This window comes from Streptomyces sp. CRN 30 (assembly GCF_034105845.1).
In genome coordinates, this window is the sequence record NZ_JAVRHI010000448.1 from 110,217 (window position 1) to 166,570 (window position 56,354).

A 56,354-nucleotide genomic window follows, 5' to 3' on the forward strand; every position below is an offset into this window, starting at 1 on the left:
GGAAGGCCGGCGACAGGTGGTGCGAGGAGCTGGAAGCGGCGGTGGTAGTCACGGTCTCCGAAGGGGGGTCGGTCGGCTCGGCCACGTATGACAACCGGGCCACCCTACCGGCGGCCCGAGCCAGCCGATGTCCGTGGCGGGCCACCGCGGAGGCGGGTGGGACGGAGGTCACACCCGCCCCGGGTGCTATGCGGTACGGGTCTGCCGCAGGCTCTCGGTGAAGGCGAGGAGGGGTACGGCGGTGCGCGCCGGGTCTTCGAGGTTGGGCGAGTGGCCGAGGCCGGGGAAGAACGTGAGCGTGGCACCGGGGACGGCGCGGTAGTCGTCGGCCGCGGCCGGACTCCACCGGCGGTCCTCCTCGCCGAAGAGCACGAGCAGCGGTTTGCCGAGCGGTGCCAGCCTGGACGGCAGCGACCGCTCTTCGAGATACGCGCGGATCGCCTGCGAGATCCGGCCGAACGCGCGGAAGTCGATGTCCCGGAACTGGTCCACGTACTCCGCGGGGATCTCGAAGCCCTCGTGGAACCCGTCGCTCATGGCGATCCTGATGCGGTCGTCGGTGAGGCCGGCCCACGACACGTCCCTGAGCGGGACCTCCTTCGCGATGTAGGCGCCCATGTGGGGGCCGGTGTCGATGAGGACGAGGCCCGTCACGAGGTCGGGCCGCCGCTGGGCGAGGGCGGTGGCGAAGACGCCGCCGCTGGAGTGGCCGACGACACCGGCGGGCCCGACGCCGAGCCGGTCCATCGCCTCCCCCACGAGGCGGACCTGGTCCTCGACGGCGTAGCTCGCGTCCTCGGGGGCGGCGGACCGGCCGCATCCGAGCAGGTCGACGCGGACGACCCGGTGCGAGCCGGTCAGCAGCGGGAGCATCGGCTCCCACGAACGGGCCGACGCGGCGGTGCCGTGGATGAGCAGGAGCGGCGGCGCGTCGGCGGGCCCGTCCTGGCAGACGTACAGCGAGGTGTTCTCGGATGTGGTCATACGGGCAGGGTGACGGCCGGTGGCCCACGGTGGCTTGGACGAATGTTCCGGCCCGGCCGGGCCCGTCGGCGGGTCCGGCCTAGCATGGGGAGATGGGAACCGGCAGGCCCGATCTGTTGTGGGACGTCGTCAGCCCCGTGCGTCCCGTCCGCGTGCCCGGCGTCACCATGGCCGGATTCCGCGACCGCGGCATCACGCCGCCCGCCCTCCGGCTGGTCCCGCACCCGGCCGTGGCCCTGATACTGGTCTTCGGCGGCACGATCGCCCTGCGGGACGCCGGCGGTCGGCACCGGCACGGCAGCTTCGTCACCGGCCCCGGGTACGGCGAACAGCTCGCCGCGCTCCGCTCCGACGCCTTCGAGTGCGTGCAGGTACGTCTGTCACCGGTGACCGCCCGTGCCGTACTGGGCGGGGTGGTGGCCGACCTGGGCGGGGCGGTGGTCTCACTGGAGGATCTGTGGGGCCGGGAGGCGGAACGGATCGGGGAGCGCCTGGCAGCCCTCCCCGCCACGGCGGAGCGCTTCGCGTGGATCGACGGCTGGCTGGCACGCCGGTGCGCGCGGGCCACGGAGTCCGACGCGGGGGTGGCGTGGGCGTGGCGCCGGATCGCGGCCAGCCGGGGCACGGTCCGGATCGAGCACCTCGCGACCGAGCTGGGGTGGAGCCGGAAGCGGCTGTGGACCCGGTTCCGCTCGGAGACCGGCCTGCCGCCCAAGCGCGCGGCGAAGCTGGTCCGTTTCGACCACGCCGTCCACGGCCTGGTCGCCGGCCGGGCCGCGGCGGGGGTGGCGGCGGAGGGCGGTTACGCCGACCAGTCCCACCTGCACCGGGACGTCGCGTCCTTCACCCGGCTGACCCCGACGACCGTGGTCGACGAGCCGTTCCTGGCGGTGGACGACGTGGCGTGGGGGTGGCCGCGACGAGGCAGCCGTCCGTCAGGTCTGTGAGGCCCGCTCGGTGTGCAGCCGGGTCGTCACCCATGCCCCCACCAGTGCCACCGCCGCCATCGGCAGGAACACCGCCGCGAAGGCCGCCGGGTGGGAACCGGTGGCCTCGCTCGCCGTGTGGCTGACGGTGCCGCCGCCGAGGGCGGCGAACGCCGCTCCCCCGGCGGCGAGCAGCAGGATGTTCGACAGTCCGTCGGAGATCTGGAGGGCGGCGGAGTTGGACCCGGCCTCCTGCGGGCGGGACAGCTTCAGCAGCAGCACGCTGGTGGAGGAGATCACCAGCCCCATCCCGAAGCAGCCGAAGGCCCAGGCGACGGCGACCGTCCAGGCGGGCACGGCGTCGATCAGGACGCTCGGCGCGGTGGCGATCGCGGCGGCGACCAGCACCATGCCGAGGGTCATCAGACGCTCCCGGTGCGGTTCGAGCCGCGCCCGGGACTGTATCCAGGAGCCGCCGGCCCAGGTCAGGCCGCCCGCCGCGAGCGACAGTCCGGCGAGGGTCGGGCTCAGCCCCCGCTGGGTGACCAGCATCAGCGGCACGAACGACTCGGCGGCGATGAAGGACCCGGCGGCCACGCCGCGCAGCAGGACGACGGAGGGCAGGCCGCGGGCCGCGCGGTAGGTGCCGCGCGGCAGCAGTCCGAGGACGGCCGGGACGAGCAGGGCGGCGCCGGCGACGCCGGGCAGGAGGGAGACCCAGCGCAGGTCCTGGGCGGCGTACTGGAGGAGTGCGGCGCCGGACGAGATCGCGAACGCGAGACGGATGCGGCGCCGGTCGAAGGGCACGGGTTCGCCCGGTGTCACGGGGCCTGCCGCGCGGTGGCGGATCTGCGGCAGGGCGAGCGCCAGCGGGAGCACGACCAGTACCGGGATGCCGAGGAACACCCAGCGCCAGCCGAGGTGCTCGGTCACGGCGCCGGAGGCCAGCGGGCCGACGATCGACGGTACGACCCACCCGGCCGCGAACGCCGCCATGATGGCCGGCCGGAGCCGCTCGGGGTAGGCGCGGCCGACGACGACGTAGAGGGCGACGATGACCAGCCCGCCGCCGAGACCCTGTACGGCGCGCCCGAGGATGAACAGCCACATCGTCCCGGCCGTCCCGGCCACCACGAGCCCGGCGGCGAAACTCCCGATCCCCCAGGTCAGCGGCGCGACAGGCCCGCGCCGATCCGACCACTGCCCGGCGAACACCATCCCGAAGAGACTCGTCGTGAAGTACCCCGAGAAGGCGAAGGCGTACAGCGACACCCCGTCCAGCTCGCGCGCCGCCACAGGCATGGCCGTCCCTACCGCGGTCGCCTCGAAGGCGATCAGCACGACGACGGAGACGATGCCGACGCTCAGCGCCCGGTGGGCCCGGCTCAGCACGGTCTCGGTCCCGGCGGCGGGCACGGTGGACGAGGGGTCGGTGACGGTCATGAGCGTCAGGGTAAGGGGCGTTCACGGAGTTGGCCCCTGTCCGGGGACGGGATCAACGTCCGACCTTGGTCGTACGTCCTGGAGCCGGGTGGGGAGGTGCCGGGCGCGAGGGATTGTCGTACGCGCTTCATGAACGGCGTGTGGCAGTTCCGTTGCACCACCCGCGCATCCCTTGAGCCGCTCCCCCGCGCCGCCCTACGGTCGTACCAGAACGACGCACACGGCCGTGTGCCCGAGTGGTTTAGGGACTCGCCTGCAAAGCGAGTTACGTGGGTTCGATTCCCGCCACGGCCTCTGACTGTCTGACCAGGCAGGACGAAAGGGCGGCACCCCGCGCGGGGTGCCGCCCTTTCGGGCGTTCGTCTCAGTTCCCGTCTCAGTTGGCAGGTACGAGGGCGCCGGACGCGCCGTCGTCGTCCGGCCGGTCCGTCTCGGGCTTCCAGATCAATCCGTCGACCTGTCGCGCGACGTCGGCCCGTACCGCGTCCACCATGTGCTGGTACCGAGCGGCCATGGCCGTGGTCGACCACCCCATGAGGCCCATGACGGCGCGCTCGGGGACCCCGAGGATGAGCAGGACCGTCGCGGCTGTGTGGCGAGCGTCGTGCAGGCGCCCATCCCTGACGTTCCCTTCCGCTAGAAGAGTCTTCCAGTCAGCCCAGTCCCGGCGGTGGGACGGGCTACGGCCGTGTTCGTCCGGGAACACCAGCCCGTTCTCTTCCCAACGCTTCCCGGCCGCCGCCCGCTCCGTGCCCTGCGCCTTGCGGTGGGCACGGAGCAGGTCAACGAGCTGTTCGGGGAGGCCGACGGCGCGGCGGCCGGCGCGAGATTTGGTGGTGGACAGTTCCGGGTTCGTCCGGCGCCTCTGGGGGCAGTACCCGGCGGCCTTGCGTCCGCACGGGTCCGCACACCCGTGGGCGTACTGCGGCCGGTGACGACTACGGCGGACCACGAGGAATCCACCGTCAAGGTCCACGTCCTCCCACCTCAGACCGAGCACTTCCCCCTGTCGCAGTCCGAGTGCCAGGGCAACAGCCCAGCGGGCAGAGTTGCGGTGCTGGTCGGCGGCCTTGAGTAGTCGCTTGACCTCTTGGACGGTGTAGGGCTCCACCTCGTACTCCCCCGTCTTCGGTGCCTTGGCCAACTGGACGGGGTTTCTGCCGAGGTGCCCGCGTCGTACAGCCTCGTTGAGGGCGGTGCGGAAGGTTCGGTGCACCTGGTGAGCGGTCGCCGGCTTGCTGCCGGTGGCCTGCATTTTCGCGTAGAACGCCTCGATGTGCTCGGGCTTGAGTCGGTCGAGGCGGTGAGCCCCCAAGCCGGGGATCAGGTGCTTACGTACGGCGACGCGGTATCCAACCATCGTGTTGTCGTTGACCGCGAGGGGCGCGACGTTCTCGATCCAGTGCGTCAGCCACGTCTTGACCGTCCATGCCTTGCCCGGCTTGCGCACAGTCTTGGCCTCACGCTGCTTCTCCAGCTCACGGACGGCGGCGGCCACCTCAGCGCGGGTCTTGCGTTCGACGTGGCGGCGGTCCGGGCTGCCGTCGTCGCGGATGCCGACGGTCACGCGGCCGTGCCACTTGCCGTCACTGCCCTGGTAGATGGAGCTACGGCCGTTGGGCTGTCGGGTGCGCTTCTTGTCTTCCGCCACAGGCGGACTCCTTGAGGTAGAGACGGTGGAAACGGCCGGAGCGCCGCCCACGGCAGGGCAGCGCTCCGGCGAAGAACGGGTCAGGCCGCCTGCTGCTCCGCGCGGCGACGGGCGAGGTAGGCGGCCGGCGCGTCGGCGGGGACGCGGCGGAGTCCGCCGATCATCAGGGACTCAAGGTCACCGCTGCGGATGAGGGCGAAGCAGGTGGTGCGACCGACGCGGAGGCAGTGGGCGGCCTCTTCGACAGTCAGGAGGACGGGGGCCAGGTTCCTGGCCTCAGCCGGTCGTGTGATTTCCACGCTGGCGATGCTCACGCGGGGTCTCCTTCGACACAGTCCTACAGGGGGTCCCTCTGAGGGGCGCTACATCCGCTACCGCCGCTACGGTGCAGGTCAGGGGCCTGTTCGGGGTAGCGGAATGCGGTAGCGGTAGCGGATGGGGTAGCGGCTTGTGGGAGGCTTGCCGCTACCCCGTTGTTGCTGGTCAGGCCACGTTCTTGGTGCCGGGTAGCGGCAGTAGCGGACTTTCCGGGGGCGGGGGGCAGTAGCGCTGCCATGCGTCGTAGAGATCAGTGACGTAGTAGCCCTTGAGGACGCTTCCGCCGGTTTTGATGTTGCGGGAGCTGATGGGTTCGTTGTCGACCGTCATGTACTCGGCGAGCATCTTGGACAGGCGCCGGCTGTCGAGCGGCTTGCCCTGCAGATCGGCCCATGGAGCGTCGTCCATGGCGTTGAGCCGGTCCAGGATGGCGACGGTGGGAAGACGATCGATGCCGACCATGACGTGATCGCGGAGATCGGTGAGCAGCCGGACTCCGATGCTGCCCTTGTCGTTGGCCTGGGAAGCTTTGACCAGGGTTAGGCAGGCTTCGCGGGCTCGCTCGGGCCAGTCGCCCCCGGCGGCGTCCGCGACGGCGAGCAGGGGTTCCCACACGTCGGCCGGCCGGTCGGTGACTCCGTCCGGCATCTGCGGCCACGCCCCCATGACCGAATCGCGGACCTGTTCGGCCCAGGTGGCGAGCCGGTTGCGGAGCTTGTTCCCCTCTGCCTCGTGAACGCGGGCCCGGAAGGGTTCCACGGTCTCGTTCCTGGCCCGGCGGCGCATGCGGATGATGACGGAACGGCTCAGGATCGTGTCGGGCAGCGAGCCGAGACCGGCGACAGCGACGGCGCAGTACGAGGGAAAGGCTTGTACGGTCTGCTGCCCCCCATCCCCGATGCACCGGTAGGTGACCCCAGTCCGGCGGTGGCCGGCATTGAGGAAACCGCGCAGTTCCTCGTTGTCCCCCGCCTTCGGGCCGAAGACGGTATCGATCTCGTCGAACAGGATCGTGGGCTTGGCCGCGCCGGCGGACACGGAGCGGAACAGGGCGGCGGCGGAGGCGTTGACGGCCGTCATGGGCTGCGGAACGAGGGTCTCTACGATCTCCAGTGCGCGGGTCTTGCCCGACCCCGGTTCAGGGGAGAGGAAGGCGATGCGCGGGGTGGAGTCGAACGCGTCGAGGAGGTGGGCGTGGGCGTCCCACAGGGTGACGGCGACGAACGCGGCTTCGGTGGGGAAGACGTTGAAGCGGCGGTGGAACTGTTCGACTTCGTCCAGCAGGGCGGCGCCATCGGTGGACGGCGTGGCCGTGGGGGTGGTGGTCATGCGGCTGCCCTCCCTTCCTGGGGGGTGCGGAGCGGGCAGGCGGTGCGGTGGGTGTGGTGGTCGGTGATCAGGGCGAGGACTTCCGCCGGGCCGGTGGCGCTGCGGTCACGGCCGCACTGGCACTGGGAGGTGGCGGTGGGCGTCGCGCCGTAGGGCGCGACGATGGTCAGCCAGGCCACGGGGTAGCGGCCGTCAGTCGGGCGCGGGTCCGGGCGAAGAGCTGAAAGGACGCCCTGACGGGCGACGTCCTCCGGCTCGCCCACGGCCGCCGGCGCCGCGGCCGGCCGGGCGGTGCGCGGGCCGGTGGGGGCGGGGTCGAACTGCCTCTTCAAGAGGGGGCGGGGGCTCATGCGGCTGCCCCCTTGGTCGAGTTGTGGGCGGTGGACCAGTCCAGAGCGCTGCGCAGGGTCGTGCGGCACTCGGCCGTGGACAGTCCGGCCGACTCCCCCGCCCTTTGAAGAGGCATTTCGACCTCCGTACGGGACAGCTCACCGGAGGCGACGAACCGTCCCAGGGCCCGCGCGGCCCGCAGCAGCGTCGTGTTGCGCCGTCCCTCCCCCGCCGCAGCGACGGCGGCCGTCTCACGGGCCAGGGCGGCACCGACGTACGGGCGCCGCCCCGCGGGCGCGGGTGCGGCCGGGGGCCGGTTGACGGGGTGCGGGGGCACGAGACGGGCGGTGAGCCAGCAGGGCAGGGGACGCAGCAGCGCGGGCCCGGTCACCTCATACCGGGCGCCGTCGACCAGGCTGCCGGCGGCGACGACGTACCCGCCCCACGCGCGGGTGTCGACCAGGGGTGCGAGGGTTCCGGCGGTGTTGTGCAGCTTGGCGGCGGCGGGGGCGGTGAAGTACAGGTGGCTGCCGCCGCTCGCGGTCCGGATGGTGCGGGTGGTGGGGACGGGCTGTCCGGTGCGCTCGCAGAGCGCCGCGAAGGTCGCCGCGCCGTCAGGCGCGTCCGTACTGCTGTTGCTGTTGCTGTTGCTGTTGGTTTTGGTTTTGGTTTTGTCCAGGTCGATGGCGAGCAGCCCGGAGGGGCCGCACGCGATGCCGACGTTGAACGGGGCCCGCGACCAGGCGGTGCGGATGCGGTCGGGGTCGGTGGTGGCCCGCTGCTCCCACTTGCGGTGCCCGCCCGCGCACGGCCCGGTGGCGGGGCAGTGGTGCTCGCCGTGCAGGGCGGGAATCTTCGTGCCGGGACGGAGGGGGATGACGTGCCAGCCGCGTTCGGCGGCGGCCAGGGCGGCGCGCGTCAGGTCCTCGCTCATGCCGCCACCTCCGGTGCCGGGGCGAGGAAGTGCAGGGCAGCGCGGCCGATGAACTCCGTGTAGGCCGGGGGGATGCACTCGCGGATGCCGTCGCGGTTCATCCATGGCACCCCCAGTACCTCGCGGGCGAGGGGGACGCCGGAGAAGTTGCCGACGAACTGCCCGTAGTGGCCCGGCGGGACCGGGCGGCCCATCTTGGCCTGTGGGACCAGGTGCGCGGGGTGGTCTGGCTGGGCGAGGGTGAAGCCTCCGCCGGTTTCGAAGAACCGGTGGCGGTAGTTGGCCAGGGCGAACATCTGCCCGCACAGCATCACCGGGGCGAGCAGCTTGGGCACCGCGCCCCGGACGTTCTCCATCACCCACGGCCGTCCCGACGCGTCCAGCGCGGCGCGGGTGGGGGCGATCAGGTCGGGGTGGGCGTTGCCCTGGATGCGCTGGCATTCGGTGTCGTGCTGGCAGGGCGGGGAGGCGTGGATGAAGTCGAACGCGGCTCCGTGGGTGAGGACGAACGCGATCGCGTCCGCCTGCACGAACCGGAACGGGTAGCGCGGCTGGGGGTGGTGGTCGACGCCGGTCACGTCGAAACCGGCGTCGGCGTAGCCCTTGGCGGCGCCGCCCTGGCAGCAGAACAGATCCAGCAGCCGCGGCCGGTCACCGCGCGCTCGCCGGATGGGGGTGGGTTGCGTCATGCTGGGAGACCTCCAACAGGTCTGTAGAGGGCAGGTTGGACACGGGCGGCCCCGCGACTTTGGCGAGACGGAGGGGCCGCCCGTGGCGTAGCTAGGTGTTCTTGCGGAAGAGGCGGAGGGTGATGCCGCCGACGCCGATGGGTCCGGCGGCGCCGCCGATGGTGACGGCGGTCTGCACGGCGAAGTCGAGCAGCGCGAGGAACGCGGCGACGAGACCGAAGATGCCGATGACTCCGGCGCCGGCGACGGCGAGGGGGAAGAGGTAGTCGCGGGCCGGGCGGCCTGTGCGGCCGTCCGTGTGGACGACGATGACGACCGGGGCGCCGGCCGCTTCGGCCCGCCGGTAGTCGTCGGCGGGGACGTGCGGAGCGATGATCCCCGGTGGGTCGCGGTGAGCGGCCACGGGTGCCTCCTTCGGGTAGCGCGACGCGCCCGCGCGGGCGGGCGGCGCGGGCGCGCGGGCGGGTGTCAGGCGTGGGTGTCAGGCGGGTGTCACGTGGGGTGTCAGGGGCGCGTGACACCCGTGTTTGCCTAGGGGTTTGGGTGTCAGGGGAGCGTGACGGTGTCAGGTGTCAGGCGGCCGTCAGGGCGGGGACGATCCGCCACCGGCCGGTGGTGTTGGTCGGCTCCAGCCGACCGTCCAGCGCGGCCTCCTTGAGCCGGGCGGACACCCACGGGCGGGAGAGGTGGTGCCGGTCGCACCAGTCCATGAAGTCCTTCGGGCCGACGATCATCTGTCCGGCGTCCTCGAACTCAGCCAGCGCCCGCGCGAACAGCTCCCGCGCCTCTTCCGGGGTCGGCTTGCGGCCGGTGTCCTGCCCGAAGATCGGGGTGTCGTCGCCGTCCTGCGCGTCGGGCAGGTCCGCCTCCGGGTCGATGCCGGCGTCCTCGGGGTCGACGTTCCGGCCGGTGTACTCCTGCACGGCGTCCTCCTGCTCGGGCACGGCGGTCAGCCGCGGTCCGTCCCCCGGCACCGCGGCGGCGGCGCCGGCGGGGGTGCGGCTGGTGTAGGCGTTGCCGGCGACGGCCACGGCGGCGCCGGCGGTGACCGGGTCGGCGGTGGCGCCGTTGCGCGCCGCCCACGTGGCGAGCAGCTCCATCACGGGCACGGCCCGCTGGGTGAAGCGGCGGGTGCGCCCCGGGGAGGGGTAGCGGTCCTCGGGAATGCCGGGGGAGACGACGTAGCAGTATCCGGGCCGGCGGTTGCCCCACGCCCCGGGGTGGGCGCCCGCGGCCAGCACCTCATCCGGCAGGCAGAACCCCTCATCCCGCCGGTCGCAGCCCAGCGCGATCACGGACGGGAGGGAGGCCCGGGTAGAGGTCGACATCTGGTCGAAGGAGGGACGCTGAAGCGACACGACCAGCGACACACCGGCCGACCGTGCTTCCTGCGCGATGCCGGTGAAGGCGTCATCCCCGAGCGCGCGCAGGGTGTTGGCGGCCTCCTCGAACCAGGTGACCAGGAACGGCATCCCCGCGCAGCCGCACGCGCGGCCGTCGCCGCGGCAGGTGTGCCCGGGGTCGTTCTGCTGCTCCGCGGCGGCCGGGACCCACTGGCGGTAGCCGTGGGCGCCGAGCCAGCGGGTGCGGGCGGGGATGACGTCCTGCACGGTGGCCACCATGACCTCGGTGCCGGTGCCGCCCTCCGCGGCCCAGTCCAGCCCCGCGCGCAGGGGCGCGAAGTCCTGGAAGGCTTTGGGGTCGGAGAACCACACGATCACATCCCTGCGGGACAGGATCTCGGTCAGCAGGTTCAGGGCGGCGTCGCCCTTGCCCGACCCGGACATGCCGGCGGTCAGGACGTGCGTGGAGTTACGGCCCGCCTCCGGGTCGCCGGGCAGCCAGAGCAGCAGCGGGGCGCCGTCGTCGTACCGGCCGATCTCCAGCGGTTCGGCGATCGAACCCCCCAGGTTGGAGGGGCCGGCCCACTCGACGACCTCGGACAGCATGTCCTCGGGGACGATGACCAGGTCCCCGCGCCGGTTGGAGTCCGCATCCGGGGTGTAGCGCACGGCGGACGTCGGCAGGTCCAGGGCGGAGGCGAGGTTGCCCAGCGCCTTGGCCATGTCGTCGTTGGTCTGCTCGCCCGCGGCGAGCGCGACGGGGGCGGTGACCCGGTTGGGTTCCACCTTCGCCGCGCCGATCTGCGCACGGGCGAGACCGATTTTCTCCAACAGGCCCTTGTCGCCACTCTCCCCGGACGGGTCGTCGGTGCGGCGCAGCACCATCCGCACGTTCCACGACAGGGCGACGACCGGCCCACCCATGAGGAAGAGGTCGTCGACCGGGCCGGCGGTGGGGCCGGCGAGGCAGGCGGCCGTCAGCCAGCCGGAGCCGGCGGCCACGGTGATGGCGGAGTGCAGGCGGCGCTGCGCGCTGGTGTTCTTGCCCGCCCACCAGGTGGCGCCGGTCAGGGCGACGGAGGCGAGGGTGAGGCCGACGCCGGCCGCGGCCGAGTCGCCCCACCGCCAGTTGCCCAGCGCGCCGGCCAGGCCGGTGCCGCCGGTCACCAGCCACGGGGGCAGGTGCGGCATGGCGCGGCGTGCGAGGTAGCCGCGGACGCTGCCGGCGCCCCCGTGGCCGGTCAGCAGTCCGGCGCCGCCGTAGGCCGCGGCCACGTCGTCGTTCAGGTAGTCGGTGTGCCGCGTACGGCGGCCGTTGCTGCGTGCCATGGGATCGGTCTCCTTACTGCTGTGCCCAGTTCATGACCGGCTGCTGGGGGCGCCGGGCCCGGTGGCGGACGCGGTTGATCTCCTCCTCGAATTCCTGCTGGAACGTCGAGTAGCAGGCGGCGGCGTTCTTCGCGGCGTCGCGCAGGTCGTCCGCGGCGCGCTGCATCTTCCGGCTCACCTTCGCCGCGCGGATGCGGGAGCCGAACGCCCGCCCCTCGGGGTCCGGCACGGCCGCGAGTACGCCCTTGAGGATCTCCGCGCCCATCGCGACCTCGATCGAGAGCGTGACGGCCGCGGCCCGCAGCGTGTTGCAGTAGTTGCGCAGCTCAGCCGGCGAAGTGAAGTCCGGGGAGGGGAGCAGCGATTCGGCGTGCGAGCCGCCCCCGCCCCCGAAGCGGACGCCGTTGCGGTTGTTGTTGACGGTGACGCTGACCGGCGGGACGAACGAGCCGCCCATCGCGCCGACGAACCCGCCGAGCGCGGCGCCGGCGTTGGTGAACTTCTGCCCCTTGTCCGCGTTGCCGGGAGCGCGGCCGTTGCGTGCGGTACCTGCCATGACGTGTCTCCTCAGAGGTCAGTGGGTGCGGCGGACGATCAGCCAGGCGGACTGGGCGGTGATGAGCGTGAGCAGCCACCACAGCTCAAGCGCGCCGGCCAGCGGACCGCAGCCGGCCGCGGCAGCCAGCCAGGCCAGCGCGGACGACGCGAGCACCGCCGCGGTGATCCGCCAGCCGAGGACGGCACCGGTCCCGGGGCGGCGGCGCTGCACGAGCAGCAGCCAGAGCAGCGGGCCCGCGCCGCCGGGGGCGAGGATCAGCCCCGACCACCACGCCATGACGTGCAGCACACCGGCGACGGCCAGCGCGGCGACGGCGAGGGCGGTGGGGGCCAGGGCGTGGCGTGAGCGCCACAGCCAGCCGCCGACCACGGCGAGCGCCTCGCGGGTCAGCGACGGCCGCTCGGGGACAACCACGACGAACGGGTCCGAGCGGCGGCGCCCGCGCTGGCGGGGGATACGGACGGTGGTGACGCCGGCGGCCGTCTTGGCGCCGCGGGCACGAGTACGAGCAGACACAGGAACTCTCCTGTTCAGGACGTCGGAAGAGGGAGGTTCAGGCGGTGCGCTGTTCGGAGGCGGCCAGGCACAGACCGCAGACGCCGTGCCGGGTCGACAGGCAGTAGCTGTAGGTGACCCCGCAGGCCGGGCAGGTGCAGCGCTTGTGCATGGCCAGCGCGAGCGCGCCCCACTTGCGGGAGGTCATCGGGCGGACCGGCTTGGCCAGGTCGACCCGGTAGAGGTAGGCGACCCGCGGCGAGCCGGCCCGCCGGTTGATCCGCATGAGCTGCGCGGCCACCGGCTGACCACCGGGCCGCAACCCCTGCGCGCGGAGCTGTCGGCGGGTGGCGTACCCGTCGGGGGCGAACTTCCAGGGGTAGGTGGGAATGCCGTAGCGGGCGCCGGTCGGGTCGTAGCACCGGCTGTAGGCGGTCGGCATCAGGCACCGTGCCCGTTCACGGCCGCCAGACGCGGCCCGTCAGAGCCACCGGCGTCCGCGCTGCGGTGTTCGGCGTAGCGGGAGGACACCCACCCCACCGACCAGCCGCACAGCTCCGCCGTCTGCCGCACCGGCAGACCGGCCGCGAACGCGGCCGACACGACCGTGCGCGCCCGGTCCTCGGGGAACTTCTCCTCCGCTGGCCCGAGAGCCAAAAGCGCCGCGCGTTCACGCTCCCGCTCCTGCTGTTCACGCTCGCGCTCACGGCGTTCACGCGCCTCGCGCTGCTGCCGCTCCTGCTCGCGCTGTTCGGCCGTCTCCCGGGCGGTGCGTTCACGCTCCCGCTGCTGCTGTTCACGCTCGCGTTCACGGCGTTCACGGGCCTCCCGGTCGGCAGCCTCGCGGGCGGCCTCCCGCTCCCGCTCCTCGCGCCGGTCCCGCTCCTCACGCTCCGTCTGCTCACGGGCCAGCGCCGCTTCGTGCTCACGCTGTTCACGGGCCAGCGCGGCAGCGTGCTCGCGTTCCTCACGGGCCAGCCGTACGGCCGTCTCCCGCTCCTCCTGCGCCGCCCGCCGGCGAGCCTCCCGCTCCTCCTGCTGCCGCTCGTTGAGAGCGGTGACGGCCGCGGCGATCGCACGGCGGTAGGCCAGGCCGGTTTCCGCGGTGACGATCAACAGCAGCGGGGCGACCGCGTGCACGGCCACCCCCACCATGTCCCTGGCCAGCGCGGAATCCGCGACGTTCAACGCCAGCGTCATGCAGCCGGTCATCCACCGCAGCGCCACCGGCCACCGTCCGCCGTGCCCACCAAGACGGGCCAGCACCGCATCCAGCCGGACGACGATGACCACCGCGGCGTCTACGACCAGGGGCAGGATCGGTGCCGTCCAGTCCCACTCGTCCGGGGTGTGCGCCGCGGCGAGCGGGGTGACGGTCAGGATCGAATACAGCATGGCGCCCGCCACGATCAGCCACGTTCCGACCGACAGGGCGCGTTCCGCTGAACGGATCTGGTCGCTGTTCACGCGCCCGCCCCCGTCCATGAACGCACCTGAACGGCCGCGATCAGCAGCACCGCAGAGCCGGGGTCGCCGTAGGTCTCGGTGTCCTCGGACCACGTCCACTCCGCATCCGGGAGCGGCTCGAAACCCAGGACGCTGAGCGCGTTCACGCGCTCCGTGAGCGTCGGCACCGGAGCCGCCCGGTCAAAGCCGTACTCGGGCCACCGGGCGGTGGTGTTGAACAAGACGACGTACAGGCGCCAGCCGCGCCCGGCGGACACCGACATCTGCGCCGTGAACGTCTTGCAGCCGGCCGCGGCCGGGTCGGCGCTCATGCGTCACCGTCCCGGCGGACGATCAGGAACCGGTCGGTGTCCAGGTCCATGACGACCGTGGCCGGCTCGCCCCGCTCACGCAGCGCCGCGGCCCGCTCCTCCGCCGGCCAGCTCCCGCGCGGGTGCCCGGCAGGGAAGCTGTCGAGGATCTCCCGCTCACTCATGCCCCCACCCCCGCGACCGTCGCCGTGCGGTTGGCCAGGTCCCGGCGCGCGGCGAGCATCTTGTGCCGCGCCCGGCGGATACGCCGCGCGTCCAGCTCGTTCGGCGTGCGGTCAAGGGCGGTGATCTGCGCGTCGACCAGGTCGACGCCCGCCAGGATCACGGGCATCTCGCGGTCGATCGCGTCCAGCTCCGCATCCGTCGGCTCCAAGAAGTCGAGCGACGCGGTAACAACGTCCTGAAGTGTGACGATGTGACTCATGGGTCGTGGTCTCCCTGTCAGGTGAAACGGCCCGAACAGAGCCCCCGGAGTTGCAGCTCCGGGGGCTCGCGCCGTTGAAGTCGGATGTTCCGGCTCCCCGCGCTCCCGCCCGTACGTCCTCACGCAGCGCGCGGAACGGACGGGCGGGAGAGGCAGCCGGCCCGCAGCGTCACGCGCTGCGGAACCGTGGTGGACCGGGCTTGCTGTACGGGCGCCGCCGGCCGGTCCGAGCGGCGGCGCCCCTGGTATGTCGTCGGTTCACACCGACCCTCCTGCCGATCGCAGGGACACGGCTTTCACCGGCACTCCGTTGCCACAGAGCACCGGTCCCGAGCCGGGAAGTCGGGCGCGTCATCGTCACTGCTCTGACGCCAGCAGGGCGGCGCGTACCAGGTGGCAACCCCGGGGTTGGCCTCCCGTGAGGAAGGGATGATCCCCGGGGCTGTTCTCCAGAGCGGGTACGCGGGACAGGACAGGTTCACCTGCCACGAAGTGGCCGCCAGCGGCCGTCACCCGGGCCGCTACGGGGACGGGGACTCTCACCCCGCCAACTCGTCACGCTGTTGAGTTCTCAATCAATGCGCGCTCACTTCGTACTCACCCCCAGTGACGGGGACTTTCCTCCGGGCACATCCCTAAGGTTCCCTAGGGTTCCCTGCGGTGTCAAGCGGTAAGCTAGGGAACCTCAGGGAAGTGACGAAGAGGAGCGGAAGACATGGCAGGCCAGGCCGACAATCGGGCGCCGTACGCGAGAATCGCCGGCCACTACGCGGAGCTGATCGCGTCCGGGCAGCTAGAGCCGGGAACCCTCTTGCCGAGCATCAAGAACCTCTCCGAAGAGTGGAAGGTGAGCACGGCAACGATCGAAAAGGCCCTGCGTAAGCTGCGCAACGAGGGGCTTGTCCGTGGCATTCACGGCATCGGTACCGAGGTGGTGAATCAGCCGACTCCGATGTCTTCCGGTGCTCAGCGGCAGGACCGGGGAGTCAGGACCGGATCTAGCTGGGGGCAAGGTGAGCGCTCCGACTCTCACCAGGCGGCCGTGGTGCCCGCGCCCGAGGAAGTAGCGCAAGCGCTGGACATTCAGCCCGGCTCCGACGTGATCCGCCGTAGCCGCGTCTACCGGGACCGGCACGGCATCGTTGCTCACAGCACGTCGTGGATTCCCGCTCGTTACGGAAAGCTGATCCCCCAGCTAGCCGCAAGCGAGCGGCTCACGGGGGGAACCTCGCTTCAGCTCATCGCCCAGGTGACCGGTCACCCGATCAGTCACCGCATCGACACCGCTTCAGCCCGTGTGCTTACCCCGGAGTACGCGCGGCTACTGGAGCTTGACCCGGACGACCCGCCGGCGGACCCGGTGGTCGTGATGACAGCCAAGTTCGTGGACAGCGAGGGCAACATCGTTGAGTACGGCGTGGACCTCGGTGGTCCGGGCCGGACGTGGCGCACAGAATCGGAGGTCTCCCCGTGACGGTCGTGGACGACACGCTCGTGAGCGTGCTCGAAGACCGGCTGGACGCACTGCTCGCTGCCCGCAGGGCTGGCACAATCACACCCGTGACCGAAGCGGCGATAGCCGCAATCTCCCGAACCATGTCGAGACCGATGCCCGCACGCCCGCCGTTCTGCGTCCTTATGGCCGGCCTCCCCGGCTCCGGCAAAACCACCCTCTCTCGCGCCCTCACCGACCGTGGGTTCGTACGGCTGTGCCCGGACGAAGAGATGTTCCGCCGGCACGGTGTCTACGGCGTCGACTTCCCTCGCGGCGTCTTTCCCACCCTTGAGCGCCCCGTCCTCGAAGACGTGGCGGCCGACCTCCGGGAGCAACTCAAGGCCGGGCATGACGTCGTCGTCGACCACGGCTTCTGGACCCCGGAGGACCGGGCGAGGTGGCAGGCGATTGCCACCGACGCCGGCGCGGTGCCCGTACTCGTCTACCTCGCTGCCAGCCATGCCGAACTGTGGGCGCGGATCAGCAAGCGCAACGAGTTCCATGCCAACGATCCCAATTCGATCTACTTCTCTGAGAGCGACCTACAGCGGTACCGCACCCGGTTCATCCCGCCGGAGGCCGACGAACCGCACCTGTTGTACGACGGTGACCCGGCGGTCGTGGTCGAGGCTCTTGAAGCCTCTCAATCCTGACTTCCGCACGGCAGACGTGCAGCTCAGCCAGCCAGTGCTCCGTCTCAGTTTCCGTCTCATTCACCCCCGTCCGGAGCCGTTCACGACGGTTCAGGCTCCGGGCGGGTGTACGGCGTTGAACGGGGCCGAACGGCAGCGGCTCGCCCCCTGACCTGCATGGACAAACCTGCAAAGCGAGTTACGTGGGTTCGATTCCCGCCACGGCCTCTACTGCCTGACCGGACAGATCGAATGTGCGGCACCCGTGCAGGGTGCCGCACATTCGGCTGTCAGTCGTGGCTCGATGTCCGTCCGCGCCTCGGGAGACCGAGGTCAGGGCCAGACACCGGGCGTGACCCGCGCGGGCCACGGCCAGCGCCTCCTCGGCCGCGCATGCGTCGGCGACCGCGTCGGGCACCGGCGCGGCGGGCGGCGCCAGCCCCGGCCACACGTCGAACGGCGGCCACGCGCCCTCCGTCCACCGGCCGCGCAGATACGCCGCGGCGTCACCGTCCGCTCCGTGGCCGCCGCTCGTCGGGGTCATCGAGTCGTCGGGGTATTCGAGCAGCAGCGGATACAGGCCCGTCTCGTGGCGGCGGGCGTACAGCCGCCGCCAGTGGCCGGCCGCGTCCGGGAGGGGACCGTCGCTCATCCAGACCGCCGGGTGCGGAGGACGGGACGGACCCGCCCAACGGCCGGGCGGCAGGAAGCTGTCGAGAGGTTCTGGCATGGCCGGAATCTACGTCCCGCCACTGACAGCGGGATCAGGCGCTCGCCGCCGTCCCCAGCGCCTCCCCCCGCCGCAGCGCCCACAGCGACAGGGCGAGGGACGGGACGTCCGACGTCAGGGGGTGGAGGGTGGCGTCCGTCCCGTGCCAGGTCAGGGTCGCGCCCGTCGTGCCGTCTACGAGGACATGGGTGCCGTCGGCCAGGCGGCCCAGGCGGATCAGGAGGCAAGCGCCCTCGGGGAGCGTCATGGCGGCCGGTTCGGCCTCCGCGTACTCCTCCAGCGTCGGCAGCGGCGTCTCGTACGGGGCCGTGTCCAGCGTGAACGGGTGGGCCTGAAGCGGCAGGCCCGTCTCGGTCAGGAAGCGGCGGGTCGGCTCGTGGGTGAGGGCCGCCGGGAAGTCGACGTCCTCGTAGCGCAGGACACCCGCGCGGCCGAAGTCGCGGTCCAGGAAGCGGGGCGGCAGGTCCGGGGCCGTGCCCGGCGCCGTGCGGCGGCCCGCCGTCAGCAGGAGGCAGCCGAGCAGCGCCGACGTCTTCCACAGCGGCGTCCCGCAGGCCGTCGGCGGGAGCCGGACCGCCCCCCGCGTCCACGACGGGTCCTCCGCCGACGTCGCGAGGCGGACCAGCGTCAGCAGCGACGGTGCCGCCGGTGCGGTCGGCTTGATCGGCGGCGCGCTGACAGGTGCGTGCATCGTCTCCCCCGGAAGTGTGTGTCGCGGGGCCGGCTGCCGTCCCCGCTGCTCCGCACAGTACGCGGCACCACTGACAACGCCCGAAGACTCAGACGCCCACGGGGGCCGTCGCGTTGCCTCGAACGGTGAGGAACCCGGCGGTGAGGAACCCGGCGGGCGATCCGACGGGGGCTCAGTCCCCCGTCACCACCGCCGCCTGCGGCCTGATCGGCAGGCGGTTGACCGAGCGGCCCGTCGCCGCGCGTACCGCCGACGCGACGGCCGCCGGGGACGCCACCACCGGCGCCGCGCTGACCGCCTTGGCGCCGAACGGGGCCACCACGTCGCGTTCCTCGACGAGTTTGACGATGCGGATGTCGGGGGCGTCCAGGGCGGTGGGGAGGGCGTAGCCGGTCAGGTCCGGGTGGCGGATCAGGCCGCGCGGGGTGCGGAGGTTCTCCGTCAGGGCGATGCCCACGCCCTGGGTGACCCCGCCCTCGATCCGGGCGGCCAGCTGCGCCGGGTTGAGGATCCGGCCCACGTCCTGCGCGACCGCCAGCTCCACCACCCGTACCGAACCCAGTTCCACGTCGACGTCGACCACCGCGCGGATCGCGCAGAACGCCATGCCCACGAAGGCGTCGCCCTGCCCGGACGCGTCCAGCGGCTCCGTCGGGTGCGGACGGCACTGGGCGGTGGCCCACAGTTCCTTGCCGTCCAGCGCCTCGCCGACCGTCGTCGACAGGACCCCGTCGTACGACGTGATCTTGCCGTCGGCGATCTGGAGCAGCTCGGTGGACATGCCGAACTGGTGGGCCAGCGGCTGGAGGAGCTGCGTACGGACCATCTTCGCGGCCCGTTCCACCGCCCCGCCCGACACCCAGGTGTGGCGGCCCCGGCAGCCCGCGCCCGCCGGCGGCTGGTCGGTGTCGACCGGCGCCACGTGCACCTCGTCGATGCCGAGGGTCTCCTGGACGATCTGCCGGGCGAGGGTCGTGAAGCCCTGGCCGGTCTCGACGGCGGCGCACAGCACCGTCGCCACGCCGTCGTGGACCTTCACCGTCGCCGTGGAGACCTCGTCCGCGCCCTCCGCGCCGAGCATGTGCACCATGCCGATGCCGTAGCCCACGCCCCGGCGCACCGCGCCCGGTTCGCCCGCGCCCTCGGGGCCGCCGGGCAGCAGCCACTCCTCGGCGGGGGTGTCCTTCGGCAGCGCGGGCAGGGGGTGCTCGCGCACCGCCTGGAGGAGTTCGGCGACGGGGGCCGGGCAGGTCACCGTCTGGCCGGTCGGGAGGATGTCCCCCGTGGCCAGCACGTTCCGCAGGCGCACCTCCGCCGGGTCCAGGCCCAGCTTCTTCGCGATCTTGTCCATCTGCGCCTCGTACGCGGCGCACACCTGCATCGCGCCCTCGCCCCGGACGTGTCCGGAGGGCGGGTTGTTGGTGCGTACCGCCCAGCCCTCGATGAACGCGTTCGGGACCACGTACGGGCCGCAGGCGAAGGCGACCGCGGCGGCCAGCGCCTCGGACGACGTGTCGGCGTACGCGCCCGCGTCGAGCAGGATCTGCGCCTCGACCTTGACCAGCCGGCCCTCGGCGTCCGCGTGGTGGCGGTAGCGCAGCAGGGTGGGGTGGCGGTGGGCGTGGCCGAGGAACGACTCCTCGCGCGTGGCGGTCAGTTTGACCGGCAGGCCCGTCTTCAGCGCCAGCAGCCCGAGGGGGAGCTGGAAGCCCTGGTCCTCGCGGTCGGCCGTGGCGCCGGGGACACCGGTCACCACGATCTTCACCTGTTCGGGGGACAGGCCGAAAGCGGCCGCCGCCGTGTCGCGGTCGGTGTGCGGGTCGGTGGAGGCCAGGTACAGCTCCACACCGCCGTCCGGACGGGGTACGGCGAGACCGGCCTCGGCGCCGATCGGCGCCGGGTCCTGGCGGCCGATGCGGTACAGACCCTCGGCGACGATCTCGCCCGCCGCGTCCGGGTCGCCGTGGCGCAGCGGGATGTGCCGGATCAGGTTGCCGTCGGGGTGCAGCGGCTCGGCCTCGAACGCCTGCTCGGGGTCGGTGACCGGGTCCAGTACCTCGTACTCGACGATGACGGCCGCCGCCGCCATCCGCGCGGTGTCGGGGTGGTCCGCGGCGACGGCGGCGAGGGGCTCGCCGTGGTGGCGTACGACCTCGGAGGCGAAGACCGGCCGGTCGGCTCTGCCCCGTCCGTGCAGCGCGGTGCCCGGCACGTCCTCGTGGGTCACGACGGCCCGCACGCCGGGCATCTCGCGCGCGTGCCGCGTGTCGATGGAGACGATCCGCGCGTGCGGGTGCGGGGAGCGCAGGACGGCCGCCCAGAGCAGGCCCTCGGCCCACAGGTCGGCGGCGTAGGGGAAGGTGCCCTCCGTCTTGGCGCGGGAGTCGGCGGCCGGCAGCGACGCGCCGATGCCGTGCGGGATCGGCTCGGGGGCCGGGGCCCCGGCGGCGGTGCCCGCGGCCTCCGCGGTGGCTGCCTCGTTGCTCAACGCTGGCCTCCGTCCTGGCCGTGCTGTCCGTCGTGGCCGTCCGGCTGGTCGTGCGCGTGCGGGTCGTGCGCGCCCGGCGGATACGCGCCGGGCGGGCCCTGCGGGTCGAACGCCGACGGGTTGACGCCGCCCGCGCCCGGCCCCGCCTGGTGCGGGATACGGGGCTCGTCCGCGTCCGGGGCCGGTCCGTCGGCGGCACCGGCGGCACCGGCCGTGTCCGCCCCGGCGGCGGCGTCGCGCTCGGCGACGACCTCCTCGACCGCCCGCAGCACGCCCCGGTAGCCGGAGCAGCGGCACAGGTTGCCGCACAGGGCCTGGCGGGTCTCCAGTTCGGTCGGCGCCGGGTTGCCCTCCAGCAGGTCGTGCACGGTCATCGCCATGCCGGGCACGCAGAAGCCGCACTGCACCGCGCCGCACCGGGCCAGCGCCCGCTGCACGTCGGAGGGCCGGCCGTCGGCGGCCAGGCCCTCGACCGTACGGACCTCACTGCCCGCGGCGGTCACGGCCGGCACCAGGCAGGAGGCGACGAGACGGCCGTCGACCTGCACGTTGCACGCGCCGCACTCGCCCTGCGAGCAGCCGTCCTTGGCCCCGGCGAGGCCGAGCCGCTCGCGCAGCACGTAGAGCAGCGACTCCCCGATCCAGGCGTCGGTGACGGGCCGGTCGGCGCCGTTGACACGCAGGACGTAGGAGGCGAGGGGGTGTTCCTCGGCGGCAGCGGCAGCGGCGGGAGGGTCGGGGAGGGGCGGGGGCTCTTCCGGCGCCGGGTCCGGACCCGGGGGCTGCTCCGGGGCCGGCGGCTGCTCCGGGCCCGTGGTCGGCTCCGGGCCCGTGGCCAGGTCCGGGTTCGTGGTCGGGTCCGCCTCGGGGTCCGCATCCGGGCTCGGTTCCGGGGCGGTCCCCGCGACGGACGCGGCTTCGGCAGAAGCGGCGTCCGCGGATGCCGCGGGGGTCACGGGGGCCGCGGGAGCCGCGGGGACCGCCTCCGGAGCGACGGCCTCCGGGACCGCCTCCGAAGCCACGGACTCCGGAGCAGCCTCCGACGCGGACGCGTCGGCGGAACCGGCCGGAACACCGGCTTCCGCCTCGGCACCGCCGACCGGCTCTGCCACCTCGGCCGCCACCCCGGCCGCCATTTCGGCCGCCATTTCGGCCGCCCCCTCGGCCGCCGCCTCTGGCGGTACCTCGGCTGCCGCCTCGGCCGCCACTCCATGCCCGAGAGGCGTCAACGACCCCTCAGCGGCCTCCCGTTCGAACGAAGCCTCTCCGTGCGAGGCGGGAGCCCCCAGAGGCTCCACGGGGCGCTCAGCGGCCTCAGTGGCCTCAGCCGCCTCAGTGAACCCACGCGTCTCGTGTATCTCGCGAACCCCGTCGGCCCCGCGCGGCGCCTCCCCCGCGTCCGGGATCGGGAGGCGGATGACACCGAGCCTCGTGGTCTCGTCGAACATCGGCGGCTTCGCCGTGGGCTCCGCGTCCGGCCGTGCCTCCGGCGCCCGCTCCCCGGACCAGTGTCCGGGTCCCTCCTGGTGCGGTGTCTGCGGTGTCCGGTCGTTCCACGGACGGCCCGTCGCCTGAGCCGCCCAGGGGGCCGGGGCGCCGCCCGGGAGCGTGGCCGGCGGCGTACCGCCCCACTGCTCGACCAGGGACGACGTGGTGAACTCGCCGGACTCGTCGGGGAGGTCCCCGCCCGCGACCGGAATGGACCACTGCCCGGTCACGTCGTGGCCGGGTACGGGCGTCTCCTCGGCGGTGACGGCCTCGTGGAAGTCCCACTGATCCGTGGCGCCCGGCCGGTACGCGAACCGGTCGTCGTGACCGGCCCCCTGCACCTGCCCCTGGCCCTGGCCCTGAACGGGATAGCCCGCGTCGGCCTCGGCGTCGCCACCGGTGCCGTCCCCCGGGCCGTAGTACCCGTACTGCCCACCCGTCCCGTACGGGTCCTGCCGCGCCTCCCCGTACGGCTGGTCGTAGGGCTGGTCGTACGGCTGCTCGTACGGCTGACCGGCGTCCTGGGACTGCCACTGCGCGCCGTCCACCGGGGCCGACGGCATCGCCCACGTGCCGGTGGCCGCGGGGTCGGTGCCCGCGGCGGGGCTGACCGTTATCGGCGGCGGGACGAAGCCGTGGCCCGGGGCCGCGAGCGGGCTGCCCGCTGCGTCCAGGAGCGCGTCGATCCCGCCCTCGGGGAGCTGGACGAAGGCGGTGGCGCCGTCGTCGTAGTCACCCTGGGGCAACGGATCCCAGCGGCTGCCGCCGCTGCGGGGCGCGCCCTCTCCCTGCTGCTGGTCGTCGCTCACGACAGCGCCCTCCCCAGTGCTCGTCGGGCCAGTGCGGCGACGGTGCGCCGCAGGTGCAGTACGGCCGGCGGGAGCTGCGCCACCGATCCGTCCTCGGCGGGGACCGGGTCGGGGATGCAGGCCGCGGCGACGTACTCGCCGAAGGCGGCCAGCGCCTCCGGGACGATCGCGCGGTTGTTGTCCCAGTCGATGAGCTGGGCCACCCACTGCTCGGCCTCCAGCGGCCTGAGCGGCATGGGCGCTATGGCACCGACCGCGCACCGCACCCCGCGCCGGGCCGGGTCCAGGACCAGGGCGACGGAGGCGACCGCGCGTCCCGGGCCGGTCCGGCCGGTGGCCTTCAGGAAGACCTGCGGGGCGTGCAGCAGCGGCACCCGTACGAAGCCGATGAGTTCGCCGGCGCGGAGCATCTCCACCCCGGCCAGCAGGTGCGACACGGGGATCTCGCGGCGGGCGCCGCCCTGGCCCGCGATGATCAGCGTCGCCTCCAGGGCGGCGAGGACGGGCAGCGCGTCGCCGGTCGGGGCGGCCGAGGCGACGTTGCCGCCGAGGGTGCCCGCGTTGCGGATCTGCGGCGGTCCCGCAGCGCGCGCGGCGGCGGCGAGCGCCGGGATCAGCGCGGCGAAGTCGGGGCGGCCCATGCGGGCGTGGGTGAGTCCGGCGCCGAGCAGCGCGTGGCCGTCCTGGTACTGCCAGCCGCGGATCTCGCTGATCCGGCCGAGTCCGACCAGCGCGGCGGGGCGGAGCTGGCCGGAGTTGACGGCCGCCATGAGGTCGGTGCCGCCCGCCACCGGCACGGCGGCGGGGCGCTCGGCGAGCGCCGTCACGGCCTCGTCCAGTGTTGTGGGCAGCGTGACGGCCTGCGCCGCCTGCGGTGCGTGCGTGCTCAAACCGCTGCCCCTTCCCGCTGTCCCACTGGTCCCGCCCGTGCGCCGTACGGTACGTGCTGACAGGGCGGACGTGGCAACTCTGGCACATCATCGCAGCACCCGAACGCGGGGGTCCGCTAGGAGGCATTCGCCCGTCTCATCAGGGAGATGGGACAATTCATGCGGGTTGGGGCCAGTAGGACTTGTTTGCGGTTTGTTCCCCACTTGTTCGGGGCGGGCCGTTACTTGTTCGGGGGCGGCCCGTCGAGCGGACGGCCGAGGACGCCGGGGCGCCGCTGCCACGGGCGGGGCCCGGCGGGCGGCCGGTAGGAGACCCCGAGGGCGTCAAGTCGCCGGTAGTGGGCGGCCATACGGTGCTCGAAGGCGGCGAAGTCCCGGCCGGCGGGGTCGGGCAGCGGGCTCCAGGCGACCTCGGCGAAGGCGGCGAGCCGGGGGAACGCCTGGTAGTCCACGCGGGCAGGGCTCTCCATCACCTCGGTCCAGAGGTTGGCCTGGGTGCCGAGGACGCGCCCGGCTTCCTCGGGGGTCAACCCCGGGGGAACCGGCTCGAAACGGTAGACGTCCTCCAGGGTGCGCACGAACCCGATCGGTACCGGTTCGTCGGCGCCGCCGTCCTGCCGGTGGTCCAGGTAGACGTACTGCTCAGGACAGATGACGACGTCGTGTCCGGCGCGCGCGGCGGCGATGCCGCCCTCGTAGCCGCGCCAGGAGGAGACCGCGGCGCCGGGGGCCAGGCCGCCCTCCAGGATCTCGTCCCAGCCGATGAGGCGGCGTCCGCGCGCGGCGAGCCAGGTCGCGAAGTGGCCGATGAACCAGGACTGCAGTTCGTCCTCGTTCGCGAGGCCGAGGTCCTCCATGCGTGCCTTGGCGGTGGCCGAGCGGCGCCACTGGTCCTTCGGGCATTCGTCGCCGCCGACGTGAATGAACTCCGAGGGGAAGAGTTCGAGGAGTTCCTCGAAGACGCCTTCGTAGAAGCGGAGGGTCTGTTCGGTGGGGGCGAGCACGTTCGGGGAGATGCCCCAGGTGTCCCAGACGCCCAGCTCGCCGGTGTCTACGACATCGGTGTTGCCGAGTTCCGGATAGGCGGCGATGGCGGCCTGGGAGTGGCCGGGCACGTCGATTTCGGGGACGACGGTGATGTGGCGTTCGGCGGCGTAGGCGACGATCTCGCGGATGTCGTCCTGGGTGTAGAAACCGCCGTGCGGCTTGTCGTCCCAGAGCGGTGAGGCGCGGTGGCCCCATTTCGAGCGGGGCCGCCATGACGCGGTCTCGGTGAGCTTCGGATACCGCTGGATCTCGACCCGCCAGCCCTGGTCGTCGCTGAGGTGGAAGTGGAAGACGTTGAGTTTGTGCGCGGCCATCAGGTCGAGATAGCGCAGCACTCCGTCCTTGGGCATGAAGTGCCGGGCGACGTCGAGCATGAGGCCGCGCCAGCGGAACCGGGGGGCGTCCTCGACGGTGACCTCCGGCAGGTCCCAGTCGTCGCCGGGGCGCAGCGGGGCCCGGCGGAAGGCGTCGGGTCCGAGCAGCTGGCGCAGGGTCTGCGCGCCCCAGAACACGCCGGCGGCGCTGCCGCCCTCGATGCGGGCGAGGGGGTCGCCGACGGTGAGGCGGTAGCCCTCCGGGGGGAGGCCGGGGTCGATGGACAGCACCAGCCGGTCGGAGGCCGCGCCGCCGTCGTCCGGGGCGAGCGGCAGGCCGGTCGCGGCGCCGAGCGTGGCACGCAGCCAGCGGGCGACGCCCTCGGTGCCCGGTCCGGCGTCCAGTCGGGTCTCCGCGCCGAGGCCCACGTACGAGGCGGCGCTCCAGGCCGCCTCGCGCGGTGCCGGGATCAGGGAGAGTTCGTCGGTCATGTCAGTGGGCACCTTTCATGTCGGTCCCGCGCCTTTCGGGTTCAGTCCTTCACCGCTCCGCCGAGGCCGGAGACGAGTCGTCGTTGCACGAGGACGAAGAAGACCAGGACGGGGACGGTCATCACCGTGGACGCGGCCATCACGCCGCCCCAGTCCGGGTCGTCGGGTTTGTAGAAGACCAGCAGCGCCATCGGCAGCGTCGACTGCGAGGTGTCGCTGATGATGAACGACTTCGCGAACAGGAAGTCGTTCCAGGTCGAGATGAAGGAAAAGACACTCGTGGCCACGAGGCCGGGGAAGACGAGCGGGAAAAGGACCTGCCAGAGGAATCTCGCCCGGCTCGCCCCGTCGAGGTACGCGGCCTCCTCCAGGGCCTCCGGTACGGCTTTCACGAAACCCCGCAGCATCCAGATCGCGAAGGGCAGTGAGAAGGCGATGTGCGGCAGGATCAGCGATCCCAGGGTGTTCAACTGCCCGAGGTCGCGCATGAGGAAGAACAGGGGGATCGTGAGCGCTTCCACGGGCACCATCTGGGCGACCAGGAACATGATCAGCAGGGTGGTCCGGAAACGGAACCGGAATCGCGTCACGGCGGTCGCGGCGAGAAACGCGATGAGCGCGGAGGCGATCACCACGACGCCCGCGACGACGAGACTGTTGAGGAAGTAACGGCCGAATTCCTGCTGCCCGAAGACGCGCCGGAACGCGTCGAGGGACGGCTCCAGGGTCCATGGACGCGGCCGGTCCGACTCGATCTCACCGGCCGGTCTGAAGGCGCTCAGCACCATCCAGTACAGCGGGAAGGCGACGACCACGGCGATCAGCAGTGCCGACGCCTCGGCGGTGAACCGCCATGAACGCTTCACAACTCCTCCCCCTGGCGCCGGAGCAGCCGCAGGTATCCGAGGGTGACGGCGAGCAGGATCAGCAGCATGACGACGCCGATCGCCGAGCCGAGGCTGTACTGGGAGGACGCGAAGGCCTTCTGGTAGGCGTACACGTTCAGGACGAGGTTCTGCCCGGCGATACCGCCGCCGCCCGTCATGACGTAGATCTGGGTGAAGACCTTGAAGTCCCAGATGACCGACTGGATCGTGACGACCGTCAGGATCGGCCGGAGCATCGGTGCCAGTACGGAGCGCCAGATCCGCCACTGCGAGGCCCCGTCCAGGGCGGCGGCCTCCAGCACCTCGGCGGGCACGGAGCGGATACCGGCGTACACCGTCACCATGACGAAGGGGAACGAGCACCACACCACTTCGAGCAGCACCAGCAGGAAGGCGCTGTACCGCCCGTACGTCCAGGAGTGGTCGCCGAGTCCCAGGATGCGGTTGACCGGCCCGAAGTCGGCGTCGAAGAGCAGCAGCCACACCGTCGACCCGGTGACCGCCGGGGTCGCCCACGCGCCGAGCGCGGCCAGCATCAGCGCCAGCCGCGGCACGGCCCGTACCCGGGTCAGCAGCACGGCGAGCGCGCACCCGACGAGGAGCGTGCTGACGACGCAGGCCCCGGCGAAGACGACGGTGGCGGCCAGCACCCGCCAGAACTCCGGGTCCGAGAAGAGCGTGCGGTAGTTCCCGAACCCCTGGAAGGAGGTCGGCTCCCCGCCGCTGACCTGAGCCTGGGTGTACTCCAGGAAGGAGATCAGCCCGAGCTGGTAGACGGGGTAGACGAGCAGCCCGCCGAGGACGACGAGAGCGGGCGCGAGGTAGATCCAGGGAGTACGGGTACGCCTGTGGAAGGGGCGCGGGGCTGTCCTGGATTCGCGGCTGCCGCCGCGTGGGCGCGACCGGCCGGGCCCGACCGCCGCCTTGGAGACGACACTCATCCGGCGGAGCCGAACGCCTCGTCCATCTTCCGCGCCGCGTCCCCCGTCGCTCCTGCGACGGACTTCCGCCCGCTCACGACCTCCTGGAACATGGTCGGCAGCACCTGCCCCGCGTCGACGGCCGCCCAGGCGGCCGACACCGGCACGAACTCCGTCCCGGCCGCCAGCGTGTCCACGAACGGCTTCACGAACGGCTCCTGTGCCGCCACGGACTCCCGTACGTCCGTGAAGGTCGGCAGGAACCCCATCGCCTCGAACATCTGCTTCTGCGCCCGCTTGGACGCGAGCCGCTTCATCAGATCGACCGCGAGCGTCCGGTGCGACGTGGATTTCAGGACACCGATGTTGTTGCCGCCCGCGAAGGCCGGCGCGACCGACCCCGGTTCCACGCCCGGCAGCGGGACGACCGCGTACTTGCCCTTGACCTTGCCCGCCTCCACGGCCTGGTGGCTGAAGTCGCCGCCGACGGCCATGCCCGCCTTGCCGGCGGCGAAGGCGGTCACGGTGTCGTTGCCGCCCATGCCGGCGCACTTCGCGGCGGGGCAGTTGTCGTCGCCGAAGAGGTCGGTGTACGCCTCGACGCCCTTGCGGGAGGCGGCGCTGTCGAGCGCGGTCAGCTCCCCGCCGTGGGCCCACAGGAACGGCATCGCGCCGTAGGTGTAGGCGCCGCCGACGGCGAGGCCGTAGAGGCCGGGTTCGGCGGCGCGTATCTTCCGGGCGGTGGTGGCGAGTTCGCCGAGCGTGCGGGGCGGTTCGAGGTCCAGTTCCGCGAAGAGGTCGGTGCGGTAGTACAGGGCGCGGACGCCGACGAAGTAGGGCGCCCCGTAGACCACGCCGTCCACGGTGACCGACCGGCGGGCCGTCGGGTCGGTGTCCTTCGTCTCGTTCCAGGCGTCGAACTCGGCGGTGACGTCGGCGAGTCCGCCGTCCTTGACGTAGCCGGCGGTGTCGGTGTTGCCGTACTCGATGACGTCGGGCGCGGACGCCGGGTCGTTGAAGGCGGCCTTGACGCGCTGGGCGCGGGTCTCCACGGGGATGTACTCGACGCGGACGTCGGTGCCGTCGTGGGCCTTCTCGAAGCCGTCGACGACGGCCCGGACGGCCGCCTCCTTCGGTTCGTTGCCGACCTCCTGGAAGAGCCAGACGCGCAGGGTGCCGGATTTCTCGTCCCTGCCGGCGGAGGAGTCACCGGGGCCGGAGGTCTGGGGGGCGCAGGCGGTGGCGGCGACGGCGAGTAGGAGAGCCAGTCGGACGGGGAGCTTCATACAGCGGTCCTCCGCAAGCAGGCGTTGCAACATATGCAATGACGGTTTCGCTCTGCACAACACCATGGAGGCTAAGTACTACATCAACATGTCCACAAGAGGTCTGAACCATTTCCCCGTCACCGCACCACGGGCGCCCCGGACAGCGCGAAGGCCCCCGAAGTGCGGCGGAACTCGCACTTCCGGGGGCCCGTGAGCAGAAGGCCGGGCTACTTCTTGCCGTCGCCCTTGCCCTCGTCTCCGCCGCCGCTCATGGACTCGTAGATCTCCTTGCACATGGGGCAGACGGGATACTTCTTCGGATCGCGGCCCGGTACCCAGACCTTGCCGCACAGCGCCACGACGGGGGTGCCGTCGAGGGCGCTCGCCATGATCTTGTCCTTCTGGACATAGTGGGCGAAGCGCTCGTGGTCGCCGTCGCCGTGGGACACCTGCGGCGTCGGCTCGACGAGGGTCCCCGTACCAGTCCCGCGCTCGGGCTCAAGAGTGCTCATAACCGCCAAGGGTACTGAAGGGCGCCCGCTTCAGTTGAGCGACGGGTCGTCCGGATACGTCGCCACCATCGCCAGCTCGCTGCGCTGGCGGCGGAGCACCTCGCGCCAGAGTCCGGCGGGCGACGGCGAGGAGACGTCACCGGGTTCGGACTCCACCACGTACCAGGCGCCCTCGGTCAGTTCGTCCTGCAACTGGCCCGGTCCCCAGCCCGCGTACCCGGCGAAGATCCTGAGCGAGCCGACCGCCGGCGCGAGCAGTTCCGGCGGCGCCTCCAGGTCGACCAGGCCGATGGCGCCGTGCACCCGGCGCCAGCCCAGCGGGGCTCCGCCGTCCCCGTCGCCGGGCACCACGGCGACGCCCAGCGCCGAGTCCAGGGAGACCGGGCCGCCCTGGAAGACGACGCCCGGTTCACCGGTCAGCTCCGCCCAGCCGTCCAGGATGTCGCCCACGCCGACCGGGGTCGGCCGGTTGAGGACAACGCCGAGGGAGCCCTCCTCGTCGTGGTCGAGGAGGAGCACCACCGCACGCTCGAAGTTCGGGTCCGACAGGGCGGGTGTGGCCACGAGCAGCCGCCCTGTGAGCGAGGACACCTCGGTCATGCCTGACATGATCCCGCATCTTCCCGTGCGGTGGGGAGGCAATCGGGGGCACCGGAGTGAACCCAGCTCAGACGTCCCCGCGACGCGCCCCGCCGCGCGCCCGTCACGGTGACCGCATGTGCCCGCGAACGCACGGTTCGTGTTGTGAGCGGGCCGTGCGGGGGCTGTGCGGTCCGGGGCTGACAGCCTGGGGCCGGAGGACGATTACCCTTTCCCTTCTGGCCCCTGCCCCACTCCACGGAACGCGAGATTCATGACCGTCAACGGCGCTGATGACGTACTGCTTGTCCACGGCGGAACCCCGCTGGAGGGCGAGCTCCGTGTCCGCGGTGCGAAGAACCTCGTACCGAAGGCCATGGTGGCCGCGCTCCTCGGCAGCGCGCCGAGCCGGCTGCGCAATGTTCCGGACATCCGCGACGTGCGGGTCGTACGCGGACTGCTGCAGCTGCACGGGGTGACGGTCCGTCCGGGCGACGAACCGGGTGAGCTGGTGCTCGACCCGACCCACGTGGAGAGCGCGAACGTCGCCGACATCGACGCCCACGCGGGGTCGAGCCGCATCCCGATCCTCTTCTGCGGGCCCCTGCTGCACCGGCTCGGGCACGCCTTCATCCCGGGCCTCGGCGGCTGCGACATCGGCGGCCGGCCCATCGACTTCCACTTCGACGTGCTCCGGCAGTTCGGCGCGACCATCGAGAAGCGGGCCGACGGGCAGTACCTGGAGGCGCCGCAGCGGCTGCGCGGCACGAAGATCCGGCTGCCCTACCCCTCGGTCGGCGCCACCGAGCAGGTGCTGCTGACCGCGGTGCTCGCCGAGGGCGTCACCGAGCTGTCCAACGCGGCGGTCGAGCCCGAGATCGAGGACCTCATCTGCGTACTGCAGAAGATGGGCGCGATCATCGCCATGGACACCGACCGGACGATCCGCGTCACCGGTGTGGACGAGCTGGGCGGCTACACCCACCACGCCCTCGCCGACCGCCTGGAGGCCGCCTCCTGGGCGTCGGCCGCGCTGGCGACCGAGGGCAACGTCTATGTGCGCGGCGCCCAGCAGCGCTCGATGATGACGTTCCTCAACACCTACCGCAAGGTCGGCGGCGCCTTCGAGATCGACGACGAGGGCATCCGCTTCTGGCACCCGGGCGGGCGGCTGAAGTCCATCGCGCTGGAGACGGACGTCCACCCCGGCTTCCAGACCGACTGGCAGCAGCCGCTGGTGGTCGCCCTGACCCAGGCCACGGGGCTGTCCATCATCCACGAGACGGTGTACGAGTCCCGGCTCGGCTTCACCTCGGCGCTGAACCAGATGGGCGCCCACATCCAGCTCTACCGCGAGTGCCTCGGCGGCTCGGACTGCCGCTTCGGCCAGCGCAACTTCCTGCACTCGGCGGTCGTCTCCGGCCCCACCGAGCTGGAGGGCGCCGACCTGGTCATCCCCGACCTGCGCGGCGGCTTCTCGTACCTGATCGCGGCCCTCGCCGCCCAGGGCACGTCCCGGGTCCACGGCATCGACCTGATCAACCGCGGCTACGAGAACTTCATGGAGAAGCTCGTGGAGCTGGGCGCGAAGGTCGAGCTCCCGGGCAAGGCCCTCGGGTAGACGGCCGGCACACGAACGCCGATGGGGCGGTCACCCGAGTCCGGGTGACCGCCCCATCGGCGTTCGGCAAAGCGCCCTTCAGGGGCGCGGGGAACTGCGCGACCAGCCACAACGGACCCGCGCGCACTCCCCCGGCGCTCACCGGGGAGACGCTTACTTGCCCTTGGCGGCTTCCTTCAGCTTCGAGCCCGCGGACACCTTCACGCTGTAGCCGGCCGGGATCTGGATCGGCTCACCGGTCTGCGGGTTGCGGGCGGTGCGAGCGGCACGGTGGGTGCGCTCGAAGGTCAGGAAGCCGGGGACGGTGACCTTCTCGTCGCCCTTGGAGACGATGTCGCCGACGACCTCGGCGAACGCGGCCAGCACGGCGTCGGCGTCCTTGCGGGTCACCTCGGCGCGGTCGGCCAGCGCGGCCACCAGCTCACTGCGGTTCATGTTGTTACTCCCGTGTCTTTCTTGCCGTTGAGGCGTGCCACGCGGCGGAGCCGCATGTTGGGCAGGCCCGTCGCCAGACCCTCGCGCCCAGGGAGGCATCCTGCCTCTACCTGCGGCGGTAAAGCCAATCCGGCACCCGCAGGAGTCGTGAGAACACCCTTGGGAGTCACACGAAGGACGGCCGGGGCCCGGCCGCCCACCCTAAGGGGCTCCCGCGGGGTGCCCGTCCAGCGACGCGCCGGGCGAGGGTCCCGTGGTGATCCTCACAGATCCCCGCGGGCTCCCTCGGGCCGGGGTGGTCAGACGGCCGCGGCGCCCGCGGCCTTCGCCGCCTCGCGGACGGCGCCGGCGACGGCCCCGGCGACCTTGTCGTTGAAGACGGACGGGATGATGTAGTTCGGGTTGATCTCGTCCTCGGTCACCACGTCGGCCAGGGCCTGGGCGGCGGCCAGCATCATCTCGGTGTTGACGGTGCGGGACTGGGCGTCCAGCAGGCCGCGGAAGACACCCGGGAAGACCAGCACGTTGTTGATCTGGTTGGGGAAGTCGGAGCGGCCGGTGGCGACCACCGCGGCGGTCTGCCGGGCGACGGCCGGGTCGACCTCGGGGTCGGGGTTGGCCAGCGCGAACACGATCGCGCCGTCGGCCATGGCGGCCACGTCGTCGCCGTCCAGGACGTTCGGGGCGGAGACGCCGATGAAGACGTCGGCGCCGCGCACGGCCTCCTTCAGGGTGCCGGTGAGGCCCTCGGGGTTGGTGTTGTCGGCGATCCAGCGCAGCGCCGACTCCGGGGCGGCGTCGACCAGGTCCTCGCGCCCGGCGTGCACCACGCCGTGGATGTCGGCGACGACGGCGTTCTTCACCCCGGCGGCGAGCAGCAGCTTGAGGATGGCGGTGCCGGCCGCGCCCGCGCCGGACATGACGACGCGGACGTTCTCGATGCCCTTGTCGACCACGCGCAGGGCGTTGGTGAGGGCGGCCAGGACGACGATGGCGGTGCCGTGCTGGTCGTCGTGGAAGACGGGGATGTCCAGGGCCTCGCGCAGCCGGGCCTCGATCTCGAAGCAGCGGGGCGCGGAGATGTCCTCCAGGTTGATGCCGGCGAAGCCCGGGGCGATCGCCTTGACGATCTCCACGATCGCGTCGGTGTCCTGGGTGTCCAGGCAGAGCGGCCAGGCGTCGATGCCGGCGAACCGCTTGAAGAGGGCCGCCTTGCCCTCCATCACCGGCAGCGCGGCCTTCGGGCCGATGTTGCCCAGGCCCAGGACGGCCGAGCCGTCGGTGACTACCGCCACCGAGTTGCGCTTGATGGTGAGGCGGCGGGCGTCCTCGGGGTTCTCGGCGATCGCCATGCACACGCGGGCCACGCCCGGGGTGTAGACCATGGAGAGGTCGTCGCGGTTGCGGATGGGGTGCTTCGACGCCATCTCGATCTTGCCGCCGAGGTGCATCAGGAACGTACGGTCGGAGACCTTGCCCAGCGTGACGCCGTCGATGGAGCGCAGCTGCTGGACGATCTCGTCGGCGTGCGAGGTGGAGGAGGCGGCGATGGTGACGTCGATGCGCAGCTTCTCGTGGCCGGACGCCGTGACGTCGAGGCCGGTCACCGAGCCTCCGGAGGACTCGACGGCGGTGGTGAGCGCCGAGACGGCGGTTCCGCTCGCGGGCACCTCCAGCCTGATGGTCATCGAGTAGGAGACGCTGGGCGCCGTAGCCATGGCCGACTTCCTCTGCTTTTACCGTGTCGCTCGTGTCGCTTGGTCGTGCCGTCCGATCGTCGCACCTACCCCTGGGTAGGCGGTAGCCGCCCCGGATTGCGAACGTTTTGTTCGCTTCCCGTACAGCCCACCGCACGACACCGGACGGCATTTTCGGAAAACTACTTCCACCATACGAGAATCGCCGCGTCCTGGGAAGAGATCCGGGAAGGGATCACGGAGAGAACCTCGGGACGGGAATTGTCTTGCGGGGATCGTTTGTTACCTTGGACGTGGCACCGGCCCGATCCAAGCCCCCGGGCCCAACCTTCGTCGCTTCGAGCGACCACTTGCCGCGAGGCGAGCATGGCGGGTCGGTGTCATACAGCGTGAGACGTGAGGCCCGCACCGGACGGTGCGGGCCTCACGTGTGTGCCGGTACGGGCGCCGGTCGTCAGTCGCGGAGCAGGTCCGGGACGCCCGCCGCGTCCGGCTCGTCCCGCTCCCCGGAGACGACCGTCAGCTGCTGCGTGGCCCGGGTCAGCGCGACGTAGAGCACGCGCAGGCCCGCCGGGGACTCGTCCGCGATCTCCGCGGGCGAGACGACCACCGTCGCGTCGTACTCCAGTCCCTTGGCCTCCAGGCTGCCCAGCGCCACCACGCGGTCCCCCAGCTCCGCGAGCCAGCGGCGGGCCTCCTCGCGGCGGTTCATGGCGACGACGACGCCGACCGTGCCGTCGACGCGGTCCAGGAGCCGGGCGGCCTCCTCGCGGACGGCGCCGCCCAGGGAGCCCCGTACGGCCGCGAAGCGCGGCTCCACGCCCGTGGAGCGGACCGCGCGCGGCGACTCGGAGCCGGGCATCGCCAGGGCGAGCACCCGGGCCGCCAGCGCGGCGATCTCCGCCGGGTTGCGGTAGTTGACCGTGAGCGAGAAGCGGCGGGCGCGGGCCGCCCGGGTGCCCAGGGCCTCGTCGCGGGCGGCCGCCGCCTCGTCCGGGTCGGACCAGGACGACTGGGCCGGGTCGCCCACCACCGTCCACGTCGCGTGCCGGCCGCGGCGGCCGACCATCCGCCACTGCATCGGCGTCAGGTCCTGCGCCTCGTCGACGATGACGTGGGCGTACTCGGTGCGCTCCTCCGCCAGCCGCTCGGCCCGCTCGCGCCGCGTCTCCTCGCGCTGCGGCATCAGCTCCTCAAGCCCCGTGAGCTGGTCCAGCGGGTCGGCCTCGCGCCGCTTGCGGGGACGTGCCGGGGCGCCGAGGACCGCCTGCAGCTCGTCGAGCATGGCGATGTCGTGCACGGAGTACCCCTCGCGCCGCAGCGAGCGGGCCACCCGGCGCACCTCGCCCGGGTTGAGGATGCGCCGCGCCCAGCGGCCCAGCCGCTTCTCGTCGGCCATCGAGGCGAGCACCCCGCGCGGGGTCAGCTCCGGCCACCAGGCGTCGAGGAACTCGATGAAGGGGTCCTCCGCGACGACGTCCTCGTCGAAGGAGGAGCGCAGTTCCGCGGCGAGCTGCGGGTCGGTGTGGCGGGCGGCGGCGCCGGACCGCTCCCACAGGGCGTCGAGGAGCAGCTTGCGGGCGCGCGGGCGCAGCAGGTTGACCGGGGCGGTGCCGCCGAGGGCGGTGCGGCGGACCTCGGCCAGCTCCGCCGCCTCCAGCTCCAGGCGCCGGCCGAAGGCGACGACCCGCAGCCGCTCCGGGGCGCGGCTCAGCTCCAGGGCGCCCCGCGCGGCCCTGCGCAGCACCCGGAGCATGCGGTCGGAGCCCTTGGCGCGGGCGGTGGACGGGGAGTCGTAGAGCGTGGCCTCGGCGCCGTCGACCAGGGAGCCGATGGCGCGGATCGCGACCTGGCCCTCCTCGCCGAGCGACGGCAGGACGCCCTCGGTGTAGGCGACGAGGAGCGGGGTCGGGGAGACGATCAGGATGCCGCCGGAGTAGCGGCGCCGGTCCTGGTAGAGCAGGTAGGCGGCGCGGTGCAGGGCGACGGCGGTCTTGCCGGTGCCGGGGCCGCCCTCGACGTAGGTCACCGAGGAGGCGGGGGCGCGGATCACCAGGTCCTGCTCGGCCTGGATGGAGGCGACGATGTCCCGCATGGAGTGGGTGCGGGCCTGTCCGAGAGCGGCCATCAGGGCGCCGTCGCCGACCACGGCCAGTTCCTCGCCGTCGAGGGACGCGGTGATCTCGGGCCGCATCAGGTCGTCCTCGACGCCGAGCACGCGCCGCCCCTTGGAGCGGATGACGCGGCGGCGCACGACCCGGCCGGGGTCGACGGCGGTGGCCCGGTAGAACGGGGCCGCGGCGGGTGCCCGCCAGTCGATGACCAGCGGGGCGTACTCGGCGTCCAGGACGCCGATCCGGCCGATGTGCAGGGTCTCGGCGATGTCGGCCGTGCGGTCGGCCCGTACGGCCCCCTCGGCGGGCTCCACGGCCGTGTACGCGCCGTCCGGGCCCTTCTTGCCGTCCTTGCCGGCGAGCAGGTCGACGCGGCCGAAGAGGAAGTCCTCGAACTCGTTGTTCAGGCGGTTGAGGTGGATGCCCGCCCGGAAGACCTGGGCGTCGCGCTCGGCCAGCGCGCCGGGCGTGCCGACGTGGCCGCGCTGGGCCGCGTCGTGCATGAGGAACTCCGCCTCGTGGATCTTCTCCTCCAGGCGGCGGTACACCCGGTCCAGGTGTGCCTGTTCCACGGTGATCTCTCGGTCCCGTACGGAGTCGTCCCGTACCTGGTCGTGCGCCGATTCGACCGCCGAATCTCGTTGCGCCTGTGCGGCCACCGGGCCCCCTTCTGACGTGCTGGGCAGCCGTCAACCTTAAGCGAAGGGGGCCGGTGAAGCTACGCGTCGACCTCGACCAGACGCTGACCGTCGAAGGTCATGACCTCGAAGTGGTCGATCTCGTTCGGCTCCAGGGCGGCGCCGCCCTGGACGTACAGCGGTTTCTGGGCCTTCTCCTCGGTCGCGTCCGGGATGCCGTAGCCCCACTCGGGGACGGACCAGGAGGAGGCCGTCTGCCGCTCGCCGTTCTTGCCGACGGCGATCAGGGCGCACTTCTCGGGCCCTTTGACGTTCTTCAGCTCCAGGACCGTCTCGGTGCCCCACGCCTTCTTCTCCAGCGCCACGGTCGCGCTGACCTCGGTGCCGGGGTCGGTCGCGGTGACCCGGTCGGTCATCTCGGCGAAGGCGGACTCGGCGGGGCTGACCTGACCGGCCTCCGTCTTCCGGCCGCCGCCGCCCGGGTCGTCGCCCCCGCTGGTGGTCGCCACGGCGGCGAACGGACCGGCGACGATGAGCGCGGCGGCGGTGGACACCAGGTAGAGGTTGCGGCGCTTCTTTCGGGCGCGCCGCTCGGCGACCTCGTCGACCAGCTTCTCCGCGAGCCGCGGGGCGGGCCGGGCGGAGAGCGACTCGCCGATCGCGGGCGTGCCCGCGCCCGGCAGGTCGGCGAGGGCCGCCATCATCGGCTCCATGCCGGCCAGTTCGTCCAGTTGCTGGGCGCACCACTCGCAGGTGGCGAGGTGTGCCTCGAAAGCGGTTGCTTCGGCATCGTCGAGAATCCCGAGGGCGTAGGCGCCCACGGTCTCGTGCTCGTTCGGCACCGAGGATCCCTGCATGGGGCCAGCCATACCCGGACCTCCCGTTCCGAATCCCCCGCGAACACCGTTCGTCACGCCGTCACCCCCCGCTCCTCCAGTGCCAGCTTCATCGACCGCAGGGCGTAGAACACCCGTGAGCGGACTGTTCCGCTGGGGATGCCCAGCGTCTGGGCGGCCTCATTGACGGTACGCCCTTTGAAGTACGTCTCGACGAGCACTTCCCGGTGGGCCGGGGTCAGGTCGTCGAGCGCGTCCGACAGCGTCATCAGCCACAGCGCCTTGTCGATCTCGTCCTCCGCGGGGATGACCTCCAGCGGCGACGGATCGACCTCCTGCGGCCGGGCCTGCCGGCTGCGATGGCCGTCGATGACGATGCGCCGGGCGACCGTCACCAGCCAGGGGCGTACCGATCCGGTCGCCCGATTGAGCGTACCGGCGTTCTTCCAGGCCCGGATGAGCGTCTCCTGCACCACGTCCTCGGCGCGCTGCCGGTCCCCCGCGACCAGCCGCAGCACGTACGCCAGCAGGGGGCCGGCGTGCTCCCGGTAGAGGGCGCGCATCAACTCCTCGTCCGGCTCCGAGGGTTGGCTGGACATGCGATGTCGGGCCCTCGTACCGCGTTCCTTGGCCACGACGGGATCCTTGCGCACGCCCACCTCCGGTGTCCGGGGGTTCCCCCGAGTCGGTCGCTCGTCCATTCGGTACGGACGGGGAAGGCGGGGTGTTCAAAGGTCGCGGACAGATTTCCTGGAGCACCTGTGAATTCCTGCGGCGCGCGGGAACCCAGGTCATCGTTCAGGCGCGGGCGAGGGCCGCGGCGCGGCGTCGGTGGCGGGCGACGCGTTCGCGGTTGCCGCAGACCTCGCTGGAGCACCAGCGGCGCCGCCGGCCCCGGGAGGTGTCCAGGTAGACGATCGGGCAGCTGTCGCCCTCGCACCGGCGCAGGGCGCCCCGGGCGACGGGGTCGGTGAGCAGTTCCACGGCGTCCCGGGCGAGGGCGGCCAGCAGGGCGGCGCACTCGGGCGGCCCGGCCAGCTCCCGGACCAGGGCGCCGTCCGGGGCGCGGACGGCACGGGGGGCGGGAGGCGCGGCGCGGGCGGTCGAGTTGAGGTGGGTGAGGGCGGTCGAGTCGAGGCGGTCGAGGGCCGCGAGGTCGCCGGGGCGGCCCGCCTCCGGTGCCCGTTCGCCCGCCGCGTCCCGCAGCGCCTCCTCGACCAGCCGCTCGGTGTCGTCGCGGAGTTCGCGGAAGGCCGGGGGCCAGGAGTGGTCGGCGTGGTCCAGGGGGGTGCCCGGCGGGACCAGTCCCGAGCCGGTGATCCAGGCCCGGAGCACCTCGACGGAGTCGAGCCGTTCCTCGGGATGGTCGGTGGCGAGGAGATCCAGGCAGATCCGCCCGGCGTCGAACCGCAGTTCCAAGGGGACCGTGACCGTGCCCAGTGCCATGTGCCTGTCACCGCCTAGGGTCTCGGCGTACCGTCCCTCCCACAGTGCCTGCCCGAACCCCGGCCCGGAACCCCTCGTACCGCTGGATACGGCTTGTCAGTCGTCGCCGTACTTGGTCTCGGCCACCGGGTCCAGGGCGAGCCGGTAGCCGCGCTTGACGACCGTCTGGATCAGCTTCGGCGTGCCGAGGGCGGTGCGCAGCCGGGCCATGGCCGTCTCCACGGCGTGCTCGTCGCGTCCGGCGCCGGGCAGGGCGCGCAGCAGCTCCGCGCGGGGCACGACCCAGCCGGGCCGCTTGGCCAGGGTCCGCAGCAGGGACATCCCGGCGGGCGGTACGGGTTTCAGCGCGCCGTCCACCAGTACGGCGTGCCCGCGGATCTCCATCCGGTGCCCGGCGACCGGCAGGGCCCGTGCCCGTGCGGGCAGTTCCCGGCAGAGCAGTTGCACGAGGGGTCCGAGCCGGAACCGCTCCGGCTGCACGGTGTCGATGCCGCGGGCCTGGAGCGGCAGCGCGGTGACGGGGCCGACGCAGGCGGGCAGGACGTCGTGGCCGAAGGCGGTGAGCAGCTCGGGGAGGAGGCCGCGTTCGTCGGCGCGGGTGAGCAGGGAGGCGGCGGCGGGGGCGCTGGTGAAGGTGACGGCGTCCACGCCGCGGGAGACGGCGGCGTCCAGGAGCCGGTCGACGGGGGAGATGTCCTCCGGCGGCATCCACCGGTAGACGGGGACGCCGACGACCTCCGCGCCGCCGGCGCGCAGCGACTCCACGAAGCCCGGCAGCGGCTCGCCGTGCAGCTGTACGGCGATGCGCCGCCCCTCGACGCCCTCCTCCAGGAGGCGGTCGAGGACCTCGGCCATGGACTCCGACGACGGGGACCACTCCTCGGTGAGCCCCGCGGCGCGGACGGCGCCCTTGACCTTGGGCCCGCGGGCGAGCAGCTCCACCGTGCCCAGCCGGTCGAGGAGGGCCTCGCCGAGCCCCCAGCCCTCGGCGGCCTCGACCCATCCCCGGAACCCGATGGCGGTGGTGGCCACCACGACGTCGGGTGCCTGGTCGATGAGTTCCTTGGTCGCCGCGAGCAGTTCGCTGTCGTCGGCGAGCGGCACGATGCGGATCGCGGGGGCGTGCAGGACGGCCGCGCCGCGCCGGGCGAGGAGGGCCCCGAGTTCGTCGGCGCGGCGGGCGGCGGTGACGCCCACGGTGAAGCCGGCCAGGGGGCCGTGGTCGTCGGGTGATCGCTGCGTGTCGTCCATGGCCCTCGTCCCGTGCCGGTCAGTGCCGCTTGTTGCCGCTCGTTGCCGCTCATCGTGCCGAACGAGCCTGTCAACGGCGCGTGACAGGCTCGGTTCGGACGTATGTCACCGGTGTTACGTCACACCTTGGCGTAGCTGAGCTGCGCGTTCTCCTCGGTGGGCGTCGCCGTGGCCGGGGCCGCGACGGCCGGACGCCGAAGGTATACCGCCCACGTCATCACGAAGCACGCGGCGTAGAAGGCGAGGAAGGCGACGAAGGCGCCGGTGCCGGAGCCGTAGGAGAGGAAGGACTGGCGGAAGGCGAGGTTGATACCGACGCCGCCGAGGGCGCCGACGGCGCCGATGATGCCCATGGAGGCCCCGGACAGCCGCCGCCCGTGGGCGACCGCCGCCTCGCCTGTCAACCCCTTGGCCTCGGCCTTGGCCTGGAAGATGCCCGGGATCATCTTGAACGTCGACCCGTTGCCGAGCCCGCTGAGGACGAACAGGAAGACGAAGGCGGTGACGAACAGCCCGAGCGACTCCCGCATGCTCGCGACGATCAGTACGGCGGTGGCGGCGCCCATCGCGACGTAGTTCCACAGCGTGATCCTCGCGCCGCCGTAGGTGTCGGCGAGCTTGCCGCCGACGGGCCGGATGAGGGAGCCGAGCAGCGGGCCGATGAAGGTGAGGTACGCGGCCTGGAGCGGCGTCCGCCCGAACCCGCTCTGCAGCACCTGCCCGAAGGCGAACGAGTACCCGATGAACGACCCGAACGTCCCCACGTACAGGAACGACATGATCCAGGTGTGACCGTCGCGGGCGGCGTCCTTGGCTGCGCCGGTGTCGTTCTTCACGGACGCGATGTTGTCCATGTAGAGCGCGGAGAGGACGGCGGCGACGACGATCAGCGGGATGTAGATCCCGAGCAGCACCCGCGGCCCGCCACTGGCCCCGATGATGGCGAGCGCGGCGAGCTGGATCACCGGCACGCCGATGTTGCCGCCGCCGGCGTTCATGCCGAGCGCCCAGCCCTTCCTGCGGAGCGGGAAGAAGGCGTTGATGTTGGTCATGGAGGAGGCGAAGTTGCCGCCGCCGATGCCGGCCAGCAGCCCGACCAGGAGGAAGGTGGAGAAGGACGTACCCGGCTCCATCACCACGAAGGCGGCGACGGTCGGCACGAGCAGCAGACTGGCCGACACGATCGTCCAGTTCCGCCCGCCGAAGACGGCGACGGCGAAGGTGTACGGCACCCGGGCGACGGCTCCGACGAGGGTGACGACGGACGTCAGCAGGAACTTGTCGGCGGGGGTGAGCCCGTACTCCGGGCCCATGAAGAGCACGAGCACGGACCACAGGGTCCAGACCGAGAACCCGATGTGCTCGGAGAGGACGGAGAAGAACAGGTTCCGGTTGGCGGTCCGCTCCCCCTTCTCCTTCCAGAAGGTCTCGTCCTCGGGGTCCCAGTGCTCGATCCAGCGACCTGCTGCCATGACGCCTCCACGCTCCTCCGTGCCTCGGAATTCCGAAGGTAGGGAGGGTGCGTTTCGGGGTTGTGGCTGTGGGTGACCGGTAAGGAACGTTGCTCTCACCCCGCCGGGCGGCGGGGTGAGAGGTCGTGGATCAGCGCCGGGTCAGGCGTGCCGGGCTCCGCTCCCGGAGCGGCGGCCGGTCTTCCTCACCCCGTTCGGCCACAGCCGCGGCTTCCGCTTGGCCGCGAGGTCCTCGACCCAGCCGGCGGCGGCGACCATCAGTCCGATCAGGGGCCAGACCAGGACGAACATCCAGATCATGTACGTGGAGTCCAGGGCGCTCATCGCGCGCTCGCTCTGCATGAACGGCAGCTCGTAGGCGCGGTCGATGATCGGGACGGTCGCCATGATGAGCAGGTTGTGCCAGAGGTAGATGGTGACGGCCCGGTTGTTGGAGAGCGTCACCAGCTTGTCCCACTTCTTCAGGGCGCCGGGGAGTTCCTGCCAGGACGGCGAGTACTGGAGCAGGATCACGACGAAGCCGAAGGACCAGGTGGCCTGGGCCAGCGGGATGTCGTTGAGGTCCCAGCCGTCGGGGCCGAGGTGGTTCGAGGCCCACCACAGTCCGAAGGCCATGATCAGCGCGGAGCAGGAGACGGAGATGTACCGCGGTATCCGCTTGAGCAGACCCTCGTGGTGGGCGAAGCCGAGCACCCAGCAGCCGCCGTAGACGGCGAAGTCGGAGACCGCGTTGCCGGTCTCGCCCGGGATGGTGACCAGGCCCGTGCCGACGATCGCGGTCAGGCCCAGCGGGGCGAGCAGCGTCGGCCAGGGCGCCCGGCGGAACAGCCACAGCAGCAGCGGTGAGGCGAGCACGAACCACAGGTAGGCCCGGAGATACCAGAGCACGCCCGCGGCCTGCACCGCCCAGGTGTCCTCCAGCAGGCCGGACTTGGAACCGACGTGCCAGGGGAAGGGCGGGGCGCCGATCGGGACGATGTAGTTGAACAGCTCGATCACGCCCCAGGTGCCGCCGTGATCGGGGTCGTCCAGGGGATTCCAGCCACCGGCGAACATCATCGCCAGCACCACGACGCCGAACAGCCACATCGGGGGCAGCAGACGGCGGACCCGGCCGCGGATCACGCTCAGCGCGGGCCGCTTGAGCGAACGCGCCATCAGCGACCCCGCCAGCGCGAACATCACGCCCATCGACGGGAAGAGCACGGTGAGCCAGGCCCAGCCGAACAGGTGGTAGACGACCACGCGGACCAGGGCGAGCGAGCGCAGCAGGTCCAGGTAGCGGTCGCGGCCCGGCTTGGCCGGTGCGGCGGGTGCCGTGGGCGCGGCGGTAGCGGGTGCGGTGGCCGTGGCCGCTTCCGGTGGCTCCTGCGCGCGCTGCTGGGGGAAGCCGTCCGCGGAGTACGAGGGGTACGAGGGGGCCGGCTCGGGGCCGGTGCCCGTTCCGGCCGGGTATCCGTGGGTCATGCCACGGGCCTCCGATCATCGCTGGCACGCGTGCGCCGGTTCTGCGCGGGGATACCGCCCGGCGCCTCGACCACGCCGGTCCGCCGCAGCTTCTGCCAGCGCAGGCGGCCGCCGGTCAGGGCTGTGATCCAGGACTGGAGCAGCACGACGTACATGAGCTGGCGGTAGAGGATCTGCTGCAGGGGCAGCGAGATCAGGTGGGTCATGCGTTCGCGGTCCAGACGGAAGGCGTACGCCGCGCAGACCGCCTGGAGCGCCAGGACGCCCAGCCACGCGCCGATCGTCTTCTCGGTCGGGCCGAAGATGATCCCGTAGAGGAGGAAGATGTCGATCAGGGGGGCCAGCAGCGGGGCCACCACCATGAACAGGGAGACGAAGGGCAGGCCCACGCGGCCGAAGCGGCCCGACGGGCCCTTGTCGATCACCGCGCGGCGGTGCTTCCAGATGGCCTGCATGGTGCCGTAGGACCAGCGGTAGCGCTGCGACCAGAGCTGCTGCACCGTCTCCGGCGCCTCGGTCCAGGCCCGCGCGTTCTCCGCGTAGACGACCTTCCAGCCGGCGCGGTGCAGCGCCATCGTCACGTCGGTGTCCTCGGCGAGCGTGTCGTCGCTCATGCCGCCGATCGGCTCCAGGGCGGAGCGGCGGAACGCGCCGACCGCGCCGGGGATCGTCGGCATGCAGCCGAGCATGTCGTACATGCGCCGGTCGAGGTTGAAGCCCATCACGTACTCGATGTGCTGCCAGGCGCCGATGAGGCTGTCCCGGTTGCCGACCTTGGCGTTGCCGGCCACCGCGCCGACCTTCGGGTCGCCGAAGGGCTGGACGAGTTCGCGGACGGTGGCCGGTTCGAAGACGGTGTCGCCGTCCATCATCACGACGATGTCGTACCGGGCGTTGGCCAGGCCCCGGTTGAGGGCGGCGGGCTTGCCCGCGTTGAGCTGGCGGATCACCCGTACGCCCGGCAGGCCCATCGCCTCCACGATGCGCGCGGTGCCGTCCGTGGACCCGTCGTCGATGACGATGACCTCGATCGGATGGTCGCCCGCCATCAGGGAACGGACCGTGTTCTCGATGCACTTGGCCTCGTTGTACGCCGGGACCAGCACCGACACCGGTTCGGTGACCGGCGGCCCCCAGCTGAACCGTTTCCGGCGCACCTTGCGGGCGTGCACGAACGACAGCAGCAGCATCAGCCCGAACCGGCCGATGACCAGCGTGCCGATGACCGCAAGCCCGACGACCAGGGCGTCCGTGACCTTCTCGGACGCCTGGACGAGGAACACCCACGCCTTGGCCTTCCACAGGTCGGCGCCGGTGACCGACGAGTGCGCGCTCGGCATGTCGAGGGCCTCGGAGAGGTTGTCGAACTCGTAGCCCCGGTCCTGGAGGTCGGGCAGGAACCTGTCCAGTGCCCGCACGGTCTGGTGGCGGTCGCCGCCGGAGTCGTGCATCAGGACGATCGCGCCCTTGCCGCCGTGCGGGGTGGCCCGGCGGATGATCTCCTCGACGCCGGGCTTCTTCCAGTCCTCGCTGTCGGTGTTGTTGACGACGGTGAGGTAACCGCGCGAGCCGATGTACTCGGTGACCGGCCAGGACTTGTTGTCCATGGCGTCGGCGAACGAGGAGTACGGCGGGCGGAACAGCGAGGTGCGGATACCGGCCGCGCCGGTCAGGGCGAGCTGGTTCTGCGACAGCTCCCAGTCGATGCGGGTCTGCGACTGGTAGGAGAGGTCGGGGTGGTTGAAGGTGTGCAGCCCGATCTCGTGGCCCTCGTCGACCATGCGCTTGACCAGGTCCGGGTAGCGGGAGGCCATGGTGCCGGTGACGAAGAAGACGGCGTGCGCGTCGTGCTTCTTCAGCACGTCCAGGACCTTCGGCGTCCACGTCGGGTCGGGGCCGTCGTCGAAGGTGAGCACGAGGTGGTGGTCGGGCACGCTCATGCTCTCGGTGCGGCCGGCCCGCGTGTCGATGACCGGGCCGCCCTCCAGGATCTTCTGCGGCACCTTGTCGGTGGCGGCGGGCGGCTGGACGCGGAAGTCGGCGAGGATCTCGCTGTGCACGTAGCCGCGGAGCATGAGCATCGCCATCAGGGCGACGAGGACGAGCACCGGCAGCAGCAGGCGCAGAGGCAGACGGCGCCGCCGGGAGCCGCCACGGGCTCCGGGTGCGGCCCCGTGGCGGGAGGTGCGGGCGGCCATCAGAAGGTGTACTCCACGGACGATGAGTCGGGGACGTGCGCGAGGGCGCCGGGGGCGCCCGCCGCGAGGGGAGTCGAAGTGCCCGTGCCATGGGCGAGGTTGCCGGTTCCGCTGCCGGTGCCCGCGGTGTCGCCGCCGGTGGTCTCGGTCGGGTCGGGCGCGGTCTCGCCGTCCGTGGCGGTCGGGTCGGGCGAGTCGGGGTCCGGCTCCGTGGCCGTCGCGGTCGGGTCCGCCTCGGTCTCGCCGACGCCCTGTCCGGGCGTGGTCTGCGTGGCGGTCGGCTCGGTGGCGGGCGCGGTGTCGCGCTGCTCGGCGGTCGGGGAGGTGCCGGGCGCGGTGGCTCCCGCGTCGGGGAGCTGCTCCTCGGTGCCGGTGGCCGAGGGCGTGGTCTCGGGTGAGGCGCTGCCGGTGTCGGAGGGGCTCGCCGATCCGGAGGGCCCCGGGGTGGTGTCGACCTTGCCGGCCGGCCTGCCCTCCTCCTGGCCCGGCACGGGCAGCCAGGGGGCGTCGGAGCTGCCGGACAGCAGGGTGACGACCATGACGACGGCGTAGACGGCGCAGGCGAGGCCGACGGCTATGCCTATGCGCCGGTAGAGCCGGGAGCGGCGGCCGGACTCGTCGACGAAGACGGGCCGGTCGGCGGCGTCGGCGGCGCTCGTGCCCTCCTTGGCCCGGCGCAGCACCCCGTCGCCGAGCTGTACGGCGTCGAGCTGGACGGTCACCTCGTGCGGGTCGTGATCGGCCCCGCCACCGGTCCCGGGCTCCTGCCACGGGTCGCGGAGGACGGCGGTCCCGGGCGCGGAGGGGGCGGCGGGCACCGCGGGGGCCACGGATATCGGATCGGACACGGCCGCGGTCGCGTGGGGGGCCACGGATATCGGGTCGGACATGGCCGCGGTCGCGTGGGGGGCCACGGATATCGGATCGGATATGGCCGCGGTCGCGGAGGGGGCCACGGATATCGGGTCGGACACGGCCGCTATGCGGGAGGGCCCGGGGACGGCGCGGGAGCCGAACGCCGGGGTCGGTCCCGACGTTCCCGACGGTCCCGGCACGGTGGGCAGCACGCTCGTCGCGGCGGTGGCCGACTCGGAAGCGACCGACCCGGCAGCGGCGGGGAGTACGTCCGTGACGGCGGTGACCGGGTCGGGTGCCGGCGGCTCCGCCCCGGCGCCCGGTCCGGGAACCGCCGGCAGCACACTCGTCGCGGCCTCGGCGGCCTCTACGGCCCCGGCGGTCCGCGCCGCCCCCGGCACCGTGGGCAGCACACTCGTCGCCTCGGCGTCGGAACCGAACGCGTTGGAACCGAACGCGTCGGAGCCGGGCCCGCCGGACCCCGTCCGCGCTCCCGCGACCCCCGCCGTGGCCTCGGACGGTCTGCCGAACCACGAGATCTCGCTGCCGGTGGCCTCGGGTATCTCACGCGTCGCCGACGCGGCCTCGGGCCAGTCCGGTTGAGCTTCTTTCTGCCAGTTGTCCACGCGCCTGCACTTCCCCCACGAGCCGGTACCGGGTGCGCTTCGAGACCGAGCACCCGTCGAGCGAACTTGGCCCCCACCAGGTTCGAGCGCCCCCATTACCACACAGTGCTCAGGTCACGAATGTAGCGCACACGGAGGCGGCGTGTCGGCCGGGTGCCGATTGTTAAGACGCCATCACCTTTTGGTCACCGGCCGGAATCCATCCCCCGGCGGGCCGCCGCAGCCACCCCTCCGCCTCGGCGAGCAGGCCCGCCGCCCGCCGCAGGGCCTCCAGCGCAGGGTGCACCAGCCCTTTCCGCCACACCAGGGAGACCGGCGACAGCGGCACCGGATCGACCAGGGGGCGCACCACCGTCGCGGGCATGGCCGGAAACTCCGTCACGGCGAGCACCGGGTGCCGCGTCTTGGCCATCAGCCGCTCGAACTCCTCCTCCCCCACCGCCAGCGGGGCGGGCGGCGCGGTCACGATGCCGCGCCCCTCGAAGAGCAGCCGGGCGAGGTCCGTCCACTCCGGGGTACGGGGGTTGCCGGCCCCCGCGTACACGGTCTCGCCTGCGAGCGCGGCCAGCGGCACCTCGGGCAGCGCCGCCAGCGGGTGCTCCTCGGGCAGGACCAGTGCCATGGGCTCGTAGCGGACGGGCTGCTGCTCCAGGCCCGCGCGCAGGGCCGGTGCCAGTCCGGCGTACCGTCCGAACGACGCGTCGAGGCGGCCCGCGAGCACCTCCGACGCCGCCCAGGTCAGGCCGGACTCGTAACGGGCCATCAGCTCCAGCTCCGGGGCGAGCGCACGGGCCCGGTGCAGGACCCGGCGGCCGGTCGCGAGGCCGGGCGAGTTGAGGTCGACGAGCAGGGGGCGGGCCTGCCCGAAGGCGGCGAGCAGGTCGTCCTGCGCCTGGAGGACGCGGCGCGCGTACGGCAGCAGCCGCTCGCCGTCGGCGGTCAGCGTCACCTGCCGGGTGGAGCGGACGAACAGCTCGGCGCCCAGTTCGCGTTCGAGGCGCCGTACGTCCCGGCTGAGCGCCTGCTGGGCGAGGTACAGCCGGTTCGCGGCACGCGTGAAGTGCAACTCCTCGGCGACGGCGACGAAACCGCGCAGGAGGCGGGGGTCGAGGTGGCTCGGGGCGGGCATCCGGCGAATCTACAGCGCGGACCGACGACAGCTGATTGACAACGCCGGTGCGTGAATGCGGGCCGAGCAGGTGTTGGACCCCGCGGCGGGCCGGGCGCGACGGTGATCCCATGCCGCGTCACACGCCCTCTTCCTCCTCGTCCCCGTCCCGCGCGTCCGCCGCCCGTCCCGTCCTCATGACCGTCACCGGCGACAGCATCGTCGCCGCCGATCTGGGCCCCCGGGGCCGGGACCGCCCGCCGGGCCCGTACCGGCGCCTGCTCTCCGTACCCGGCGCGCGGGCGTTCACCGCCGGGAACCTCGTCGCCCGGCTCCCGCAGGGCATGTTCAGTGTCAGCGCGGTGGTGATGATCGCCGGAACCCGTGGCTCGTACGCCCTGGCCGGTGCCGTCGTCGCCACCGGTCTCGCCGCGACGGCGGTGGTCGCCCCGCTCACGGCGCGGCTCGTCGACCGCCACGGACAGGCCCGGGTCGCGGTGCCCGCCACGGTGATCGCCGTCCTCGGCTCCCTCGCCCTGCTGCTGTGCGTGCGGCAGGGGGCACCGGACTGGACGCTGTTCGCCGCGTACGCCGCCACCGCCACGACCCCGAACACCGGCGGCATGGCCCGCGCCCGCTGGAACCACCTGCTGCGCGGCGACCCCGCCGCCCTGCACACGGCCAACTCCTTCGAGCAGGCCGCCGACGAGCTGTGCTACATGCTCGGCCCGGTGGTGGCGGCCTTCCTGTGCGGGACGTTCTTCCCGGAGGCCGGCACGCTCGTCGCCGCGACGCTGCTGATGAGCGGGATGCTGCTGTTCACCGCCCAGCGTTCCACCGAGCCGCCGGCGCTGCCGCGCTCGTCCGCGAAGGCACCGCTGCGCGCGCCGGGCGTACCGCCGCTGCTGGTGGTGTGCCTGGCGACGGGCGCGGTCTTCGGGTCGCTGGAGGTGGTCACGATCGCGTTCGCGGACGAGCGGGGCCACCGCGCGGCGGCCGGTGCGGTACTGGCGCTCCAGGCGGCCGGTTCGTGCGCGGCCGGGCTGCTCTTCGGCACGCTGAGGCCGGCGGTGCCCGCCCGCGTCCTGCTGCCGTGGTGCGTGGCGGCGATGACGGCGCTGATGACGCTGCCGCTGTTCGCGGCGGCCGGTACCGGATCGCTGCCGCTGCTGGCGGGCACACTGCTGCTCGCCGGGATGGCGACCGCCCCGACGATGGTCACGACGATGACGCTGGTCCAGCAGCGCACGCCCGAGGGCCGCCTCAACGAGGGCATGACCCTGGCGGTGACCGGCCTGCTCGGCGGCATCGCCTGCGGCAGCGCGGCCGGCGGCTGGACGGTGGAGCACGTCTCCCCCGCGGCCGGCTACGGCGTCCCGGTCACGGCCGCCGCGGTGGCCCTGCTCCTCGCGCTGGTCACCCGTACCGCCGCGGGCGCCGGCTCCCGTCGGCACCGCCCGCCCCATTGACGGCCCCGCTCCCCGCGCCTACCTTCCTGCGTCGAAGCGCTTCGACGCACCACGACGCGCTACGACGCTCTTGGGAAAAGCGGCGGCGGCGCCGCGCGAGGTGAGGAGAGCCGACCATGCCGACACCGCGCTGATGGCCACGATCACCGACGTGGCCCGTCGTGCCGGGGTCTCCCCGAGCACCGTGTCGTACGCCCTGAGCGGCAAACGCCCGATCTCCGCGGGGACCCGGCGGCGGGTCGAGGAGGCCGTGCGGGAGCTGGGGTACCGGCCGTACGCCGGAGGCCCGTCCCGGGTGCTGGGCCTGCTGCTGCCGCCGCGCGAGGGCATGCGGGCGCCGGCCGCGCTGGAGTGCGCCGCGTCGGTCGTGACCACCGCCCGTGCGCACGGCCACGACGTGCTGCTGCTCACCGGGGAGGACGGCGGGCGGGCCCCGCACCCGTTGCCCGAGGCGCTGATCGTGATGGCGGCGGAGCCGCGCGGCCCGCTTCCGCCGCCGCTGCGCGGCAGGCCCGCCGTGCTGATCGGAGTACCCGCCGAGCCGCGCGGGGCGGCCTGCGTCGACCTCGACTTCCTGGCGGCCGGTGAGCGGTGTGCCGAACTGCTGGCGCGGCTCGGGCACCGGACGGTGGCGCTGGTCGGGGCGGAACCGGAGGCGTACGTCCGGCGGACCACGTCCGCGCACCGGGTGGTGCGCGGGTTCACCGCGGCCGCCGGGCGGGCGGGGCTGGTCCACTCCGTGCACCCGGGCGCCCGCGATCCGCGCGCCGCGCGGGAGACCGCCGAGCGGCTGCTGCGTCTGCGCCCGGTGCCGACCGGCGTGGTCGTGCACAACGAGCCGCTGCTGGGGCCGCTGGTCGACGCCTTCACCGCGCTCGGACTGCGGGTGCCCGGCGATCTCTCCGTGACCGCGATCTGCCGGGACGGGGCGGCCCTGGCGGCGCGCGTCCCGGTCTCCTCGGTGCCGGTGCCGTCCGCCGCGCTGGGCGCGCGCGCCGTGGAGCTGGCGGTGCGGTCCCTGGCCGGCGCCACCGTGCCGAGCACGACGCTGCTCCCGGCCCGTCTGACGGAACGGGCGAGCACGGCCGCACCGGCGTGAGGACCCGATGACGTACGCACGGACATGACGAAGGCCCCGCCGCTCTCGCGACGGGGCCTGACGCCCACATGGGAATTGTGGAGATGGCGGGAATCGAACCCGCGTCCAACGGTGCGGAACCAGGGCTTCTCCGTGCGCAGTTCGCTGTGATTTTCTCGGCCCCGGCGATCACGCGAACAAGTCGCCGACGGGCCCAGTCACTGTTTGGTTTCCCTCTTCACCCCGTGACCGGGATCAAGGTTTAGTCCCCTAGCTGATGCCAGGATCCGGGTCGGGAACAGCCCCGGGCTGACACTCCCTGTATAGGAGGCTCGCGATCGCTACCTGAGATCAGGCAGCGAGGGCGAAGGCCTGCTGGGAGGAATCGCGCTTGGTGTTGGCGATTATTTTTTTCGGCCTGTGGTTTACGAGATCATGGCCGCTTCCTCGACACGCTTCCCCTGCCTCGACAGCCGCTGTCGAAACCGATCATCCCCATGTTGTGTTTTCAAAAGGCCGCGCCCGCTGTGGGACGCGAGTGCCATCGTACGTGACCAACGCACGACCGTGCCAGCCTATTCCCCGCGCTCCGGCGGGGTCAGCCGCGCTCGCGCCGCTTGATCGCCGAGATGGTCCGCTCCGCCTCGCGCTTGTCCTGCTTCTCGCGGAGCGTCTGCCGCTTGTCGAACTCCTTCTTGCCGCGCGCGAGCGCGATCTCCGCCTTGGCGCGGCCGTCCTTGAAGTACAGGGCGAGCGGCACGATGGTGTGGCCGGTCTCCTGCGACTTCGCCTCCAGCTTGTCGATCTCCTCGCGGTGCAGGAGCAGCTTGCGCTTGCGGCGCGCGGAGTGGTTGGTCCAGCTGCCCTGGTGGTACTCCGGGATGTGGGCGTTGTGCAGCCACGCCTCGCCGCCGTCGATCTGGACGAAGCCGTCGGCCAGCGAGGTCCGTCCCTCGCGCAGCGACTTGACCTCGGTGCCGGTGAGCACGAGACCGGCCTCGTAGGTGTCGATGATCGCGTAGTCGTGCCGGGCCTTCTTGTTCTGGGCGACGATGCGGCGCTTGCCGCCCTTCTCGCCGTCCCGGCCCTTGACGGACCCGCCGCCCTGCTTGGGCTGGGACTCCTTGGGTACGTACATTCCCTTGCTCATAGTGCCGACCATTTTCGCACTACGGACGGGGTACGGAGAAGCCGATTACGCCCCGGGCGCGAAGATCACGGGTCCTGGGACGCGTCCTGGTCGCCGAGTCCCTCCAGCACCGACTCGGCGGCGTCCAGGGCCGTCGGCAGGGCCGGGTCGGTCTCCAGGTCCGGGGTGATGCCGGTGCCGTCGACGCCGCGCCCGGACGGGGTGCGGTAGTGGCCGACGGTCAGCTCCGCCACCGAGCCGCCGGGCAGCCGGCTGGGCATCTGGACGGAGCCCTTGCCGAAGGTGCGGGAACCCACGACGACCGCCCGGCCGCGGTCCTGGAGGGCGCCGGTGAGCAGTTCGGCCGCGCTCATCGTGCCGCCGTCCACGAGCGCGACCAGGGGTCTGCCGGAGTCGCCGCCGCCGCGCGCGTGCAGCGCCCGCTGGTCGCCGTCGACGTCGTACGTGGCGACGAGGCCGCCGTCGAGGAAGGCGGAGGCCGCGGTGACCGCCTCGGTGACCAGGCCGCCGGAGTTGCCGCGCAGGTCGAGGACGATGCCCCGGCCCGACGGGACCTCCCGGGCCGCGGCGCGGACCTGTTCGCCGACGCCCTTGGTGAAGGAGGTGATCCGGACGACGGCGGTGCCGCCCGGCAGGCGGCGCACGGTCACCGGCTGGGTGGAGAGACTGGCCCGCCGTACGGTCTCGCTCCACGCGCGCGTGCCGCGCTCCAGGCCGAGCCGGACGGTGGTGCCGGCGGGCGCGTCGGTGGCGTCGCCGCGCAGCAGGGAGACGACCTCGGTGACGGGCCGGCCGTCGACCTCCTCGCCGTCGACGCTGCGCAGCCGGTCGCCCGCGCGGATGCCGGCGTCCGCGGCGGGCGAGCCGGAGCGGACCTTCGACACCTCGATGGAGCCGTCGCGCTCCCGGCGCGCGGAGAGGCCGACGCCGGTGTAGCGGCCGTCGAGGGACTCCTCCAGCTCCTCGTACTCGCCCCGGGAGTAGACGGCGCCCCAGCGGTCGCCGCTGCGGCTGACGGCCCGTTCGGCGGCCTCCTCGGGGGACTTGCCGTCGGCCATGGCCTCGGCCGCCGCCCTGGCCACCTCGCGGGCCCCGCCGGCGGGGGCGGCCGAACGCGCCGCGTCCGGCGACGCGTTCCGGTCGGACTCCGGAAGCGTCCCGGTGGCCGCACCGGCCGCCAGGACTCCCGCGAACACCAAGGTCAGGGCGGCCCCGTGGCGAAGGCGGCGGGGCGGACAGAACAGGTCTCGGCCTGACATGCGGGTGAGTCTAGGACAACGCGAGAGGGCCGCACGGGCGCTTGCCCGTACGGCCCTCTTGGCGTGTGTCACACCTTCAGGTACTTGCGCAGCGCGAAGAACGCGGCCAACGCCGGCATCAGCACACTCGCCGCCAGGATCAGCGGCAGTTTGGTCAGGACGGCGTCCCAGCCCACGAAGTTGATGAGCTGCACCTTGTCGGCGAGCGCCATGCCGTGGTCGACCGTGAAGTACCGGCCGATGGTGAGGAACAGGCACGCCAGGGCACCGCCGATGAGGCCCGCGACGGCGGCCTCCATGATGAACGGCGCCTGGATGTAGAAGCCGGAGGCGCCGACCAGCCGCATGATGCCGGTCTCGCGGCGGCGGCTGAAGGCGGAGACGCGCACGGTGTTGACGATCAGCAGCAGGGCCACGATCAGCATCAGCAGCATGAGGGCGAGCGCCGCGCGGTTCATCAGGTTCAGCAGCTCGAAGAGGCTGTCCAGGATGCCCTTCTGGTCCTGCACGGACTGCACGCCGTCCCGCCCGTCGAAGGCGGTCGCGATGACCTGGTACTTCTCCGGGTCCTTCAGCTTGATGCGGTACGACTCCTGCATCTGGTCCGGCGTCAGGGAGCTGGCCAGCGGCGAGTCGCCGAACTGCTCCTTGTAGTGCTTGTACGCCTCGTCCTGCGACTCGTAGGTGACGTCCTGGACGACCGACATCTCGTCGAGGTCGGAGAGGATCTGCTTCTTCTGGTCCTCGGTCACCGCGCCCTTGGCGCAGTTGGGGTCGGACTCGGCGTCGCTCTTGTTGCAGAGGAAGACCGAGACGTTGACCTTGTCGTACCAGTAGCCCTTCATGTTGCTGACCTGGTCGCTCATCAGCAGCGAACCGCCGAAGAGGGCCAGGGAGAGGGCGACGGAGACGATGACCGCGAAGGTCATCGTGAGGTTGCGGCGGAGACCGACACCGATCTCCGAGAGGACGAACTGGGCGCGCATGGCGTCTGATCAAGCCTTTCCGTGGATACCGGGCGTGCGGCGGTCTCAGTGCTGGTAGCCGTAGACACCGCGCGCCTGGTCGCGGACGAGGCGCCCCTTCTCCAGCTCGATGACGCGCTTGCGCATCTGGTCCACGATGTTCTGGTCGTGCGTCGCCATGATCACGGTGGTGCCCGTCCGGTTGATGCGGTCGAGCAGCTTCATGATGCCGACGGAGGTCTGCGGGTCGAGGTTGCCGGTGGGCTCGTCCGCGATGAGCAGCTTCGGCCGGTTGACGAAGGCCCGCGCGATGGCGACGCGCTGCTGCTCACCGCCGGACAGCTCGCCCGGCATCCGGTCCTCCTTGCCGCCGAGCCCGACGAGGTCGAGCACCTGGGGCACGGACTTGCGGATCTCTCCACGGGACTTGCCGATGACCTCCTGGGCGAAGGCCACGTTCTCGGCGACCGTCTTGTTGGGCAGCAGGCGGAAGTCCTGGAAGACGGTGCCCAACTGGCGGCGCATGTGCGGCACCTTCCAGTTGGACAGGCGGGCCAGGTCCTTGCCCAGGACGTGCACCTGCCCGTGGCTCGCCCGCTCCTCGCGCAGCACCAGCCGCAGGAAGGTGGACTTACCGGAGCCGGAGGACCCCACCAGGAAGACGAACTCGCCCTTCTCGACCTCCAGGGAGACTTCCCTGAGGGCGGGCCGGTTCTGCTTGGGGTAGGCCTTGGAGACGTTGTCGAATCGGATCACGGATGCACCACGGGTAGCCGGGGGTAGATGAGCGTGACCATACGCGAAGTGGGTATGGGACCGCAGTCACCGGTCGGGGTTGCGTCATGGTTGCGGTTTATGTCCGGGCGCGGTCCGTACACCGTCCCCTCCGGGACCGGAAGCAGCGACGCGCGGAACCTGGCACAGTGGAAGGGGAACGTTCGCGGCGACGCGGGCGTTGAGAGCGTGGAAACCGGTGCAAGGAGGGCGAGCGCATGACGTACGACCGGTTGGTGTGCGCGAACTGCGCGGCGCCCGTGAGCGAGGGCCGGTGCCCGGTGTGCCGGGCCAACCGCGAGCGGCTGCAACAGGAGAGCTTCTTCTCGGGCCTCGGCGGCCTGAACCCGATGGCGCTGGTGGCGCTGCTCGCGGTGCTGGTGGCGGCGGTGGCCCTGCTGGCCCACCAGACCGCCTAGCGGCGCCCGCCGACCCGACGGGACGGCCGAGGGGCCCGGAGCGCCGTACGTACGCTCCGGGCCCCTCGGCCGTGAGATGTCGCGTACGGCGTCCCGTACGCGGCCGGTCACCGTCAGGCAGCGGCGCCCCGGCTGCCCATGAGACGCGGCAGCACGCGGAAGCCGACGCCGCCGGCGATCATCGTGGCGGCACCGATGATCAGGAAGGTGGTCTCCGCGGCACCGGTCTCGGCGAGCTCGTCGCCACTGCCCTGCGCGGTCTTGGCGGTCGTGTCGTCACCGGTGTCGGTGAGCGCGGAGGTGCCCGCCTCCTGGGCGGAGGCGCCACCGTCGGGGTTGGCGGCGTTGCCGCCGCCACCGTTGCCGCCGTTGTTGTTGCCGCCGCCGTTGCCGTTGCCGCCGCCGTTACCGGTGCCCTCGGTGGGGTCGGTGGTGCCGGGGTCCTCGGTCGGGTCGGTGGTGCCCGGGTCGGTCGGGTCCGTGGTACCCGGGTCCGTCGGGTCGGTGGTGCCCGGGTCCGTCGGGTCGGTCGGGATCGTGGGCTCGTCCGTCGGGTCCGTCGGGTCCGTGGTCGGGTCCGTCGGGATCTCGGTCGACGGGTCCGTCGGCTCGTCCCCGGTGACGCCGACGCCGACGCTGACGCCGAAATCGAGGGCCGAGGCGGCACCGGCGGCGGAGAGCGAGGCGCCGGCCGCGATCACAGCACCTGCCGCTATCCGTGCGACACGGATCCGCGTCTTCTTGGTCATATGGTTGCTACCCCCAGTAGCTGAATCGTCAGAGTGGCGGCGTTTCGGGGCCGTGATCGACGGGGGTAGCCGCACTGTGAAGCCCCCCGGTTCACATGCGCCCCAGAAACACGCATGCCGCGCATCACCATTCCCATTTTCAAAGGGAACGTCAAGGTCATTGCGTACGCGATGTCCGCTTACGGGGTGTATGCCGGGCACAATTACTGTGAGCGTAATGTAAAGGCAACCGCCACCCCTCGGGGCGGCGGTTGCCTTGTCGACAAAGCGGCGTGAACGCCGCGCCGTTACTTCTCCTGCTGCTTGCGCCAGCGGATCCCGGCCTCCAGGAAGCCGTCGATCTCGCCGTTGAAGACGGCCTCGGGGTTGCCCACCTCGAACTCGGTGCGCAGATCCTTGACCATCTGGTAGGGGTGCAGCACGTACGAACGCATCTGGTTGCCCCAGGAGTTGCCGCCGTCGCCCTTGAGGGCGTCCATCTTGGCCTGCTCCTCCTGGCGGCGCCGCTCCAGGAGCTTGGCCTGGAGGACGTTCATCGCGGTCGCCTTGTTCTGGATCTGCGAGCGCTCGTTCTGACAGGAGACGACGATGCCGGTGGGGAGGTGGGTCAGGCGCACCGCGGAGTCCGTGGTGTTCACGCCCTGGCCGCCGGGGCCGGAGGAGCGGTAGACGTCCACCCGCAGCTCGGACTCGTCGATCTCGATGTGGTCGGTCTGCTCGACCACGGGGAGGATCTCGACGCCCGCGAAGGAGGTCTGGCGACGGCCCTGGTTGTCGAAGGGCGAGATGCGCACCAGGCGGTGCGTGCCCTGCTCGACGGAGAGGTTGCCGTAGGCGTAGGGCACCTGCACGGCGAAGGTGGTCGACTTGATGCCGGCCTCCTCCGCGTAGGAGGTCTCGTAGATCTCCGTCTTGTAGCCGTGCTGCTCGGCCCAGCGCAGGTACATCCGCTG

At 72.3% G+C, this 56,354-nt stretch carries 54 protein-coding genes, 1 tRNA gene and 1 other RNA gene (2 of these 56 cut by a window edge); 8 read left to right on the plus strand and 48 right to left on the minus strand.

Features of this window, described 5'->3' with window-relative positions; translation table 11 throughout:
• Positions 1-52, minus strand: the 5' end (the start) of a protein-coding gene (locus tag UW392_RS51060) for a DEAD/DEAH box helicase (protein WP_320782263.1). Its footprint begins 1,745 nt before the window's first position; the window shows 52 of its 1,797 coding nt (coding positions 1-52); the start codon lies at positions 50-52; the stop codon falls past the left edge of the window.
• Positions 53-186: 134 nt separating this feature from the next.
• Entirely contained in the window at positions 187-984 is a 798-nt protein-coding gene (locus UW392_RS51065) for an alpha/beta hydrolase (RefSeq protein ID WP_320782264.1), read from the minus strand.
• A gap of 92 nt (positions 985-1,076) precedes the next feature.
• On the opposite strand from UW392_RS51065, the gene UW392_RS51070 reads away from it, so the two are divergent.
• Positions 1,077-1,931 (plus strand): helix-turn-helix domain-containing protein, encoded by an 855-nt coding sequence (locus UW392_RS51070; RefSeq protein WP_320782265.1) that lies wholly within the window; start codon positions 1,077-1,079, stop codon positions 1,929-1,931.
• On the opposite strand, the gene UW392_RS51075 is transcribed toward UW392_RS51070, so the two are convergent.
• The gene (locus UW392_RS51075) at positions 1,920-3,353 is read right to left on the minus strand and encodes an MFS transporter (RefSeq protein WP_320782266.1); all 1,434 of its coding nucleotides are present in this window, start codon (positions 3,351-3,353) and stop codon (positions 1,920-1,922) included. The two genes, UW392_RS51070 and UW392_RS51075, sit on opposite strands and share 12 nt — an antisense overlap.
• Before the next feature lie 222 nt (positions 3,354-3,575).
• Between UW392_RS51075 and UW392_RS51080 the strand changes: the two genes are divergently transcribed.
• A tRNA-Cys gene (locus UW392_RS51080) sits at positions 3,576-3,647 on the plus strand.
• Positions 3,648-3,729: 82 nt separating this feature from the next.
• Here UW392_RS51080 and UW392_RS51085 read toward each other — a convergent pair.
• The 15 genes from UW392_RS51085 to UW392_RS51155 all read right to left on the minus strand — a co-directional run bounded on the left by UW392_RS51085 (position 3,730) and on the right by UW392_RS51155 (position 14,532).
• A complete protein-coding gene (locus tag UW392_RS51085) occupies positions 3,730-5,004 on the minus strand; it encodes a site-specific integrase (protein WP_320782267.1) in 1,275 nt (424 codons plus the stop codon).
• An 80-nt stretch (positions 5,005-5,084) separates the two neighbouring features.
• Entirely contained in the window at positions 5,085-5,318 is a 234-nt protein-coding gene (locus tag UW392_RS51090; RefSeq protein ID WP_320782268.1) for a helix-turn-helix domain-containing protein, read from the minus strand.
• 169 nt (positions 5,319-5,487) lie between these two features.
• Positions 5,488-6,651, minus strand: a complete 1,164-nt coding sequence (locus UW392_RS51095; RefSeq protein ID WP_320782269.1) for a DUF3631 domain-containing protein — start codon at positions 6,649-6,651, stop codon at positions 5,488-5,490.
• The gene (locus tag UW392_RS51100) at positions 6,648-7,001 is read right to left on the minus strand and encodes a hypothetical protein (RefSeq protein WP_320782270.1); all 354 of its coding nucleotides are present in this window, start codon (positions 6,999-7,001) and stop codon (positions 6,648-6,650) included. The genes UW392_RS51095 and UW392_RS51100 overlap by 4 nt, the downstream gene beginning before the upstream one ends.
• Positions 6,998-7,915, minus strand: a complete 918-nt coding sequence (locus tag UW392_RS51105; protein WP_320782271.1) for a bifunctional DNA primase/polymerase — start codon at positions 7,913-7,915, stop codon at positions 6,998-7,000. The genes UW392_RS51100 and UW392_RS51105 overlap by 4 nt, the downstream gene beginning before the upstream one ends.
• Positions 7,912-8,604, minus strand: coding sequence for an SAM-dependent methyltransferase (locus UW392_RS51110; RefSeq protein ID WP_320782272.1), 693 nt, complete (start codon positions 8,602-8,604; stop codon positions 7,912-7,914). Before UW392_RS51110 ends, UW392_RS51105 begins: the two co-directional genes overlap by 4 nt.
• 91 nt (positions 8,605-8,695) lie before the next feature.
• Entirely contained in the window at positions 8,696-9,007 is a 312-nt protein-coding gene (locus tag UW392_RS51115; RefSeq protein WP_320782273.1) for a hypothetical protein, read from the minus strand.
• A gap of 169 nt (positions 9,008-9,176) precedes the next feature.
• The gene (gene traB, locus UW392_RS51120; RefSeq protein WP_320782274.1) at positions 9,177-11,276 is read right to left on the minus strand and encodes a plasmid transfer protein TraB; all 2,100 of its coding nucleotides are present in this window, start codon (positions 11,274-11,276) and stop codon (positions 9,177-9,179) included.
• A gap of 13 nt (positions 11,277-11,289) precedes the next feature.
• Positions 11,290-11,832, minus strand: coding sequence for a plasmid transfer protein TraA (gene traA / locus UW392_RS51125; RefSeq protein ID WP_320782275.1), 543 nt, complete (start codon positions 11,830-11,832; stop codon positions 11,290-11,292).
• A gap of 18 nt (positions 11,833-11,850) precedes the next feature.
• On the minus strand, positions 11,851-12,351 hold the full coding sequence (locus tag UW392_RS51130) for a hypothetical protein (RefSeq protein ID WP_320782276.1): 501 nt from the start codon (positions 12,349-12,351) through the stop codon (positions 11,851-11,853).
• A gap of 37 nt (positions 12,352-12,388) precedes the next feature.
• Complete coding sequence (locus UW392_RS51135) at positions 12,389-12,772, minus strand: RRQRL motif-containing zinc-binding protein (RefSeq protein ID WP_320782277.1); 384 nt, start codon at positions 12,770-12,772, stop codon at positions 12,389-12,391.
• On the minus strand, positions 12,772-13,797 hold the full coding sequence (locus UW392_RS51140) for a DUF2637 domain-containing protein (RefSeq protein WP_320782278.1): 1,026 nt from the start codon (positions 13,795-13,797) through the stop codon (positions 12,772-12,774). Before UW392_RS51140 ends, UW392_RS51135 begins: the two co-directional genes overlap by 1 nt.
• Positions 13,794-14,108, minus strand: a complete 315-nt coding sequence (locus UW392_RS51145) for a DUF6303 family protein (RefSeq protein WP_320782279.1) — start codon at positions 14,106-14,108, stop codon at positions 13,794-13,796. The genes UW392_RS51140 and UW392_RS51145 overlap by 4 nt, the downstream gene beginning before the upstream one ends.
• The gene (locus UW392_RS51150; RefSeq protein WP_320782280.1) at positions 14,105-14,272 is read right to left on the minus strand and encodes a hypothetical protein; all 168 of its coding nucleotides are present in this window, start codon (positions 14,270-14,272) and stop codon (positions 14,105-14,107) included. Before UW392_RS51150 ends, UW392_RS51145 begins: the two co-directional genes overlap by 4 nt.
• Positions 14,269-14,532, minus strand: coding sequence for a DUF6284 family protein (locus tag UW392_RS51155; RefSeq protein ID WP_320782281.1), 264 nt, complete (start codon positions 14,530-14,532; stop codon positions 14,269-14,271). The genes UW392_RS51150 and UW392_RS51155 overlap by 4 nt, the downstream gene beginning before the upstream one ends.
• A gap of 715 nt (positions 14,533-15,247) precedes the next feature.
• Here UW392_RS51155 and UW392_RS51160 point away from each other — a divergent pair.
• Positions 15,248-16,006 carry a GntR family transcriptional regulator gene (locus UW392_RS51160; RefSeq protein WP_320782282.1) on the plus strand — a complete coding sequence of 253 codons (759 nt, stop codon included), beginning with the start codon at positions 15,248-15,250 and terminating at the stop codon, positions 16,004-16,006.
• Entirely contained in the window at positions 16,003-16,680 is a 678-nt protein-coding gene (locus UW392_RS51165; RefSeq protein ID WP_320782283.1) for an AAA family ATPase, read from the plus strand. Before UW392_RS51160 ends, UW392_RS51165 begins: the two co-directional genes overlap by 4 nt.
• Positions 16,681-16,858: 178 nt before the next feature.
• Here UW392_RS51165 and UW392_RS51170 read toward each other — a convergent pair whose 3' ends face one another.
• The 11 genes from UW392_RS51170 to UW392_RS51220 all read right to left on the minus strand — a co-directional run bounded on the left by UW392_RS51170 (position 16,859) and on the right by UW392_RS51220 (position 29,795).
• A complete protein-coding gene (locus UW392_RS51170) occupies positions 16,859-17,389 on the minus strand; it encodes a hypothetical protein (RefSeq protein WP_320782284.1) in 531 nt (176 codons plus the stop codon).
• 34 nt (positions 17,390-17,423) lie between these two features.
• A complete protein-coding gene (locus UW392_RS51175) occupies positions 17,424-18,080 on the minus strand; it encodes an SUKH-4 family immunity protein (protein WP_320782285.1) in 657 nt (218 codons plus the stop codon).
• Positions 18,081-18,252: 172 nt separating this feature from the next.
• On the minus strand, positions 18,253-20,568 hold the full coding sequence (locus tag UW392_RS51180; RefSeq protein ID WP_320782286.1) for a xanthine dehydrogenase family protein molybdopterin-binding subunit: 2,316 nt from the start codon (positions 20,566-20,568) through the stop codon (positions 18,253-18,255).
• Positions 20,565-22,865: a (2Fe-2S)-binding protein gene (locus UW392_RS51185; protein ID WP_320782287.1), complete on the minus strand. Its 2,301-nt coding sequence runs from the start codon at positions 22,863-22,865 to the stop codon at positions 20,565-20,567. Before UW392_RS51185 ends, UW392_RS51180 begins: the two co-directional genes overlap by 4 nt.
• On the minus strand, positions 22,862-23,755 hold the full coding sequence (locus UW392_RS51190) for an FAD binding domain-containing protein (protein ID WP_320782288.1): 894 nt from the start codon (positions 23,753-23,755) through the stop codon (positions 22,862-22,864). The genes UW392_RS51185 and UW392_RS51190 overlap by 4 nt, the downstream gene beginning before the upstream one ends.
• A gap of 221 nt (positions 23,756-23,976) precedes the next feature.
• On the minus strand, positions 23,977-25,608 hold the full coding sequence (locus UW392_RS51195) for a beta-N-acetylhexosaminidase (RefSeq protein WP_320782289.1): 1,632 nt from the start codon (positions 25,606-25,608) through the stop codon (positions 23,977-23,979).
• Between the two features lie 41 nt (positions 25,609-25,649).
• A complete protein-coding gene (locus UW392_RS51200) occupies positions 25,650-26,474 on the minus strand; it encodes a carbohydrate ABC transporter permease (RefSeq protein ID WP_320782290.1) in 825 nt (274 codons plus the stop codon).
• Positions 26,471-27,436: a sugar ABC transporter permease gene (locus UW392_RS51205; RefSeq protein ID WP_320782291.1), complete on the minus strand. Its 966-nt coding sequence runs from the start codon at positions 27,434-27,436 to the stop codon at positions 26,471-26,473. Before UW392_RS51205 ends, UW392_RS51200 begins: the two co-directional genes overlap by 4 nt.
• Positions 27,433-28,701 (minus strand): extracellular solute-binding protein, encoded by a 1,269-nt coding sequence (locus tag UW392_RS51210; RefSeq protein WP_320782292.1) that lies wholly within the window; start codon positions 28,699-28,701, stop codon positions 27,433-27,435. Before UW392_RS51210 ends, UW392_RS51205 begins: the two co-directional genes overlap by 4 nt.
• A gap of 209 nt (positions 28,702-28,910) precedes the next feature.
• Complete coding sequence (locus tag UW392_RS51215) at positions 28,911-29,195, minus strand: DUF3039 domain-containing protein (protein ID WP_189419969.1); 285 nt, start codon at positions 29,193-29,195, stop codon at positions 28,911-28,913.
• Positions 29,196-29,225: 30 nt separating this feature from the next.
• Entirely contained in the window at positions 29,226-29,795 is a 570-nt protein-coding gene (locus UW392_RS51220; protein WP_320782293.1) for a YqgE/AlgH family protein, read from the minus strand.
• A 253-nt stretch (positions 29,796-30,048) separates the two neighbouring features.
• On the opposite strand from UW392_RS51220, the gene murA reads away from it, so the two are divergent.
• On the plus strand, positions 30,049-31,395 hold the full coding sequence (gene murA, locus UW392_RS51225; RefSeq protein WP_320782294.1) for a UDP-N-acetylglucosamine 1-carboxyvinyltransferase: 1,347 nt from the start codon (positions 30,049-30,051) through the stop codon (positions 31,393-31,395).
• 153 nt (positions 31,396-31,548) lie between these two features.
• Here the strand turns inward: murA and UW392_RS51230 are convergent, their stop codons facing one another.
• The 12 genes from UW392_RS51230 to UW392_RS51285 all read right to left on the minus strand — a co-directional run bounded on the left by UW392_RS51230 (position 31,549) and on the right by UW392_RS51285 (position 47,559).
• On the minus strand, positions 31,549-31,830 hold the full coding sequence (locus tag UW392_RS51230) for an HU family DNA-binding protein (protein ID WP_004987462.1): 282 nt from the start codon (positions 31,828-31,830) through the stop codon (positions 31,549-31,551).
• A gap of 299 nt (positions 31,831-32,129) precedes the next feature.
• Positions 32,130-33,548 carry an NAD-dependent malic enzyme gene (locus tag UW392_RS51235; protein ID WP_320782295.1) on the minus strand — a complete coding sequence of 473 codons (1,419 nt, stop codon included), beginning with the start codon at positions 33,546-33,548 and terminating at the stop codon, positions 32,130-32,132.
• Between the two features lie 433 nt (positions 33,549-33,981).
• Positions 33,982-36,300 carry a HelD family protein gene (locus tag UW392_RS51240; protein WP_320782296.1) on the minus strand — a complete coding sequence of 773 codons (2,319 nt, stop codon included), beginning with the start codon at positions 36,298-36,300 and terminating at the stop codon, positions 33,982-33,984.
• 59 nt (positions 36,301-36,359) lie between these two features.
• Positions 36,360-37,136: a zf-HC2 domain-containing protein gene (locus tag UW392_RS51245; RefSeq protein WP_320782297.1), complete on the minus strand. Its 777-nt coding sequence runs from the start codon at positions 37,134-37,136 to the stop codon at positions 36,360-36,362.
• Between the two features lie 53 nt (positions 37,137-37,189).
• Positions 37,190-37,714: a sigma-70 family RNA polymerase sigma factor gene (locus UW392_RS51250; RefSeq protein ID WP_320782298.1), complete on the minus strand. Its 525-nt coding sequence runs from the start codon at positions 37,712-37,714 to the stop codon at positions 37,190-37,192.
• Positions 37,715-37,913: 199 nt separating this feature from the next.
• Positions 37,914-38,561: a CGNR zinc finger domain-containing protein gene (locus tag UW392_RS51255; RefSeq protein WP_320782299.1), complete on the minus strand. Its 648-nt coding sequence runs from the start codon at positions 38,559-38,561 to the stop codon at positions 37,914-37,916.
• Positions 38,562-38,657: 96 nt separating this feature from the next.
• Positions 38,658-39,812 (minus strand): uroporphyrinogen-III synthase, encoded by a 1,155-nt coding sequence (locus UW392_RS51260; protein ID WP_320782300.1) that lies wholly within the window; start codon positions 39,810-39,812, stop codon positions 38,658-38,660.
• A 119-nt stretch (positions 39,813-39,931) separates the two neighbouring features.
• On the minus strand, positions 39,932-41,284 hold the full coding sequence (locus UW392_RS51265; protein WP_320782301.1) for a nitrate/nitrite transporter: 1,353 nt from the start codon (positions 41,282-41,284) through the stop codon (positions 39,932-39,934).
• A 141-nt stretch (positions 41,285-41,425) separates the two neighbouring features.
• Positions 41,426-42,751 (minus strand): acyltransferase, encoded by a 1,326-nt coding sequence (locus UW392_RS51270; protein WP_320782302.1) that lies wholly within the window; start codon positions 42,749-42,751, stop codon positions 41,426-41,428.
• Entirely contained in the window at positions 42,748-44,949 is a 2,202-nt protein-coding gene (locus UW392_RS51275) for a glycosyltransferase (protein ID WP_320782303.1), read from the minus strand. The genes UW392_RS51270 and UW392_RS51275 overlap by 4 nt, the downstream gene beginning before the upstream one ends.
• Complete coding sequence (locus tag UW392_RS51280) at positions 44,949-46,430, minus strand: hypothetical protein (RefSeq protein WP_320782304.1); 1,482 nt, start codon at positions 46,428-46,430, stop codon at positions 44,949-44,951. The genes UW392_RS51275 and UW392_RS51280 overlap by 1 nt, the downstream gene beginning before the upstream one ends.
• A 163-nt stretch (positions 46,431-46,593) precedes the next feature.
• Complete coding sequence (locus UW392_RS51285; protein WP_320782305.1) at positions 46,594-47,559, minus strand: LysR family transcriptional regulator; 966 nt, start codon at positions 47,557-47,559, stop codon at positions 46,594-46,596.
• Between the two features lie 110 nt (positions 47,560-47,669).
• Between UW392_RS51285 and UW392_RS51290 the strand changes: the two genes are divergently transcribed.
• Positions 47,670-49,007 carry an MFS transporter gene (locus tag UW392_RS51290; RefSeq protein WP_320782306.1) on the plus strand — a complete coding sequence of 446 codons (1,338 nt, stop codon included), beginning with the start codon at positions 47,670-47,672 and terminating at the stop codon, positions 49,005-49,007.
• A 133-nt stretch (positions 49,008-49,140) separates the two neighbouring features.
• Positions 49,141-50,106: a LacI family DNA-binding transcriptional regulator gene (locus UW392_RS51295; protein WP_320782307.1), complete on the plus strand. Its 966-nt coding sequence runs from the start codon at positions 49,141-49,143 to the stop codon at positions 50,104-50,106.
• Between the two features lie 75 nt (positions 50,107-50,181).
• Here UW392_RS51295 and ssrA read toward each other — a convergent pair.
• The 5 genes from ssrA to ftsE form a co-directional block, all read right to left on the minus strand.
• Positions 50,182-50,582: a transfer-messenger RNA gene (gene ssrA / locus UW392_RS51300) on the minus strand.
• A 101-nt stretch (positions 50,583-50,683) separates the two neighbouring features.
• Positions 50,684-51,223, minus strand: a complete 540-nt coding sequence (gene smpB / locus UW392_RS51305) for an SsrA-binding protein SmpB (RefSeq protein ID WP_320782323.1) — start codon at positions 51,221-51,223, stop codon at positions 50,684-50,686.
• Positions 51,224-51,300: 77 nt separating this feature from the next.
• On the minus strand, positions 51,301-52,494 hold the full coding sequence (locus tag UW392_RS51310) for a S41 family peptidase (RefSeq protein WP_320782308.1): 1,194 nt from the start codon (positions 52,492-52,494) through the stop codon (positions 51,301-51,303).
• Positions 52,495-52,562: 68 nt separating this feature from the next.
• A complete protein-coding gene (gene ftsX / locus UW392_RS51315) occupies positions 52,563-53,480 on the minus strand; it encodes a permease-like cell division protein FtsX (RefSeq protein WP_320782309.1) in 918 nt (305 codons plus the stop codon).
• 45 nt (positions 53,481-53,525) lie between these two features.
• Positions 53,526-54,215, minus strand: a complete 690-nt coding sequence (gene ftsE / locus UW392_RS51320; protein WP_320782310.1) for a cell division ATP-binding protein FtsE — start codon at positions 54,213-54,215, stop codon at positions 53,526-53,528.
• 236 nt (positions 54,216-54,451) lie between these two features.
• Here ftsE and UW392_RS51325 point away from each other — a divergent pair, with 236 nt between their 5' ends.
• The gene (locus tag UW392_RS51325) at positions 54,452-54,652 is read left to right on the plus strand and encodes a hypothetical protein (RefSeq protein ID WP_320782311.1); all 201 of its coding nucleotides are present in this window, start codon (positions 54,452-54,454) and stop codon (positions 54,650-54,652) included.
• 113 nt (positions 54,653-54,765) lie between these two features.
• Here the strand turns inward: UW392_RS51325 and UW392_RS51330 are convergent, their stop codons facing one another.
• Complete coding sequence (locus UW392_RS51330) at positions 54,766-55,401, minus strand: hypothetical protein (protein ID WP_320782312.1); 636 nt, start codon at positions 55,399-55,401, stop codon at positions 54,766-54,768.
• A 287-nt stretch (positions 55,402-55,688) separates the two neighbouring features.
• Positions 55,689-56,354, minus strand: partial view of a peptide chain release factor 2 gene (gene prfB, locus UW392_RS51335; protein ID WP_320782313.1) — the 3' portion only. It continues 441 nt past the right edge of the window; 666 of the gene's 1,107 nt are visible here — the last part of the coding sequence; its start codon lies off the right edge, out of view — the gene reads right to left on this strand; its stop codon occupies positions 55,689-55,691.

Bases quoted from the DNA above. Each gene is read 5' to 3' on its own strand.
- traB (WP_320782274.1), bottom strand. From the start codon at position 11,276: ATGGCACGCAGCAACGGCCGCCGTACGCGGCACACCGACTACCTGAAC.
- UW392_RS51285 (WP_320782305.1), bottom strand. From the start codon at position 47,559: ATGCCCGCCCCGAGCCACCTCGACCCCCGCCTCCTGCGCGGTTTCGTC.
- UW392_RS51100 (WP_320782270.1), bottom strand. From the start codon at position 7,001: ATGAGCCCCCGCCCCCTCTTGAAGAGGCAGTTCGACCCCGCCCCCACC.
- UW392_RS51230 (WP_004987462.1), bottom strand. From the start codon at position 31,830: ATGAACCGCAGTGAGCTGGTGGCCGCGCTGGCCGACCGCGCCGAGGTG.
- UW392_RS51175 (WP_320782285.1), bottom strand. From the start codon at position 18,080: ATGCACGCACCTGTCAGCGCGCCGCCGATCAAGCCGACCGCACCGGCG.
- UW392_RS51170 (WP_320782284.1), bottom strand. From the start codon at position 17,389: ATGCCAGAACCTCTCGACAGCTTCCTGCCGCCCGGCCGTTGGGCGGGT.
- UW392_RS51150 (WP_320782280.1), bottom strand. From the start codon at position 14,272: ATGAGTGAGCGGGAGATCCTCGACAGCTTCCCTGCCGGGCACCCGCGC.
- UW392_RS51105 (WP_320782271.1), bottom strand. From the start codon at position 7,915: ATGAGCGAGGACCTGACGCGCGCCGCCCTGGCCGCCGCCGAACGCGGC.
- UW392_RS51250 (WP_320782298.1), bottom strand. From the start codon at position 37,714: ATGTCCAGCCAACCCTCGGAGCCGGACGAGGAGTTGATGCGCGCCCTC.
- UW392_RS51260 (WP_320782300.1), bottom strand. From the start codon at position 39,812: ATGGACGACACGCAGCGATCACCCGACGACCACGGCCCCCTGGCCGGC.
- UW392_RS51145 (WP_320782279.1), bottom strand. From the start codon at position 14,108: ATGAGCGCCGACCCGGCCGCGGCCGGCTGCAAGACGTTCACGGCGCAG.
- UW392_RS51110 (WP_320782272.1), bottom strand. From the start codon at position 8,604: ATGACGCAACCCACCCCCATCCGGCGAGCGCGCGGTGACCGGCCGCGG.
- UW392_RS51325 (WP_320782311.1), top strand. From the start codon at position 54,452: ATGACGTACGACCGGTTGGTGTGCGCGAACTGCGCGGCGCCCGTGAGC.
- UW392_RS51210 (WP_320782292.1), bottom strand. From the start codon at position 28,701: ATGAAGCTCCCCGTCCGACTGGCTCTCCTACTCGCCGTCGCCGCCACC.
- UW392_RS51220 (WP_320782293.1), bottom strand. From the start codon at position 29,795: ATGACCGAGGTGTCCTCGCTCACAGGGCGGCTGCTCGTGGCCACACCC.
- UW392_RS51235 (WP_320782295.1), bottom strand. From the start codon at position 33,548: ATGGCTACGGCGCCCAGCGTCTCCTACTCGATGACCATCAGGCTGGAG.
- murA (WP_320782294.1), top strand. From the start codon at position 30,049: ATGACCGTCAACGGCGCTGATGACGTACTGCTTGTCCACGGCGGAACC.
- UW392_RS51310 (WP_320782308.1), bottom strand. From the start codon at position 52,494: ATGTCAGGCCGAGACCTGTTCTGTCCGCCCCGCCGCCTTCGCCACGGG.
- ftsX (WP_320782309.1), bottom strand. From the start codon at position 53,480: ATGCGCGCCCAGTTCGTCCTCTCGGAGATCGGTGTCGGTCTCCGCCGC.
- UW392_RS51270 (WP_320782302.1), bottom strand. From the start codon at position 42,751: ATGACCCACGGATACCCGGCCGGAACGGGCACCGGCCCCGAGCCGGCC.
- UW392_RS51160 (WP_320782282.1), top strand. From the start codon at position 15,248: ATGGCAGGCCAGGCCGACAATCGGGCGCCGTACGCGAGAATCGCCGGC.
- UW392_RS51065 (WP_320782264.1), bottom strand. From the start codon at position 984: ATGACCACATCCGAGAACACCTCGCTGTACGTCTGCCAGGACGGGCCC.
- UW392_RS51330 (WP_320782312.1), bottom strand. From the start codon at position 55,401: ATGACCAAGAAGACGCGGATCCGTGTCGCACGGATAGCGGCAGGTGCT.
- UW392_RS51245 (WP_320782297.1), bottom strand. From the start codon at position 37,136: ATGCAGGGATCCTCGGTGCCGAACGAGCACGAGACCGTGGGCGCCTAC.
- smpB (WP_320782323.1), bottom strand. From the start codon at position 51,223: ATGTACGTACCCAAGGAGTCCCAGCCCAAGCAGGGCGGCGGGTCCGTC.
- UW392_RS51215 (WP_189419969.1), bottom strand. From the start codon at position 29,195: ATGAGCACTCTTGAGCCCGAGCGCGGGACTGGTACGGGGACCCTCGTC.
- UW392_RS51070 (WP_320782265.1), top strand. From the start codon at position 1,077: ATGGGAACCGGCAGGCCCGATCTGTTGTGGGACGTCGTCAGCCCCGTG.
- traA (WP_320782275.1), bottom strand. From the start codon at position 11,832: ATGGCAGGTACCGCACGCAACGGCCGCGCTCCCGGCAACGCGGACAAG.
- UW392_RS51295 (WP_320782307.1), top strand. From the start codon at position 49,141: ATGGCCACGATCACCGACGTGGCCCGTCGTGCCGGGGTCTCCCCGAGC.
- UW392_RS51095 (WP_320782269.1), bottom strand. From the start codon at position 6,651: ATGACCACCACCCCCACGGCCACGCCGTCCACCGATGGCGCCGCCCTG.
- UW392_RS51195 (WP_320782289.1), bottom strand. From the start codon at position 25,608: ATGACCGACGAACTCTCCCTGATCCCGGCACCGCGCGAGGCGGCCTGG.
- UW392_RS51275 (WP_320782303.1), bottom strand. From the start codon at position 44,949: ATGGCCGCCCGCACCTCCCGCCACGGGGCCGCACCCGGAGCCCGTGGC.
- UW392_RS51135 (WP_320782277.1), bottom strand. From the start codon at position 12,772: ATGCCGACCGCCTACAGCCGGTGCTACGACCCGACCGGCGCCCGCTAC.
- UW392_RS51290 (WP_320782306.1), top strand. From the start codon at position 47,670: ATGCCGCGTCACACGCCCTCTTCCTCCTCGTCCCCGTCCCGCGCGTCC.
- UW392_RS51205 (WP_320782291.1), bottom strand. From the start codon at position 27,436: ATGAGTGTCGTCTCCAAGGCGGCGGTCGGGCCCGGCCGGTCGCGCCCA.
- UW392_RS51075 (WP_320782266.1), bottom strand. From the start codon at position 3,353: ATGACCGTCACCGACCCCTCGTCCACCGTGCCCGCCGCCGGGACCGAG.
- UW392_RS51155 (WP_320782281.1), bottom strand. From the start codon at position 14,532: ATGAGTCACATCGTCACACTTCAGGACGTTGTTACCGCGTCGCTCGAC.
- UW392_RS51255 (WP_320782299.1), bottom strand. From the start codon at position 38,561: ATGGCACTGGGCACGGTCACGGTCCCCTTGGAACTGCGGTTCGACGCC.
- UW392_RS51265 (WP_320782301.1), bottom strand. From the start codon at position 41,284: ATGGCAGCAGGTCGCTGGATCGAGCACTGGGACCCCGAGGACGAGACC.